This window comes from Sulfitobacter sp. 1A13679, from assembly GCF_043557115.1.
GTDB lineage: Bacteria > Pseudomonadota > Alphaproteobacteria > Rhodobacterales > Rhodobacteraceae > Sulfitobacter > Sulfitobacter faviae.
This window is the reverse complement of sequence record NZ_JBIFFO010000017.1, coordinates 1-55,337: the sequence shown is the minus strand read 5'-3', so window position 1 is coordinate 55,337 and position 55,337 is coordinate 1. Positions and strand designations below refer to the sequence as shown.

The window sequence follows — 55,337 nt, the reverse complement described above, 5'->3', positions numbered from 1 at the left end:
GCCGCGCGGCTGAACGATTTGGCGGGCCGTGTCGAAGGGGTGGTGGCGATCCGCAACGAGGTGCGCGAAAGCACCGATGTGGCCGAGCGGCTCAACCCCGCCGTAGAGCGCTTCCGTGACCGGATGGCGCAGGCCGTGGCCTTCCTGCCGCTGGCCTTGGTGGCGCTTGGTGTCTTTGGCCTGATCGTCGTCGCAGGGCTGGCGCTGGCGCGGCTGCGCAACCCGTGGGATCGGCTCGCCCCCAACGCGTTCATCGCTGACATTTACCGCCAGATCATCCGGCTGGCCTTTGTCATCGCCGCACTGGTGGTGGCGCTGGATATCCTCGGCGCCACGGCGCTGCTCTCGGGCATCCTTGGCGCGGCGGGGATCGTCGGCCTCGCCATCGGTTTCGCGGTGCGCGACACGGTCGAGAATTTCATCGCCTCTATTATGCTGTCGATCCGCCAGCCCTTTCGCCCTAACGACACGGTCGAGATCGACGGCGACACCGGCAAGGTGATCCGCCTGACGAGCCGTGCCACGATCCTGCTGACCTTTGACGGCAACCACCTGCGCATCCCCAATGCCACCGTTTTTAAAAGCCGGATCACCAACTATTCACGCAACGCCGAGCGGCGGTTCACCTTCACCCTCTCGGTCGCCAGCGACGCCGATCTGGCCCGCGCCCGTGATTTGGCGCTGGAAGTGCTGAACGACCTACCCTTTGTCCTATCCAGCCCCGAAGCCGCCGCTTGGGTGGACGAGGTCGCCGATCACTGGATCAACATGCAATTCGCCGGTTGGATCAATCAAGAAAGCACCGATCTGGTCGCCGCCCGCAGCGAAGCGATTCGCCTGACCCTCTCAGCTTTCGATGCGGCGGGCCTCACCGCAGGGCCACCGGCCTATCAATTGCTCTCTCAAAGCGAATCGCCCTCCGACGCGCCCATCGATTCGCCGCAAACGGCAGCCGCACCCACGAATCCCGCCGCTGTTCAGCCCGTCGAGCCCCAAACCGAGCGGGAATTGACCCGCATCGTCGCGCAGGAACGTGCCGAATTGCCCAGCAAAGACCTGCTCTCTGTTGATGCCGCCGAAGAATAGGCTAATTTCTTTAAAACGGGTCTTGCGCCCCGGGCCAGAGAACTTTAGTTAGCGCCCTGTGTTGGGATGTAGCCAAGTGGTAAGGCAACTGTTTTTGGTACAGTGTACCGTAGGTTCGAATCCTACCATCCCAGCCAACACTCTCCCCCAATACCCCCCCCCGCACAGCGCCCGGCCTACGACATCGCGTCGCAGATCAAAGCGCCCTATAGCCTTGTCGCGACAGCCGGGGTATCAGGGCGCATGTCCGCCGTTTCGCGCATATCCTCGCTTCGGGTCAGCCTGACCCTCTTGCTGCTGCTGGCCCTTGCCAGTTTGCCTTTCGCCCATCGGGCAACCGCGCAGGTGCAGCAGGATCCGGCGTTCATCGCCTTTATCCAAGCGGGCGGCACGCTGAGCGATCTCTGCGACGGACCGCTCGAAGGGCAGAACCATGCGGCTTTGGATTGCGAAGCCTGCCGCATCGTCAACGCGCTGATCTTGCCCAGCCCGGCGGATGTCTTGCTGCCGCGCGCGGCGCACCACTTTGCCACACCCCGCCTGACCCGCGCCTTGGGCGCGCCACGCAGTCCCGCCGGGGCGCCACCGCCTGTCCGGGGGCCTCCTTTTGTCTGAGCCACCACCCTTCTTGCACATCTCAGACAATGGAACATGACAATGAAATCTTTCTATACCGCAGCCTTGGCCGCCCTCCTCGCCCTGCCCGCCGCCGCGCATGAGTACACCGCAGGCGCTTTGACCGTCGATCACCCGATGGCCTATGAGACCCCGAAAACCGCCCGCGTGGGCGGCGGCTATCTGACGATCACCAATGGCGGCGACACTGCCGACCGTCTTGTCAGCATCAGCGCTGAGGGCTTTGACGAAGTCTCTCTCCATGAGACGACCACCGATGACATGGGCGTCGCGCGCATGTCGCATGTGGACTTCATCGACCTGCCCGCGGGCGAAACCGTCACCCTCAAGCCCGGGGGGCTGCATGTGATGTTCATGGGTCTCGACGGTGACCCTTTTGAGGAAGGCGAGAAAATCCCCGCCACCCTGACCTTTGAAAAGGCCGGGACCTTGGATGTGACGTTCAATGTCGAAAGCCGCCGCGGGCATGACGCGGGCGGAATGGATCACTCCTCGCACGAGCATAAACACTAAGCCCCAGCCAATCGCAGGATGCGCCGCAAGGCGTTGACCGGCCCGCTTCAACACCTCTGCCTCTGGGCGGTGGTGTTGTTGTTTGGGGCGTTCTCGGCGCTCGCGCCCGGAACCATGCCAGAGCGCCAACAGGGCGCGCTGACCATGGTGCTGTGCACGGGCTACGGGGTGGAGACGGTGACCATCGGGCCGGACGGCGAACCGGTGCAGCCCGAGCACAAGCCCTGCGACTGGAACCAGCACTCCCTCGCGGCCCTACGCAGGGGGCTGGCGGTGCAACCCTTGGCCGTCACCTTTCACCCGGCGCCACCGCTGCCCCCTGCCCCAGCCACACAGCCCAAACCGCGCCGTGCCTCTGTCAAACGCGCAAGGGCGCCGCCACGGGTTCTCTGACCTCCAAACCACATATCAATTCAGTCAGAGGACCAAACACATGGTTTCCATCGATCCTGCAGGCGCGGCAGCCCTGCAAAACGACAACATGCAACGTGCGAACAGCTTTTACCGCGCCGCTTGGCGCTGGCATTTCTATGCCGGGGTCTATGTCATCCCCTTTTTCATCATGCTCGCCCTGACGGGGCTTGTGATGCTCTGGATCGCCTTCATCGGGGGGCGGGACGGAGAGCGGATTGCCGTCACCCCCCAAGACGCGCCCCTCGCCCTCTCCGATCAGGCCGCCGCCGCACAGGCCAGCATCGAAGGCGGCACCCTTGTGCAATATGTCGCCCCCCGCGCCGATGATCTGGCCGCAATCTTTCGGGTGGACGCGCATGACGTGGCGACCTTGGTCGCCGTCGATCCCTATACCGCCGAAGTGCTCGCCAGCTTCCCACGCCGCAGCGGCTGGTACGACATGGCCGACAACATCCACGGCAGCCTGCTGCTGGGTGTCACCGGCGACCGCATGATCGAGATCGCGGCATCGCTCGGCATGGTGCTGATCGCGACGGGGCTCTACCTGTGGTGGCCACGCGGGACGGGCTGGCGCGCGGCACTGCTGCCGCGACTGGGCCGTGGGCGGGCCTTGTGGAAATCCCTGCACGGGGCAATCGGGCTTTGGGTGTCGGTCGTGCTGTTTTTCTTCCTGATCTCGGGCCTCTCTTGGGCCGGCATCTGGGGTGAAAAGATGGTGCAGGCATGGAGCCAGTTCCCGGCGGAGAAATGGGAGGCCCCGCTGTCGGATGACCTCCACGCCAGCATGAACCACGGGCCCAAGGAGGTGCCTTGGGCGCTGGAGCAGACCCCGATGCCCGCCTCAGGCAGCGATGCCGGGGTGGCGGGATTGGCCGAAGGCACGCCCGCCACGCTTGACACCATCGACGCGCTGGCCCGGCAGATCGGCTTTGACGCGCGCTATCAGATGAACCTACCGCGCGGCGAAGACGGGGTTTGGACGCTGAGCCGGGATTCGATGAACACCGATGCCGAAGACCCCACCAGCGACCGAACGGTGCATATCGACCGGCACACGGGCAAGATCCTCGCCGATGTGCGCTATGCGGATTATTCGCTGGCGGGCAAGGCGATGGCCGTGGGCATCGCGCTGCATATGGGCACGTTGGGCTGGCCGAGCGTTCTGGCCAATACGCTGTTTTGTCTCTCGGTGATCTTTCTCTGCGTCTCGGGCGTGGTGATGTGGTGGAAACGCCGCCCGGCAAATCCTGCCGGTTGGCTCTCTGCCCCACCCGCGCCGCGCAATATGACGCTGTGGAAAGGCGCGGTTGTGGTCGGTCTGGTGGTGGCGCTGGCCTTTCCGATGGCGGGGGTCACCCTGCTGGTCGTGGGGCTGCTGGATTGGCTCCTGCTGCGCCGCGTGCCCGCGCTCAAGCGCATGGTCTCCTAAGATGCCGCCCGCCCCTTCGCGGGGGCGGGCACCCATCGGCGTTCAGGCCGTGTGTTGTTTGATCAGCTCTTTGTACAGCGCCTGAATGCGTTTGGTGACAGGGCGCTCGCCCGTGCCGATGGGTTTGCCGTCGATCTCGGCCACCGGGGTCTGCGCGCCAAAGGTACCGGTGAGGAAAGCCTCATCCGCGCCGTAAGCCTCGTAGAGCGAGAAGTTCTTTTCCTTCATCGGGATGCCGTTCGCGTGGCACAGGTCAATCACCTTCTGCCGCGTCACCCCGTTCATGCAGTAGTCGCCGGTCGAGGTCCAAACCTCGCCCCGGCGCACGATAAAGAAGTTGCAGGCATTGGTGGTGTTCACAAAACCATGCGGGTCGAGCATCAGCGCCTCATCCGCGCCTGCCGCCTCGGCCTGCAGGCAGGCGATGATGCAGTTGAGCTTGGAATGGCTGTTGAGCTTCGGGTCTTGGCTGTGCGGCAGGCCGCGCACCTGCGGGACCGAGGCCAGACGGATGCCCTTGGACTGCAGCCGGTCGACGGGTTTGGAATGCTCCATGATGATCACCAGCGTCGGGCCGGTGGTGCTGAGCGACGGGTGCTGGAAGGGTTTGTCCTTGATCCCGCGGGTCAGCATCAGGCGGCAGTGCACGTCCTCGTGCATATCGTTCGCCTCTGCCGTGCGGCGCAGGGCGTCGGCGATGCCGGCCTTGTCCATCCCCACATCGAGCGAGATCGCTTTGCAGGAGTTGAAGAAGCGGTCCATATGCTCATCGAAGAAGGCCCATGTGCCGTTGTAGAGGCGCATGCCCTCCCAAATGCCGTCGCCCAGCATGAAGCCCGCGTCATAGACCGAGACCTTGGCCTCGTCGCGGTGCACGATGTCGCCGTTGACGTAGATCTTGATGTCGCGGTTGCGGGCGTCTTCGTCGGCGGCGTGGGTGGTGGTGTGTTCGGTCATGGTGGGGTCCGTTGGTGAGGGCGGTTGGCGCTATTGATACGCAAATGATGCGCTCTTACCACCCCGGCCTGGAACTGAGCGTTTGGCGCCCGGCCCTCCCCCGGTATTGACTACTACCCCAAGCCCGGAATCAAGCCGCAGGCGCCGGGCCATCGCCTGCCCGCCCGGACGGGTAGGCGCTGGCCCTTGTGTTATACCCGCCAGCTCAACACGCGCCGCTCCACCGCCGCCACAGCCGCAGACACCGCCACCCCCAGTAGCGACAAGATCACCACGCCCGCAAACAGCCGCTCCAAGTCATAAAGACTCCCCGCCTGCAGGATATACGCTCCGATCCCATATTCCGCGCCCAGCATCTCTGCCGCCACCAGCAGGATAATCGCGATCGTCAGCGAAATCCGCAGCCCAGAAAGAATCCCCGGCATCGCACCGGGCACCACAATCTTGGACACGATCGACCACCAGCCGAGGCCGAAACTCTGCCCCATCCGGATCAGCACCCGGTCCACATTGTCGACCGCCGCATAGGTCGCCACCACCGTGGGCGTGAAGGTGCCAAAGGCGATCAGCGCGTATTTGCTGGCCTCATCAATGCCGAACCAGATGACGAAAAGCGGCAACAGCGCGATCTTAGGGATCGGGAAGATCGCCGCCACCAGCGGCACCAGCCCCGCGCGGACCAAAGAGAACAACCCGATCAACACGCCAATGCCGATGCCCAATGAGGCACCGATCAGCGCGCCCACCGCCAGACGGGTCAGCGAGGGGCCGAGGTGTTTGAACAGCATCCCCGACTGGTAAAGCTCTTGAAAGGTCAGCAAGACATCGCTGGGCCGCGGCAGGGTCAGGGGGGAGATGAAACCGCTGCGCGTGCCCCATTCCGCCAGCAGGATCAGCACCACGAAAACCGCAAGCCCCACGCCGCGCCGCGTGCCGGGCTGGAAGCCGCCGCCGCGAAAGGTGACCTCGCGGGCATTTGCATCCGTCATTTCAGCCATTGATCAACTCCGCATCCGCCGCCGCGGCCTCATCACGCATCAAGCCCCAAAGGTGCTGCTGCTGCGCCTCCAAACCCGGGTCGCCGTGGCGCCGCTCGGCCAGTGGCATGTCCAACTCCACCACCTCACGCAGCTCACCCGGACGGCGCGACAGGACGACGATCTTATGCCCCAGCCGCACGGCCTCGGCGAGGTTGTGGGTCACATAGACCGCCGTGAAAGGCTGCCGCGTCCAGAGCGCCACAAGGTCATCCATCAGCAATTCGCGGGTCTGGCTGTCGAGCGCGCTCAGCGGCTCATCCATCAGCATCACGGCAGGGTTCACTGCCAGCGCTCGGGCAATCGCCACCCGCTGTTTCATCCCGCCCGACAACTGTTTGGGCAGCGCATCGGCGAAATCGGTCAGCTTGGTCCGCGCCAAGACATCGGCGATGATCGCCTCGCGCCGCGCCTTGCCCAGCCCATGCCCCTCCAGCACCAGCGCCACATTGCCGCGCACGCTGCGCCAAGGCAGCAGGGCGAAGTCCTGAAAAATATAGGTCAGCGGGTTCAGACAGCCCTCGGGCGCATCGCCCATTTGCAACACCCGGCCGTCGCTGGGGCGCTCCAACCCGCCCAGCATCCGCAGCAGAGTGGATTTGCCACAGCCCGACGGGCCAACGATGCAGACGATCTGGCCAGAAGGGATATCGAGCGTGATGTCACGCAGCACTTGGGTATCGCCATAGTAATGGCTGACGGAGGAAAGCTTGAGGTCCATGCCGCCCTTTTTCAGCAAAAACGCACCGCGTGCAATGTGCGATCCGCAAGAGGGCGCGACCGCCTTGCACCGCGGGGTCGGTTAGGAGGGCGGCTCCCCCTTGCCGCGCAGCCCGTCCACCGCGATCCCGGCGGTGAACCCATGCACCAAGGTCGACAGAAGGATGGCAAAACCCACCATCGCCCAAAGCGGCTCCTCGTCCAGAAACTCAACCTTCCCCGCCGCATAGGCAAGGTAATAGATCGACCCGATCCCCCGTATCCCATAGAGCGCGATAACCCAGCGGGGGCGCGTCTCAAGCGGCGTGCCCATAAGCGACAGCCACCCAGCCAAGGGGCGCACGACAAAGATCAGCGCCAGCACGATCACCGCGCCTGCTAGGGTCAGATCGCTCAGCAAGGCAGGCATCACCGCGCCGATCGCCACCAGCAAAAGCGCCGTCAGCGCATGTTCGACAGCGGTAGTGAAGTCGTGCAAACGGCGGTGGAATGCGTGATCCGCCTCGACCCGCCGGATCACCAGACCGGCCATCGCCACGGCGATAAAGCCATAGCCCTCGGCCAATTCGGTGGTGCCATAGCACAAAAGCACCCCTGCCAAGGCCACCACGCCCGAAGACGTCTCGGCCAGCACGGCGTTGCGTGGCACGGCGAAGAGGACCTGCCCCAAGGCCCAGCCGCCCGCCGCCCCCATGGCGGCCCCCACGGCGATGCGCCAAAAGACGTCGCGCGCCAACCATTCCACGCCCCAAGACGCCGGGGCCAGCCCCTCAGCGGCGACCAGAATGCCAAGGTAGACAAAGGGAAAGGCCAAACCGTCGTTCAACGCGGCCTCGGTCGTCAGCGCGAAACGCACCGGATGCTCGCCGCCCTCATGCGGCGGGCCGACCTGCACATCGGCGGCCAGAACCGGATCGGTGGGCGCCATCACCGCCCCCAAGAGGATCGCGCCCGCCGCAGTCATCCCCGCAAAGGCCCAGCCCATCAGCGCGACCGACAGGATCGTCAACGGCATGGTCAGCGCCAGCAACCGCGCCGTCGGCCCCCAGCGGGACCAATCCGAAAGCCGGTCGATCCTTAGCCCCGTCGCGAAAAGCGCGACGATCACGCAAAGCTCCGAGACGACCTCCCATGGGAAGGGCATCGCGCGGGGGTCGGGGAATGTCGGCATTCCAGGGACTAGGGCGAAAACTCCCATGCCCAACAGGATCAACAACCCCGAGGCCGCAGGCTCACGACGGCTGAAAAAGCGGGGCAGCCAATGGGCAAGGATGACCACCGCCCCCACGGCCCCCAATGCGAAATGATAGCCGTTCAGGGCGAAAAAACTGCCGTCGCTCACTGCCGATTCCCGTTTTCTGCTCAGGGGCTTGGCCCCGTCTCAGCATCATAGGTATCGTGGCGCGGCGGCATTGCCAGTCATGCGTTGCCGAAATCCCCTCGCAGGCCCGAAAGCAAAAGGCGCGCCCGTGGGGAGCGCGCCTTGAGCAGTGTAGCCTTCAAAAGGTCGGGCGTTTAGCTGCCCGCGGTCTCGACATAAGAGGTGTCGATCAGCGTCTCCAAAGTGATGTCGGCATCGACCAACCCCTCGGACTGGAACCACTCCAACTGATCGCGGACCGAGGCGACGTTCAGCTTGGCCCCTTCGTTCAGGCGCATGGTGCCATTGATGATCGAAGGCGCGGCCTTGTCGCGCGGGCGGTCGGTGTAGACATATTTATGGATCAGATCGACCATCTCATCCACGCCCCCCTCGCCGCCTTCCTTGGCGATCATCGCCGCGTTGTAATCGGCGACACCTTTGGAATAACCGGCAAGGAAATTCTTGGTCATCTCCTGCTCATCCGTGGCGTTTTTGGTCGAGGTGAAGACCGTGGTCACCTGATAATCCGGCAGATAGGTCGCCACATCGCCGATGATATGCACGGCACCCGACCCGGCCAGCGGCTTGGCGATATGCGGCACGATCGACCATGCGTCGATCTGGCCCGACTTCAGCGCGCCGATCACCGCGCCGACCTTTTGCAGCGGCTTGAACTTGAGGTCGATCCCCTCAGCCGCGGCCATTTTGGAGCCCATGTAGTGAAAGGACGACCCCGCCTGCGTCATGCCAAAGCTCTTGCCGTCCAACATGCCCGGCGCAGTGATGCCCGCCTGATAGGCCGCGTCAGAGACGAGGAACTTTTGCCCGTCGATGCCCTGCTCTTCTTGCAGGCCGCCGCCGATCACCTTGACCGCGCCCTTTTGCGCCAACGACACCAGCCCGCCGGAAATCGCGGTGATCGCATAGTCCACATCGCCGCTGGCAATCGCCACGGCCATCGGCTGCGCGGCCTCGAAAAAGCGCAGTTCGACATCCAGACCGGCCTCTTTAAAATAGTCCCGTTCAAAGCCGACGAAGCTGCCCGCGTGGCTGGTGAAACGCAGCGCGCCCAGGGTGATCTTGCGGTTCTGCGCCAGTGCCGGTGCCGCCAGCCCCACAGCCGTTGCGGCGCCCAAAGTTGCGATGGCCTGACGGCGGGTGAACAGGGTCATGATCTTACTCCTCCAATTTTGCCGCAGCATGGTCGGCGGCTGCGCAAAAAGTCAAGCGAGAGCGGTGTTTACCGATACAACCAAGGCTAGCATATCATCCCAAAGCATGGCATCGATTTGTCCATGAAGCTCTTTTCGTCCAAGACCCGCCCCATGCACCTCGGCCCCTTCCCGCTGGAACGGCTGCGCCGGTTGCAGGCACCGCATGACCGGCTGCCCAAGACGCCCGAGCCGGAACTGCGGTTCGAGCGGCCCGAGACGCCGCAGAGCATCTGCAACGCCATGGCGCCCTTTCAGGCCATGATGGACGTGCTGCGCGAGGGGCCGGTCAACAGGGCGGGCGCGGTGATCCCCGACAGCCCGCAGGAGCGGAGCAACCATCTGAAATCCTTCGGCTATTACAACGATGCCTCGATGATGGGCATCTGCGCCCTGCCGCGCGAGGCGCGGCTACCCTACCCGCGCCGCAGCCAAGGCACCGCGCAATTGGCCGAAGGTCTGCGCAGCCGCCAGACCAAGACGCTGGCCGCGGGCGTAGATGTCATCATGGCCAACCTACGCGACGCCGTGGATGCGCCAGAAACCCCGATTGACGGCCACAGTCATGCGCTGGTGATCCTCACCGCTTACCCCCGCGACCCGCGCGAAGGCGAGACGGGCAGCGACTGGATCATCGACGCGCAAGCCGAACGCGCCTGCCTGCGCGGCACTGAGAACGCCACCGTGCTCGCCGAATACATCCGCCAGTTGGGCTTCGCGGCCAAGGTGCATTCGGCCACCACCTCCGACGTAAACCTCGGCCAACTGGCCGTGGCGGCGGGGCTGGCGGTGATGGAGGACGGCACCCTGCAAGCGCCATGGATCGGCCCACGCTTCGGCCTTGCGGTGGTGACGACCGACATGGCCCTCGCGCCCGACATGCCGCTTGCCCCACTGGCCGAGCAGCCGTGGTCGGTGCTGAAAGGCCCGCATTGGCAGTTGGGCACCCACGGCGGGGTCAGCGCCCGCGACGTCGATCCTTACGCTCGGCGCGATTATGCCATGGGGCCGCATCCTTTTGAGACGTTGAAGAGGGTCGAGGAGCCCACGACCTATATCGACGCCGCCAATGTCCCGCGCGTGCCGAAACGCGGTGACCTTTTCGCGCGCGGGCAGTTCGGCGACATGGGTCCGAAGGTGCAGAACGCCATGAAGGGCGGGCATCACGTGATCAAATCCGCCCCCTCCGCCGCGCAGCGACGCCTGCTGGGCGCGTTGATCCTGTTGCAGGACGGGCCGGTAAACGAAGACGCCCCCGAGGCCGGGGATGCCGCCCGCAACGCGGCGAACCTCAAGGCGGCGAGTTATTTCCTCGGCGCCGATGCTGCGGGCCTCTCCGCCTGCCCGGACTGGACGTGGTACAGCCACGACGCCACCGGCACCCCGATCACCCCGCCGCATGACCAAGCGCTGAGCCTGATCATCGACCAAGGCTATGACACGATGGAAGGCTCTTCGGGCGACGACTGGATCGCCGTGTCGCAATCCATGCGCGCCTACCTGCGGTTCTCGATGCTCGGCGGCGTGCTGGCGCAGCATCTGCGCAACCTCGGCCATTCTGCCAAGGCCCATACGGTGATGGACGGCGACGTGCTGCAACCGCCGCTGTTGCTGCTGGCGGGCTTGGGCGAGGTCAGCCGCATCGGGGAGGTGATCCTGAACCCCTTCCTCGGCCCGCGGCTGAAATCCGGCGTGGTCACCACCACCCTGCCCGTCGCCCACGACAAGCCCATCGACTTCGGCCTGCAAAAGTTCTGCGAAGCCTGCAACAAATGCGCCCGCGAGTGCCCTTCTGGGGCGATCACCGCCGGGCCGAAGAAGATGTTCAACGGCTACGAGATCTGGAAATCCGACAGCCAGAAATGCGCCACTTACCGGATCACCAACCAAGGCGGCGCCATGTGCGGCCGCTGCATGAAGACCTGCCCGTGGAACCTCGAAGGGCTCTTTGCCGAGGCGCCCTTCCGCTGGGCCGCCTCGAACATTCCCGCCGCGGCACCGCTCTTAGCCAAGCTCGACGACAAGGTCGGCAAAGGACGTCTGAACCCGGTGAAGAAATGGTGGTGGGACATCGAGCGCAAGCCCTCGGGCCAGTTCGATACCCCCGCGCAACCCGTGAACGCGCGCGATCTGCAACCCGATCTCGACCTCAAGTTCGAGGACCAGACCCTCGCCGTCTACCCCGCCCCGCTGGCCCCGCATCCCTGGCCCTATCCCGACCCGATGAACCGCGAAGCCGGGATCAAGGCCCATGCCGCGCTGATCAGCGCCGACGAACATCGCCGCAAGACCGCCGCCGGAGAGACCGATCACCTGCATCTTTACGTGGTCGGCAGCGACACGCCGGTGCTCGACCTGCGCATCACCGCCGTTGAGGAATTGAACGCCACCACCCGGCTCTACGACATCGCCCATCCCGAAGGCCACGATTTACCCGCATGGACCGCAGGCGCGCATCTCGACCTCGTGGTGGCCCCCGAATACCTACGCCCCTATTCGCTCTTGGGCGACCCCAAAGACCGTAGCCGCTACCGTATCGCGGTGCTGCGCGAGGACGAAGGCCGCGGCGGCTCGGCGCTGTTGCACCGAGTCTTTACCCAAGGGCGGCGCATCTTCGTGGGCAAGCCGGTGAACCATTTCGAACTGTTCGAAGGCGCGTCGCACAGCCTGCTAATGGGCGGCGGCATCGGCATCACGCCAATGATCGCCTTCGCCCACCGGCTGCATGCGCTCGGGCGGCCTTTCGACCTGCATTACTCCGCCTCCACCCGCGAGGCCGCAGCCTTTGCCGGGGAGCTCGCTCAGGCCGCTTGGGCCGACCGTGTGCATCTGCACATCAGCGCCGAGGACACCCGCGCCGACCTGCCCGCCATCATGGCCCGCGCCCCCGAAGGCGCCCATATCTACACCTGCGGGGCGGACGCCTATATGCAATCTGTCATGGCCGCTGCCGAGGGCGCAGGCATCCCCGAAGACGCGCGGCATCTGGAGTATTTCTCAACCCCCGAGGTGCCGGACTATGTGAACCACCCCTTCACGCTAAAGCTCTCTTCGGGCCGCCAGATCGAGGTGAGTGCCGAGGAAACCGCCGCCGACGCGCTGATCGCGGCGGGGGTGCCGGTGGACCTTAAATGCAGCGACGGTATCTGCGGCGTCTGCAAATGCGGGCTGCGCGGGGGCGAGGTCGAACACCGCGACTTCGTGCTTTCAGCCAAGCAACGCGAAGGCGCGATCATCCTTTGCCAGTCGCGCGCGGCCCAGCCCGGCGGCGTGTTGGAGATCGACCTATAGCCCTTTCGCAAAAAGCGGTCAGCCGTTATGAGGGGCCAACCCCCGCAACAAAGGCAGGCCGCCCATGACTTTCGACCGTTCGATCAAGATCGCCCCCTCCATCCTCGCTGCCGATTTCGCCAATTTCGGCGCCGAATGCGAAGCCATCGAGACCCAAGGCGCCGACTGGGTGCATGTGGACGTGATGGACGGGCATTTCGTGCCCAACATCACCTTCGGCCCCGCCACCTGCGCGGCGATCCGGCCTCACATCAAGGGCGTGATGGACGTGCATCTGATGATCGCCCCGGTCGATCCCTATATCGAAGCCTTCGCCAAGGCGGGCGCCGATTTCATCACCGCACATGTCGAGGCTGGCCCGCATATCCACCGCACCCTGCAAGCGATCCGCGGCGCGGGTGCCAAGGCGGGCGTGGCGCTGAACCCCGGCACGCCAGCAAGCGCCGTGGCCGAGATCCTCGACATGGTCGATCTGGTCTGCGTGATGACCGTGAACCCCGGTTTCGGTGGGCAGAAGTTCATCGACATGACCGCCAAGATCCGCGAGCTGCGCGCGATGATCGGCGACCGGCCGGTGCATATCGAGATCGACGGCGGCGTCGATCCCAAGACTGCGCCACTGGTGGCTGAGGCCGGGGCCGATGTACTGGTGGCAGGCTCGGCGGTCTTCAAGGGCGGCTCGGTCAACGATCCGGCGCTCTACGGCGAGAACATCCGCGCGATCCGCGCAGCCGCCGAAGGGACTTACGTCTGATAAAGATGCGGGGCGCCTCTGCGCCCCGCCCCGTCACGCCAGTTGATCGGCAAAGGCCGTCAGCAAGCGGTGCTTCAGGATCTTGCCCGTGGGCGCTGCGGGGAGATCAGTGGCCACGATGATCTGCGACGGGCGTTTGTAGCCCGTGAGCCGTTCCTTGACGAAACCGCGCAACTCCTCTGCCGTGACATAGTCGCCCGCTGCCACCTGCACGAAGGCCAACACCTCTTCGTCGCCCTCGCGCCGCCGTCCGACCACCGCCGATTGCACCACGCGCGGGTGATCGTTCAACGCGGCCTCCACCTCAGGCGGATAGACGTTGAAACCGCCATGGATGATCAGCTCTTTCGAACGTCCGAGGATGTGCAATCGCCCGTCCTCATCGAGCTTGCCCAGATCGCCGGTGTGTAGCCAGCCCTCGGCATCGATCGCTTTGTCGGTCTCGGTCGGGTTGCGGTAATAGCCCTTCATCACATGCGGGCCGCGCACCAGCACCTCGCCCTCGCTCGCGCCATTGCCGCCGGGGGCTTGGTCGTCGATCTTGCACTCAGTCCCCGGCGTCACCGGCCCGACGGAGGTATCGGGGGAGCCAAGCGCATTGGTCGTGGCCGATGCGCCCGAGCAGGTCTCGGTCATGCCGAAACCGTTTTGCAGGGGCAGTTCGTAGAAAGCCTCGGCCTTGCGCTTCCACGCAGGGTCGAGCGGCGCACCGCCGGAGGAGACATAGCGCAGGGTCGGGCTTTCCAGTTTCGGCATGCCGCGTTCACGAGAGTATTGCATGACCAGCGCGTGCATCTGCGGCACCGCAGGCAGGATCGTGACATCCTCATGGGTCGCGGCATGCAGCTTGGCCGCGGAAAAGCGGCTTTCCTGCCGCACCTTCGCGCCCGCGCTAACCGCAGCCATCAGCACCGAGACAAGGCCGAAGACATGGGTCATCGGCAAGACGCCATAGACCACATCGCCCGGCACCATCTGGCGCAGATCGGCAGAGGCCCGCGCGCCGAAACGCAGGTTGGAATGGGTCAGCATCACGCCCTTGGGATCGCCCGTGGTGCCAGTGGTATAAAGCAGCACCGCCACATCATGCAGATCGGCGTCCGGGCTGCTGGGCAGAGGTGTGGCAAGGTACAGTCTGCCGAAATCGCCCGAAACCTCGCGCGCGTTCAGCCGTTCCGCATGGGCCGCCGCCTCGGGCGAGACGTCGCAAGTCAGCAGAACCGCCGCCGGGGTGGCGTGGTTGATGATGCGGGTGACCTCGGCCTCGCTCTGGCGGGCGTTGACGGGGATCGCCACGGCGTCCAACTCCCACGCGGCATAGAGCCCGGCCACGGCGGAAACGCAGTTTTCCACCATCAACAGCACGCGGTCGCCCGCCTGCACTCCCGCGGCGCGCAATTCCGCCGCCAAAGCCCGGCGCGCGCGGTCCAGATCGGCAAAGCTCCAAGCCGCGCCGCTGGCGTCGCTCAGCGCTGGTGCCTCGGGGCGGGTCGCCAATTGCTCCGCTAGAAAATCCTGTACCCTGGCATTCATGGGTGTCTCCTCCTGCCTAATAGCGGCCCCCTCCTCCGGCAGCCGCCGCCCGGCTAGAACCGGGGCTTTCGTTTCTCCAAAAAGGCCGCGATGCCCTCGGCGGCCTCGTCGCCGCCCGCGGCGCGGGCCATGGCGTTGCGCTCGGCGTCGAGCTGCGCGGCCTCGTCGGTCTCATAGGCCTGCCCGACCAAGGCCCGGATCGTGCCCTGCGCCGCGCGCGGACCCGCGGCCAGCGTGTCGGCCAGCATCAGCGCCTCGTCGAGCGCGCGACCATTGGGGCAGATGCGGTTCACCGCGCCCAGTTCGGCAAAGCGCATGGCCATGACCGGGCGGCCCAGCAGGCACATCTCCATCGCCAAGGGGCGCGGCAGGAGCCGGGCGAGCGAGGCGGTGAGGCCCGCGTCGGGCACCAGACCGGCCTTGACGTAGGCGGCGGTAAACTGCGCGTCCTCGCAGGCCACGATCATGTCGCAGGCCAGCGCCAGCGACAGGCCCGCGCCCGCGGCACCACCTTCGACGGCGGCGAGGACGGGGACCGGGCAGGCGCGGATCGACCGCACCAGATCATGCAGCGCATCGACCCGCTCGCGGCGGACCTCTTCGGTCAGCTTGCGGCGTTCGATCAGCACGTTGAGGTCGCCCCCGGCGCAGAAGAACCGCCCCTCGGAGGTCAGGATCACCGCGCGGATGCGCGGCTCCTCGGCCAGCCGCATCGCCTCGGCGATGGCGTCGTAGAGCGCGGGCGTCAGCGCGCCGCGTTTCTCGGCGTTGCCGTTCCAGACGATCAAGCGGTCGCCCCGGTCCTCGACGCGTGCAGTCATGTCTTGGCCCTCTTGAACACACCGGTGGCGCGCGACAGCAGGCGGCCCTCGGCATCGTGCAACTGCGCCTCGGCGTAGAGAATCTTGAAGCCCCCGCCGGTGACGCGCCCCGTGGCGACAATCTGCCCCTCGCGGACCGCGCCGATGTAGTCGGTGGTCAGCGAGAGCGTCAGCATCGGCACGAAAGGCCCGCTCATCGCGCAGTGCCGCGCGCAGGCGAAACCGGCGGCAACGTCGAGCATCAGCGTATGCAGACCGCCGTGCAGCACGCCCGAAACATTCAGGTGCTGCGGCCCGAGGTCGAGTGTGACGCGGGTGCTGCCATCGGGGTTCGACAGGTCGGGGGTAAACCCGATCAGCTGCTGAACCCCGCTGGTCGGTGCATCATGCGGCGGATAGTGCAATGAACCGCTCCAGATGATGGTCGACATCGCCAAAGCGGTGGTCCGCCATGGTGATGCGTTTAGCGATATGCGCCAGTTCGTACTCCTGCGTCATGGCGATGCCGCCATGCATCTGGATCGTATCCTCCGCAACCAGACGGCCAACGCGGCCCATCAGGTTCTTGGCGGCCGAGACGTGACGCTCACGGCTAGCACGATCGTCCTCCAGATGGCCTGCGGCGTTGATCACCGCCGAGCGCGCCTGTTCGAGGTCGATGAGCAGGTCCGCCATGCGATGCGCCAGCGCTTGGAAGCTGCCGATCGGGCGGCCGAACTGCTTGCGGGTGCCAAGGTACTCGCGCGTGAGGTCGCAAGCGGTCTCCATCGCGCCCAGCGTTTCGGCGCAGAGCGCGGCGGTGGCCATGGCGGTGCGTGTCTCGATGGCGTCAAACGCCTTGCCCGCCGCGCCCAGACGGGCGCTTTCCGGCAGGGTCACGTCATCGAGCGTTACCTCGGCGGCGCGGCCACCTGCGAGCAGCGCGTAGCCGGTGACGGTCAGCCCCTTGGCATCGGCGGGCACGAGAAAGAGCGAGATACCATCGCGGTCCCCCGCCTCGCCGCTTTCGCGGGCGGAGACGACGAGCATGTCGGCGGCCTCGGCATTCGCCACCACGGCCTTGCGACCGCTAAGCACGATCTGGTCGCCGCTCGCGCTGGCAGAGGTGGTGACCCGCTCAAGGTCATAGCGGCTGCCCGGCTCGCCATGGGCGAAGGCCAGTTGCAGCGCGCCGCCGATCAGTTGCTCGATATGCTCCTGCTGTTCTTCGGTCCCGAGGTCGGCGATCAGCCCCCCGGCCAGCACGGCGCTGTCCAGAAGCGGTTCGACCACCCCGGCGCGGCCCAACTCCTCGAAGACCACGGCGAGGTCGAAACCGGCACCGCCGAAACCGCCCTGCTCTTCTGTGAAGAGCGCGCCGATCACGCCCAGTTCGGCCAAGCCTTCCCAGATCTCGGTCGAATAGCCGGTCTCGCTCTCAAGGATGCGGTTGCGGGTATCGGTATCGTATTTGTCACGCAGAAACCGCCGCAGGCTGTCCTGCAGCATCTGGCGTTCTTCGGTCAGGTCGAAATTCATTTGCCACCTCCCAACATGGTCTTGGCGATGATCTGGCGCTGGATCTCGTTGGAGCCGCCGAAGATCGACAGTTTACGGTTGTTGAAATACTGCGCGGCCACGGGGCCCGCGTCATTGGGATCGGGCAGCGCATCGTTGCTGCCGGCCACCGCTTCCGAGGCGAAGGGCATCGCGTAAACGCCAGCCGCTCGGCGTGCGAGGTCGTTGATCTCTTGCCGGATGATCGTGCCTTTGACTTTCAGCATGGAGCTTTCCACGCCCGGCGCCTGCCCGGCGGCGGCCTTGGAAATGATCCGCAAATTGGTCGTCGCCATCGCCATCAGGTCGATCTCGGCCTGCGCCACGCGGGCGGCGAAATGCGGGTTCTCGATCAGCGGGCGGCCCCCGGCCATCTCGGATTTGGCGATGCGTTTCACGGCCTGAAGACCGGCTTGGGAGAAGCCCACGCCCGCGATGTTGGTGCGCTCATGGGTCAGCAGGTACTTGGCGTAGGTCCAGCCCTTGTTCTCCTCGCCCACGAGGTTCTCGGCAGGCACCTTGACGTTGTCGAAGAAGACCTCGTTCACCTCGGCGCCGCCATCCAGCAGGATGATCGGGCGCACGGTGATGCCGGGGGTTTCCATGTCGATCAGCAGGAAGGAGATGCCCTCTTGCTGCTTCACCTCCTTGTTCGTCCGCACAAGGCAGAAGATCATGTTGGCGTGTTGACCAAGGGTCGTCCAAGTCTTCTGACCGTTGACGATGTAATGGTCGCCGTCCTTGACCGCTGTGGTTTTCAGTGAGGCAAGGTCCGACCCGGCGCCCGGCTCGGAATAGCCCTGACACCACCAGTCTTCACCCGACAGGATGCGCGGCAGCCAGTAGTCCTGCTGCTCTTTCGAGCCGAACTTCTGCAGCACCGGCGCCAGCATCGACAGGCCAAAGGGCACGATGCGCGGCGCGTGGTGGGCGGCGGCTTCTTCCTCGAAGATGTGACGCTGCACGGCGTTCCACGCCGCCCCGCCGAACTCCTTGGGCCAGTTGGTCGCAAGCCAGCCTTGTTCGTTCAGGATCGCGTGCCAGCGCTCGTGGTCGTCCTTGGTCAACTCCTGCCCACGGCGCACCTTTTCGGAGAGTTCCTTGGGCAGTTTCTCGGCGAGAAATTGACGCACCTCCTCGCGGAAGGCGCGTTCTTCGTCTGTATAGCTCAGGTCCATGTCGGCCCCCTTTAGTAGATTTCGAAGAGGCCAGCCGCCCCCATGCCGCCGCCGATGCACATCGTCACGACGCCCAGTTTCGCGCCGCGGCGGTGGCCTTCGCGCAGGATATGGCCGGTCATCCGGGCCCCGGTCATGCCGAAGGGATGGCCGATGGCGATGGAGCCGCCGTTCACGTTGCATTTGTCCGGGTCGATGCCCAGACGGTCGCGGCAGTAGAGCGCTTGGCTCGCGAAAGCCTCGTTCAGCTCCCAGATGTCGATGTCGTCGACAGTCAGCCCATGGCGTTCCAAGAGGCGCGGCACGGCGAAGACCGGGCCGATGCCCATCTCGTCGGGTTCGCAGCCCGCCACGGCGAAGCCGCGGAAGGCGCCCATGGCCTGAAGCCCCTGCTGCTCGGCCTCTTTGCTGTCCATCAGCACCAGTGCTGCGGCACCGTCCGACAACTGGCTGGCGTTACCGGCGGTGATGAAGGCCCCCTCGCCGCGCACCGGCGTGAGGCCCGCAAGCCCCTCCATCGTGGTGCCGGGGCGGTTGCATTCGTCGCGGTCCACGGTGACCTCGCGGGTGGAGATCTCCTTGGTTTCCTTGTCCTGCACGCCCATGGTGGTCTGCATCGGCACGATCTCGTCGTCGAAGAGACCGGCCTCCTGCGCCTTGGCGATCAGCTGCTGGCTGCGCAGACCGTAGGCGTCCTGATCCTCGCGGCTGATGTTGTAGCGTTTGGCCACGATGTCGGCGGTGTCGATCATCGCCATGTAGACCTCGGGCTTGTGCTCTTCCAGCCAAGGCTCCTTGACCGATTTCACATGCGGCTGGATCAGCGAAATGCTCTCGACCCCGCCCGCGACCATCGGGCCTGCGCCCTCCATGCAGATGGCATTGGCGGCCATGGCGACGGTCTGCAAGCCGGACGAGCAGAAGCGGTTCACGGTCACGCCCGAGGCGGTGACCGGCAGGCCCGCGCGCAGGGCGATCTGACGCGCGATGTTCGAGCCGGTGGCCCCTTCGGGGTAGCCGCAGCCGATCATCACGTCCTCGATGGCCGAAGGCTCCACGCCCGAACGTTTCACGGCCTCGGCGACCACATGGCCGCCCATGGTGGCACCGTGGGTCATGTTGAATGACCCGCGGAAGGATTTGGCCAGCCCGGTGCGGACGGCAGAGACGATTACGGCCTGTTTCATTTGGCAGCTTCCTTGTTCAGATCATCAAAGTTGCGGTTGGTCTTGACCAGTTCGGCCAGCAGTGGTGCGGGCTTCCAGAACCACGGGTCCTGCTCGGCGAAGCCTTCGATTGCCGAGAGCACGTTGGGCAGGCCCTGAATGTCGGCCCATTTCATCGGGCCGCCCCAGTAGCGCGGGAAGCCGTAGCCGAAGAGCAGGGTCATATCGATGTCGAGCGGGCGTTTCGCGATGCCTTCTTCCAGCACTTTCGCGGCCTCGTTGACCATGGCGCACATGTAGCGGCGCACGATCTCGGCGTCGGTGAACTCGCGCGGGGTGATGCCGCGTTCCTTCTGCTCTTCCTCGATCAGGCGGGTGACTTCCGGGTTCGGCGTGCCGCCGCGCTTGCCCTTCTCGTAGATGTAGTAACCCTCGCCGGTCTTCTGGCCGAAATGGCCCTGTTCGCAAAGCCGGTCGATGTAGGTCGGCACCCGCTCCTCGGGGTGGCGCGTGGCGGCCTTGCGCTTGCGCGTGGCCCAGCCGATGTCGAGACCGGCGAGGTCGGCCACGGCGAAGGGGCCCATGGCGAAGCCGAATTTCTCCAGCGCCGCGTCGATCTTGTAGGGGCTGGCGCCGTCCAACACCATGTGGTCCGCCGCGGTGCGGTAGGTGGCGAGGATGCGGTTGCCGATGAAGCCGTCGCAGACACCTGCGCGGACAGAGACCTTGCCCAGTGCCTTGCCAAGCGCGAAGCCAGTGGCGACCACGTCTTTCGCGGTCTTGTTGGCGACGACGACCTCGAGCAGTTTCATCACATGCGCGGGCGAGAAGAAGTGCAGCCCGATCACGTCCTCGGGGCGCTTAGTGCTGGCGGCGATCTCGTTCACGTCCAGATAGGAGGTGTTGGAGGCCAGCACGCAGCCTGGTTTGCAGACCGCGTCGAGCTTGCCGAAGACTTTCTTTTTCACGTCCATGTCCTCGAAGACCGCCTCAACCACCAGATCGACATCCCGCAGGCTGTCGTATTCGGTAGAGACGGTGAGCGCTTGGCCGGTCAGATGATCGAACTTCGCCTGATCGATCTTGCCGCGCTTCAACGCGCCGGCGAGGTTGCCGGAGATACGGTCATGCGCGGCCTTAGCGGCCTCGTCCTTCATCTCGATCAGCACGACCGAGAAACCCGAGAGCAGCGCCGCCGTGGCGATGCCAGCGCCCATGGTGCCGCCGCCGATCACGCCGATGGCTTTCAGCTCGCGCGGCTCGACGCCCTTGAGTTCCGGCAGGTTGCTGACGGCGCGTTCCGAGAAGAACGCGTGGATCATGCCCTGACGCTGGTCGGTGTTCATCAGTTCCGAGAAGATGCGGCGCTCGGCTTTCATGCCCTCCTCGAAGGGTTTCTCGACGCCCGCCTGCACGGCCCGCACGGCCTCGGCGGGGGAAATCTGGCCGCGGCCCTTCTTCAGCGTCGCCTCATAGGCGGCGTCCCAGTCGATGGGCGCGGGCGCGGGCATCTCGCAGATCGGACGGCGCTCGGCACCGCTGTCGAGCAACTCGCGGACGTAGGCAAGGCCAACCTCCTGCGGATCGCCCTCCTCCACGCGGTCGACGATGCCCATCTCCAGCGCCTGCGGTGCCTTGATGTGGCGGCCCGTGGTGATGGCGTCGAGCGCAGGTTCCACGCCGATCAGACGCGGCAGACGCTGGGTGCCGCCAGCGCCGGGAATGAGGCCGAGGTGCACTTCCGGCAGGCCCACGCGGGCCGAGGGCTGGGCGATGCGGTAATGCGCCGAGAGCGCGACCTCGAGACCGCCGCCGAGGCTCACGCCATGCATGGAGGCCACGACCAGAAGCGGCGAGGCTTCGATCCGGTTGCAGAGATCGGGCAGGAAGGGCTCCATCGGCGGTTTGCCGAACTCGGTAATGTCTGCCCCCGCGATAAAGGCACGTCCCTCGCCCACGATCATCACAGCGCGCACGCCGTCTTCGGCCTCGGCGCGGTCCATGCCGTCCGCCAGCCCCTGCCGCACGGCTTGGCTCAGCGCGTTGACGGGCGGGTTTTCGATGCGCAGCACGACGATGTCGTCATGGCGGGAATAGGCGATCTTGTCGGTCATGTGATGTCTCCTTGTCTTTATCCGCGCCGCGACAGGGCGGGCGCCCGTCCGGTGCGTTGTTCGATGCCGCTGACCACGTCGCGCAGGGCTGGCCCCACTTGTGATAGAATGCGGTCGTCGGGCAAGTCCGCCGGCAGCGCGCCGCAGCTAAAGGACACCGGCTCTCCGAACTCACCGGCGTAATAGGGCACGCTGACCGCGTTTACATTCCGGGCATAGCGGGTGTCAGGCGGGGCCAGCACAAAGCCCTGCGCCAGCAGTTGCTCATAGCCCTCACGGCGGAAATCGCGCAGCCGGTCATTGGGTTCCAACGCTTCGAAACGGTCTTCGTCAAGGCTGGCCAGCGTGGCCAGACCCGAGGAGGAGCCATAGACCGGAATGCGGTGCCCCGGCTCCAGCCAGATCGTCGAGGCCGTGCGCGGTCGCCACGTGCGTACCAGCATCATCCGATCACCATCGCGCACGGCGATCAACGCCAGCGTGCGGGTCTCATCCGCCAGTTCCTGCATCGCATCCGACGCCATATCCACGAAGCTCACCGCGACAGAGGCGACGGAGCCGAGCGCAATGGCCGCGGGCCCAAGCCGAAACTTGTCGTTGCGCCCGCCATGGGCCAGATACCCCAGCTCGCACAGCGTATAGGTCAGCCGCGAGACGGTGGGTTTCGGCAGCCCCGTCCGCTCAGCGATCTGAGCATGGCTTAGCCCGCTATCGCTGGCGCGAAAGGCCCGCAGAATGCCAAGCCCCCGCGCCAGCGTATTGGCGAACTTGCGGTCCGTGCCGGTATCGGATGCCGCCTGATTCATCGCGCCGCCATCGGGATCAGGAGCGAGATCGTCGGGAAGGACATGATCAGGATCAGCACGATCACGTCGACGCTGAGAAAGCGCGTGATCCCGGCAAAGATCTTGTCGATCGGCGCTTCACGGCCCACCACGTTGGCGATGACGAAGACGTTGAGGCCGACGGGCGGGGTGATCAGGCCGATCTCCAGCAGCTTGATGACCACGACGCCGAACCAGATGAGGTTTAGGTCATAGCTTTCGACCAGCGGGATCATCAGCGGCAGAGTCAGCACCATGATGCCAATGGGATCAAGGAACATGCCCAAGAGCAGGTAGATCAGCGCAATGCAAAGCATCAGCACCACCAGCGACATCTGCGCGTCTGAGACGAACCCAACGATGGTGCCCGCGACGCCCGTCAGCGCGACGAAGGCCACAAAGATCTTGGCACTGGCAGCGATGAGGAAGATGGCGGAGGTCTGCACGCAGGTCTCTTTCACCGCAGCCCAGAGGCCCGCCCAGTCGAGCTTCTTCTGCGCAAAACCGATCAGCGTGGCAGAGACGACGCAGACAGCTGCGGCCTCGGTCGCGGTGAAGATGCCGCCGTAGATGCCGCCGATGATGAGCACGAAGAGCAGCAGCGCGGGCCAGCTTTCGAGCGCTGCGGTCCAACGCTCCCCCGCGCTGTAGCGCTGGGCGGTCGAGGGGGCGACCGATGGATCGCGCCAGACCCAAACGGCGATGACCAGCACGAAGCCCATCAGCGTCAGCAGCCCCGGCAGAACACCGGCGAGGAAGAGCGAGGAGATCGAGGTCTCGGTGAAGATGCCGTAGATGATGAAGAGCACCGAAGGCGGAATGAGCGAACCCAGCGTACCCCCCGCCGCGACCGAGGCGGTGGCGAGGCGCGGGTCATAGCCCATGCGCAGCATCTCGGGCGTGCAGATCTTGCCCATGGTCGAGGCGCAGGCGATGGACGAGCCGGTGATCGCGGAAAACCCGCCGCAGCCCATGACCGAAGCCATAGCCACCCCGCCCGGCAGCTTGGTCAGCCAGACCTTGGCGGCGTGGTAGATTTTCGTCGTGATATCAGCGCGATAGGCGATATGTCCAAGCGCCACGAAGAGCGGGATCATCGACAGATCGTAGGAATGGATGAGGTCGAAGGAGTTCGAGAACACCATCGAAGTGGTCGCTTTGATCGCGCGCTCGGGCATGAAAGTCCCGGTGCGGAAGGCGAAGATAAAGAAGGTGGCGACGGTCGCGACCGAGGCCAGTGTAAAGGCGATTGGCACCCGCAGGGCCAGCATGATCAGTACCGCGGCAAAGGCGATCATTCCGATGGTCGAAGCATCCATTAGCGCAAGTCCTCTTCAACCATAAGGTCAGCCGCGTGATGTTGCTCATCCGAGACGACGCCGCCCGCAAGCACGGTGCGCCCGTCGCGCCATGTCAGCTCGGCCAGCCGCAAGAAAGTGGCGATCATCCCGATCAGGAACAACAACCGCCCCGGCCACTTGGGCAGGTTCAGTTCGCCATAGAAAAAGCTCCCCTTCTCCACCACGGAGAGGAATTCACGCCCGCCGGAATAGATCAGCGGCGCCAGCGCCAGCATCCCGATGGCAGAGCCTGCAACGATCAGCACCGAGCGTGCGCGTTCCGGGAAACGGTCGGTCACGAAGGCGACCGAGACATGCGCACGGGCCGCGGTGGCGGCGGCGAGGGGCAGCAGGATGGCGGCGACCATGAGCTCTCGCACCATGGTCACGCTATCGGGCACCTGACTGGCAAAGAGCGCGCGGGCGATCACGTTGGAGGTGATCAACACCCCCAAGGCGATCACCGCCAAGGCCCCCAGCCCCAACAGGATTTTCTCCAGATTTACCAACATATGCTGCCCCTCCCCAGTGTCAGCGATCAGTTACCAGCGGCGTCCCATGGGTAGCCGTTGGCGTCACGCTCTTCGGTGTATTTGGCGATGAGCGCCTTATACTCTTCCAGCAGTTCCTCACCCGGCAGACCGGCGGAGCTTGCCGTTTGCACCCATTCGTCAAGGAACTTCTCACCGGCTTTGACCAGTTTCGCGCGGTCCTCTTCGGGCAGGGTGATGACCTCGACGCCCTGCTCTTTCATGGAGGCGATGGCCTTTTCGTTTGCGGTGGTGATCAGACGACCGAATTCATCGGCCATATCCGCGCCAACCTCGGCCAGCGTCTCCTGCTGCTCTTCGGTCAGGCTGTCGTGCATGTCCTTGTTCATGAAGATGCCAAGGCCGCCGACCTGACCCCAGTCGAGGATCGTGTAGCTGTCCATCACCTCGGCCTGTTTCAGCGCCGCCACGGCATAGCTGTAGCCCTGCGAGCAGTCGATCAGCCCGGTGTCGAGCCCTTGGTAGGCGTCGTAGATCGACATGTTGACCATATTCGCGCCCTCCTCGCCAAAGACCTTGCCGTAAGCGCCCACGCCGCGGACCTTCTTGCCCGAGATATCGTCGACGGATTTGATCGCGCCGCCCTTGCAGCCGATGTTCACCTGAGAGGTGGTCCAAGTGCCGATGTAGACGAGGTTCTTCTCGGCGAGGTCTTCTTGAATGGCTTCGTTGCTGCGCATCAGCTCATCGGTGGCGCGCATGCCGACCCAAGCGTCGGGGTTGTTCACCGGCAGGTCGGCGATGCCGTAGCCCGCCATCTCTTGCGGGTAGTAGACCGCGATGACCGAGCCGGTGTCGGCCACGCCATCGGCCAGCGATTGCACGGCGGCATTGGCTTTGAACAGCGCCCCGCCCCACTGGATGTCGAGGCGCATATCGCCATCGGACCGTTCGGCAACCTGATCGGCGAACCACTGCAACGCCTGCGCGCGCGCACCGCGGTTCGGCCCGGCTTCCCCATGAATCAAAACGGTTTCAGCGCTTACCGCGCCACCAGCCAGCGCCAGAGCTGCGGCGCAGCTCAGGTGTTTGAAAATTGTCATGTCGGCTCCTCCCAGAGACTTGTTTCGCAATGCGAACCGTTGTTTCGCATTTGTCGCAGGTCACGCTAGTCCGCGGACCGAAGGCGATCAAGCGAAACTTCGGCTAAAGGCAGGGAGAGCGGTTAGGCTATTGAATTTGTTAAGGGAAAATTTCCCGAAGGATGGTGCAGGCGCGGAACAGCCCCACTCCATCCCGGAATCGGCTGCTCCGATCGAGCGGCCTGTAGCAAAGGCGGCCACGCCCGCACAGGACGTGGCCGTTGAACTTTAATACCAGTCGCCGAATTTGACCTCGACATCAGTGCCGACGCGTTTGGCGAACTCTTGCGGGTCTTGGGTGCCGCCGTCTTTACCCCGGAAGTGATAGGGGTAGACGTAAGCGGGCTTGAACTCGGCCACCGCCGAGGCGGCGGCGTTGGAATCCATGGTGAAGGGCAGGTTCATGCAAACGAAAGCCAGCGAGATATCGGTCAGCCCGCGCATCTCGGGCGTGTCTTCGGTATCGCCCGAGATATAGACGCGGAAGCCGTCGAAGCCGAGGATATAGCCGTTGTCGCGCCCCTCGGGGTGGAACTTCTTGCGCTCTTCGGTGGTGTTATAGGCCGGGATCGCGTTGATCGGCAGGCCGTTGAACTCGGTATTCTCGCCATTGGCAATTTTGCTGGCCTTGGCGGCAAGCGCTTCGGGCAGCATGTCGAAAACGGCGGGGTTGGTGATGATCTGCACGTCATCGCCTGCCAGTGCGGCCAGCGTATCGGCATTGTAGTGATCGCCATGCTCATGGGTGATGAGGATCAGATCCGCCGCCGGGAAATCGCTGTATTGCGCGGGCTCGCCCACCGGATCGACATAGATCACGCCCTTTGGCGTCTCCAACACGATGGAGGCGTGATCGACCGGATGCACGGTGATCGGGCCTGCGTCGGCGTCGAAGGTATCGCCGCTCTGCGTAGCGGCGCGGGCGGCGAAGGGCAGCAGGGTCACGACGCCAGCGGCGGCGGCGGAGGTGGCAAGGAAATGGCGGCGGGTCTGGGTCATTTCAGGCTCCTGTTGGTTGCTGGAACGGGACATAGCTGCCCCGCCCCGCATTTCAACGCGGCACCCGCCATGCGGCAAGCCTAGGCCGGGCGCAGGCCGAGAATTTCACGCGCTTGTGTAGCCGTGGCGACCGGACGCTCGTATTTCGCGCAGAGATCCGCCGCCCGCTGGATCAGCGCGGCATTCGACGGCGCCAGCGTATCGCGGTCCAGCCGCACGTTATCCTCAAGCCCCGCGCGGGTGTGGCCGCCCGCCGCGATGGCCCATTCGTTCAGCACGATCTGGTTCGGCCCGATCCCGGCGGCACACCACTGCGCATCGGGCGCGAGGCGGTTCAGCGTCTTGATGTAGAAATCAAAGGTCTCACGGTCCACCGGCATGGCGTTTTTCACGCCCATGACGAATTGCACATAGAGCTGGCCGGGAATGCGCCCGTCACGGTTCATCTCGGCGGCCTTGTGGATGTGGCTGAGATCGAAGGCTTCGATCTCGGGCTTGATCTCATGGGTTTTCATCTCCGAGGCCAGCCAATCGACCAATTCCGGCGGGTTCTCGTAAACCCGCGTCGGGAAGTTGTTGGACCCGACCGAGAGCGAAGCCATGTCGGGCCTGAGCGAAAGCATCCCGCCCCGCTCCCGTCCCGCGCCCGAGCGCCCGCCGGTGGAGAATTGGATGATCATGCCGGGGCAATGTTTTTGCACGCCTTCCATCAGTCGCGCGAATTTTTCGGGATCGGAGGACGGAGTTTCATCGTCGTTGCGCACATGGGCGTGGCAGATCGAGGCCCCGGCCTCGAAGGCCGCATGAGTCGACTCGACCTGCTCGGCGATCGAGATCGGCACGGCGGGGTTGGCGGCTTTGGTGGGGACGGAGCCGGTGATGGCGACGCAGAGGATGCAGGGGGTGGTCATGGGTGGGGGTCCTGTAGTGTTTGGCGCTCAGGGTCGCATATGGCGGGGGCGGTGTACACTGGTTGGGAAGGTTCAGGCGCAGCCAAACCCCGAGGGGTTTGGCACGAGGTTTACCATTCCTTTACCACCTCGCAGCAACCTCCACGGATGTCCTCCTATCGCCGTCCCCGCATCGCCGGTGCGACCATCTTCTTCACCGTCAACTTAGCCGACCGCCGGTCGGACATTCTGGTCCGGCATGTAGATTTTCTGCGCACTGCGATACGCCAAACCAAGGCAGAACGGCCGTTCCGGATCGACGCCTTCGTGGTGCTGCCGGATCATCTACATTGCGTTTGGACCCTGCCTCCCGGCGACTGCGATTACTCGCTGCGCTGGCGATTGATCAAGGCGCGGTTTTCAAGGGTCTTGCCGAAAGGCGCAACGCGGTCGAGCCATGACAGGCGCGGCGAACGCGGCCTTTGGCAACGCCGCTTCTGGGAGCACCACATTCGGGATCGACGCGACTTCGGCGCGCATGTCGGGTATTGTTGGAACAATCCCGTCAAGCACGGCTACGTCGAAAACCCGGAAGATTGGCCTCTGTCGTCCATCCACCGAAATGCGGCCCCGTAGGGTGCGTGGTCCCCACGCACCTTTGCATGCGAGGCGGCGCGTGCTTTGACGGTGTTCTTTGCGGGCGGTGACATGGTTTGAAAGGTGCGTGCGGAGCACGCACCCTACGGGTGGTTTTGGGGACCGCGCACCGAAAAATGGCCAGCTTTAGCTGTCCATTTTTAGTGCGGAAATAAACGCCTCCTGCGGGATATCGACCTTCCCGAATTGGCGCATCTTCTTCTTACCGGCCTTCTGCTTCTCCAGCAGCTTCTTCTTCCGCGTGGCGTCGCCACCGTAACACTTCGCCGTCACGTCCTTGCGCATCGCCGAGAGCGTCTCGCGCGCGATGACTTTGCCGCCGATGGCCGCCTGAATCGGGATCTTGAACATGTGGCGCGGGATCAGGTCTTTGAGCTTCTCCACCATCGCACGGCCGCGCATCTCGGCGCGGTCACGGTGCACCATGGTCGAGAGCGCATCGACAGGCTCGTCGTTCACGAGGATCTGCATCTTGACCAGATTGTCCTGCCGGTAGCCGATCATCTGGTAGTCGAAGCTGGCGTAGCCCTTGGTGACCGACTTCAGCCGGTCGTAGAAATCGAACACCACCTCATTGAGCGGCAGGTCGTAGACCACCATGGCGCGCGAGCCGGCATAGGTCAGGTCTTCCTGAATGCCGCGGCGGTCTTGGCAAAGCTTCAGCACGTCGCCGAGGTAGTCGTCGGGCACGAGGATCGTGGCCTTGATCCGCGGCTCCTCCATGTGATCGACCAGCGTCATGTCGGGCATGTCGGCAGGGTTGTGCAGCTCCTGCATCTCCCCGTCCTTCATGTGGACGTGGTAGATCACCGAGGGCGCGGTGGTGATGAGGTCGATGTCATACTCGCGCTCAAGCCGGTCGCGGATCACCTCGAGGTGCAAAAGGCCAAGGAAGCCGCAGCGGAAGCCGAAGCCAAGCGCGGCGGAAGTCTCCATCTCGTAAGTGAAGGAGGCGTCGTTCAGGGCGAGTTTCTCGATCGCCTCGCGCATATCCTCGAAATCATTAGCGTCGACCGGGAAGAGGCCGCAGAAAACCACGGGCACCGAAGGCTTAAAGCCCGGCAGCGCGGTTTCGCATTTGCGCTTCTCATGGGTGATCGTGTCGCCGACGCGGGTATCACGGACCTGCTTGATCGAGGCGTTGAGATAGCCGATCTCGCCGGGGCCGAGACTGTCGACGCCGGTCATCTTGGGCCGGTAGACGCCCACATCGTCCACGTCATAGGTGCCGCCGGTCTTAATCATGCGAATGCGGTCGCCCTTTTTCAGGGTGCCGTCGATAATACGGACGATACAGATGACGCCGAGGTACTGGTCATATTTACTGTCCACCAGCATCGCTTTGAGCGGCGCGTCGGGGTCGCCGCCCTTGGGCGCGGGCAGTTTGTTGACGATCGCTTCCAGCACGTCGGGAATGCCGACGCCGGTCTTGGCAGAGATCAGGCAGGCATCGGAGGCATCGATGCCGATCACATCCTCGATCTGTTCGCGTACGCGGTCGGGGTCAGAGGCGGGCAGGTCGACCTTGTTCAGCACCGGCACGATCTCATGATCCGCATCGATGGCGGTATAGACGTTGGCCAACGTCTGCGCCTCAACGCCTTGTGTGGCGTCGACGACCAGAAGCGAGCCTTCAACCGCATGCATGGAGCGCGCGACCTCATAGGCGAAGTCGACGTGTCCGGGCGTGTCGATCAGGTTCAGCACATAGGTCTTGCCGTCCTTGGCCGGGTATTCGATGCGGACGGTGTTGGCCTTGATGGTGATGCCCCGCTCCCGCTCGATATCCATGTTGTCCAGAAGCTGGCTTTGCATGTCGCGTTCGGCGACCGTGCCGGTGAGTTGGATCAACCGGTCGGCCAGCGTGGATTTGCCGTGGTCGATATGCGCCACGATGGAGAAGTTGCGGATGTTTTCAAGCGGTGTCATGCAAGGGGATATGGCGCAGAGCCGCGCCTGCGTCAATTGGCCATGAACGCGCCCATGCCCCCTGCCCGCACGTCACGGCGCTTTATCGCGGGCCAAGGGGCGCAGCCCCCCAAAGGAGAATTGCGCGAAGCCCCGTTTTGCGGCATAGTGACGGGCAGAGCAGATCGGGCCGACAAGGGGAAAACCCCATGGTCCAAAACAATAGGGCAAATCAATGCGGACAGTTGCAAGTTTGATGGCGCTCGCCATCTTGGCGGGTTGTGGCGGATCACGTTATTCCAGCGATGCCGCCGTCGGACGTTTCTCCCCCACACCGGTGCTTTTCGCCACGGGACCGATTCAAAAGGCCTGTCTGGCCGATGGGCGCCGCGGCTCCAGCCATGCGCGCTGCGGCTGTGTGCAGGCGGTGGCGGATCAGACGCTGTCGCGCTCGGACCAGCGCCAAGGTGCCAAGATTTTCCGCGACCCGCACCGTTTGCAGGAAATGCGCCAATCCGACAACAAAAGCGAGAACGCTTTCTGGAGCACATGGAAAGCCTTCGGCCAAAGCGCCGCGGCGGCCTGTTCCAACACCTGATTGCTCAGTCTTCGCTAAGTGGCTGGCCAAAGCGGTCAATCAGCCGTCCGACGATCTGATCGCGGGCGGCGCGAAACTGCGTGAGCTTGGCCTCGCGCCCCTCGCCCAGCCCGGTGGGGTCAAGGATCGGCCAATATTCCACGTCGAGATGATAGAACCGCGTCAATTCCAGCGCCCGGCGCTGGCTGGCAGGGCTGAGCGCGATCACAAGGTCAAATGACCCCAGATCGTCGCCCCACTCCTCCATCTCATCGAAACTGCGGCTGCGGTGGCGGTCCAACTCTACATCCAACTCGCTGCATACGGCGATGGAAAAGCCGTCGATCTCCATGTCGTTCTTGACGCCGACGGATTGGACATAGGTGCCGGTGCCGTAAAACTTCTTCATCAACCCCTCGGCCATGGGGGAGCGGACGGCGTTATGATCGCAGCAGAAGAGAACGGATTGAGGCAGCACCTGCGTCATTTATCCGCCGAAATGCAGAACGCAGATCAGGGTAAATAGCCGCCGGGCGGTATCGGTGTCGATCTCAGCCTTGCCCGAGAGCCGCTCTTGCAGCACGCGGGAGCCTTCGTTGTGGATGCCGCGCCGGGCCATGTCGATCGTCTCGATCTGGCTGGGGGGCAGTTTCTTGACCGCTTCAAAATAGCTTTCGCAGATTTGGAAGTAATCCTTCACCACCTGCCGGAAGGGGCCGAGGGAGAGGTGGAATTCCGCTGCCTTTTCAGCCGCTTCGGTCTGCACGTCAAAGACCAGACGCTTGTCGCGGATGGAGAGCGACAGATGGTAAGGCCCCTCGGGCACCGGCCCCTTTTCGCGTTCGGGCAGTATGAAGCTGTTCCCTTCCAGCAGGTCGAACATGGCCACCTTACGCTCCTGATCGATCTCGGGCGTGGGGGGCGGCATGTTCGCGTCATCAAGCGCGATATGGGTGATGCGGGTCATCGGCGCATCCTTTTTGCTGGCGATACCCTTTCGTGGATAGCGCAGCGGTGGGGAGGGGGCAATGCGCGAGAACACGCGCGCCCGCGATTGCGCCCCGTCAGCGCATTTGACGATACGTCAGAAGCATCGGCAAGACCGAGAGCGCGCAGGCGGGGGCAGCGCTGCCCCCTGCCCTAGTCGTTAAGTTTGCGCAGACGCGCGGTGACCGACAGGCCATGCGCCTCAAGGCTTTCGGACTGGGCCAGCCGCTCTGCCGCGGGGCCGATGGCCTTGAGCGCCTCGGGCGACATCTGCGCCAGCGTCGTCCGCTTCATGAAATCCAGCACCGACAGGCCAGAGGAGAAACGCGCCGAGCGCGCCGTGGGCAGAACGTGGTTCGGCCCGCCGACGTAATCGCCGATCGCCTCGGGCGTCCATTGGCCAAGGAAGATCGCCCCGGCATGGGTGATCTTGTCCGACAGCGCCTTCGGGTCCGCCACGCAAAGCTCAAGGTGCTCCGGCGCGATGCGGTTGCTGAGGGCGGCGGCGGCGTCGAGGTCCGGCACGGTGATGATCGCCCCATTGTCGCGCCAGCTTGCGCCCGCGATGGCGCGGCGTTCGAGGGTGAGCAGACGTTTCTCAACCGCCTTTTCCACTGCGTGGGCAAAGGCAGGGTCAGTGGTGATCAGGATGCTCTGCGCACTCTCGTCATGTTCGGCTTGGCTGAGCAGATCGAGGGCGATGAAATCGGGATCATTCTCTCCATCAGCGATGACAAGGATCTCGGATGGCCCCGCGATCATGTCGATGCCGACCTTGCCAAAAACGCGGCGTTTGGCGGCGGCGACGAAAGCGTTGCCGGGGCCGGTGATCTTGTCCACCGGGGGGATCGTTTCAGTGCCATAGGCCAGCGCCGCCACGGCCTGCGCGCCGCCGATGCGGTAAATCTCATCCACCCCGGCGATGCGGGCGGCCAGCAGTACAAGCGGGTTCAGCACGCCATCGGGCGTCGGTACGACCATGGCCAGACGGGCCACTCCCGCCACTTTGGCCGGGACCGCGTTCATCAGCACCGAGGATGGGTAGCTTGCCAACCCGCCCGGCACATAGAGCCCCGCGGCGGAAACCGGTGTCCAGCGCCAGCCCAAAGTCGCGCCGTCGGGATCGGTCCACTCCGCATCCTCGGGCAATTGCCGGGCGTGATAGGCGCGGATGCGGTCGGCGGCGAGTTCCAGCGCCTTGCGGTCTTCGGGAGAGACTTCGGCCACGGCGGCGTCGACCTCTTCCGCGCTGATGCGCAGGGTCTCGGCGGTCAGGGTCACGCGGTCGAATTTCTGCGACAGGTCGATCACGGCGGCATCGCCACGGGCGCGCACATCGGCAATGATCTCGGCCACCACGGCATCGACATCGGGGCTGTCCTCGCGCTTGGCGTTTAGCAGTTTGTCAAAAGCCGCTTCGAAATCGGCAGCGGAGGCATCGAGCGTGACGGGCATGGGTTCAAGCTTTCGTAGAGGGGCCGCCGCGCAGGGCTGGCCTGAAAATGTTAAGACGCCTGCGGGCGGCGCAGGCTCGGCTCGGCCCGCAGGCCCGCGGTTTTAGAGGTGGCAGCGGGGGCGGAGCGCTGCGCCAGTCGCATGGCGCGGGTGTCTTGGGCATTGTCGAAGATCGCACGCGCCACCTGCGCCACCAAAATGGCGGAGAGACCACCCGAGACCAACGCGAGCGGCACCACCAAAGTCGCGAGCGAGAGCGACGCGATGAGTTGCACCGCGCCCAAGGCGCAGCCCAAGAGGATCAGCGCCCAACCGGACATCTCGGTCAACAGCGCGGTGATCCGGCCCCGGGTAAATCTATTCTGTTTCAGTTCAGGCATCTTGCGATCCTTGCCCGCCATACGGCGGCGTCACTCAGGGTGAACGGGCCGTTTCTTGGACGGGGCGACATAGGGGCGGGTCACATCCTTGAGCGTCACCTCAAGCGCTTCGACCTCCAACCGGATCGCGCCATCGCCAGCCAATGTCAGCGTCACATGGCCGGACGGCGCGTCGCCCTCTTCAAAAGCGATGTCGAGCAGCGACAGAATCGTATCGGCATCGCCCTGCGGCACACCTTGGCTGGCAACACGCTGCACGTTGTTGAACATCAGCACCGATTGCACCCGCTCGGGCGCGTGACGCGCCGCCCCCGTATCCTCATGCCGCAAGCGGTTCAGCAGCAGCGCGAAACGCGCGCCCGCGCGGTGCCAGCGCATTTCCGAGGCGGGGAAAACCGCATCCTGCGTCAGCGAGGCGATTACCGTCAGATCCTCGGCATCCAAAGCGCCCAGGTTCAACGGCGCTTCGCGGCCATCTTCGAAACGTGCATCTTCGGTCATTTGTCACTGATCCTTTCGATATCCGCCCCAACGCCGCGCAGTTTGGAGACCACATGCTCATAGCCGCGATCAAGGTGGTAGACCCGGCTGACCGTGGTCTCTCCAGTGGCGGCCAACCCGGCAAGAATGAGGGAAATCGACGCCCGCAGATCGGTCGCCATAACCGGCGCCCCTTTGAGCTTTTCGACCCCGGTGACCTTGGCCGTACCCCCCTGCACATCAATCCGCGCGCCCATGCGGATCAGCTCCGGCGCGTGCATGAAGCGATTCTCGAAAATCTTTTCTTCCAGAACCGAGGTGCCTTCGGCGGTGCAGAGCAGCGCCATCATCTGCGCTTGAAGATCGGTCGGAAAGCCTGGGAAAGGCTCGGTGGTGACATCCACTGCCGAAATCCGCCCGTTGCGCCGCGCGACCTTGAGACCCGCATCAGTCTCGGTCACGTCGATGCCCGCCGCGTCGAGCTTTTCGCAGAACGCTTCCAGCAAATCGATTCGCCCGCCCAGTAGCTCAACCTCACCGCCGCAGAAGGCCGGGGCCAGCATATAGGTGCCAAGCTCGATCCGGTCGGTCACGACCTTATGGGTGGCGCCATGTAGGCTGTCGACGCCCTGAATGGTGATGCTGGAGGTCCCATCGCCTTCGATCTGCGCGCCCATGGCCCGCAGACAATCCGCAAGATCGACGATCTCAGGCTCGCGCGCGGCGTTATTGATGACGGTGGTTCCTTTGGCGAGGGTGGCGGCCATGAGGATATTCTCGGTCGCCCCGACAGAGGCAAAGGGGAAGTCGATCACCGCCCCCTTCAGTTTGCCGCCCGCAGCCTTGGCATGAAGATAGCCGTCCCGCAGGTCGATCTCCGCCCCCATTTTGGCCAGACCATCGGTGTGAATGTCCATTGGGCGCGCACCAATCGCGCAGCCGCCGGGGAGCGAGACTTCGGCATGACCTTCCCGCGCCAAAAGCGGCCCCAAGACCAGATTCGACGCGCGCATCTTGCGCACGATGTCATATTCGGCCCGTGTATTGATCTCCCCATGGCTTGCCATGGTGATGACCTTGCCGTCCTGCATCGCGGCCACTTCGGCGCCGAGAGACTGCAAAAGCTGCGTCATCGTGCGAATGTCGCTCAGACGCGGCGCATTGGTCAGCGTCAGCGGCTCTTCGCTCAGCAATGTGGCGGGCATCAGCGCCAGACAGGCGTTTTTAGCACCCGCGATGGGAATTTGCCCGTTGAGCGCACCGCCGCCCCTGACCAGAATGGAATCCATCGTTCAGCTGTCCTTTTCCGGCCCCTCGGGGCCATTGCCTGTATCCTGCGCCACATCCTCGGCCCGCGCGCGCGCCTGCGCCTTGCGCCGCGCCATATTCGCCTTGAGCGCAGCCTTCAGCCGCGCCTCCCGCGCAGAGGGTGTTTTCGCGTTCTTTTCCGGGGCGTTTTGCTTTGCCATGCCGCCTATCTAGCGCAGGGGGCAAGAAGGGTCCAGATCAGGGGTTGCGCCCCCTTTCGATTGCGGCTAATCACCCGCCCACGGCGCTGCTGTAGCTCAGAGGTAGAGCACTCCCTTGGTAAGGGAGAGGTCGAGAGTTCAATTCTCTCCAGCAGCACCATCTCACTTTTTGACTCCGAAATTCCCGCTAAATACTTGAAAGGGAACGATAATTCGGGAGTTCCATACACCCCGTTTTGACCGTATTTCAGTGGCTCTGAAAAGACCAATCTCAGCACTGTCTGGCGCATAGCGAAGTCACCATTTTTGTAAATATTCCAAGGGCTTGCCAAGAAATTGAGGGCGAGTTCAATACAGTCCTCCAGCCGTCCCTTCGGCGGCACGGTTGTTTCAACCCTTTCGGCAAGCACGATCTTTTGACGCTCCAGCTTATCGATACGCGCTTCATAGGCACTGACGACCGATGCACTCGTAGCGTCAACGATCCGATCCAGGAGGCTCCCGATCTGCCGATCCACCTCCTTGAGCTGCTTCTGTAGCTCGTCCTTCTCACCGTGCGAAATCGCGAGCCGCATATCCCATGCATCGCGCAGCATGGCCTTTGCCAGATCGAACAGCCCGCGAGCAGGTTGCAGGCCTTCCATGATCTCCTCAAAAGCGCTTTCCATTTTCGCCCGAGGAACGGACTTGCTCTTGGCTTCGCAGCCGCGCGTCTCACAGCGATAGTAGGCATAGTGTTTGCGGCAGCCCTTAGACCAGGCAGCAGTCATTGCGTTGCCGCAGCATCCGCATTGCACGAAGCCACGAAGCGGGAAGTCTTCGTTGAAGTCTTTCCGAGCGGCAGGGAGCCGCTTACGGCCTTCTAGATTGTCTTGAATGCGTTCAAAAGTCTCGAAACTGATCAGACCTTCGTGCTGACCTTTGCGCAAGCTCACGCCCCACTTAGGGGCTTCAACATATCCTGCGTATACCACCTTCTTTAGAAGGCGCGTCACGGTCATCGGGCGGAGTGTCCCGTCCTTACGATCTTTCGGGAAGTGTGGATTGCGCTCCAAGAAACGCTGTACTTCCGCCTGTGAGGCGAAATGCCCCGTGGCGAACCCTTCAAGCGCTTCGCGCACAACAGGGGCAAGAACATCGTCAGGAACAAGTATTTTTCCGCCACCTGAAGGCGCGTTGACATAGCGATAGCCGACAGGGGCTCGAAAGACCCAGAAACCGCCCTCTACACGAGCTTGCATCTTCTGCACTACTTGGCGGCGATTTTGTTCGCGCTCAAGCTCGCCTTGCGCAGCAATAACGGTTTCAATGAACTTACCTTCGGGGGTGTCTTCGAAGCGAAAATTCAGACATTCGATTTTTGCGCCGCGCCTTGAGAACTCACGGCGGAGCTTCAAATGGAATTCAGTGTCTCGGGCAAATCGCTTCAGATCGTCAAAGATAACCACATAGGGCTTGCCTTTCTGCGCATCGAGATACGAGAGCAGAGCGACCATGCCAGGGCGGCGCATGAAATCGCCGCCCCCGCTTACGTCATCGGGGAACACAGCTTCAACGTCATAGCCTTTGTCTTCGGCATAGGCGCGACAACGCTGCTCCTGGCTCTCTAGCCCGCTGCCCTCAATCCGTTGCTTCGTGGAAGACACACGGCAGTAGATCAGCGCTTGGGTGGCCTGTCCTATGTTGTTGTTATCTTTATTCATGTGACCTCCACGCCTAGCTAAGGACTGAATTTGTTGGTGTTATCTTCTTTGTCTGGATCATCAGAGGATACCGCACCGAAGGCTTTTTTGGCACCCTCACCACCGTTGAGAGCAGTTTTTCCACAGACTTCTTGGAGCGGGTGAACCTCGAAGCCGAGGGCAACGAAGGTGAACATGATCGACCACAGTGCTTGCAGAAACTCTTCCTTCTGCGCCTGAGTCATATCGACACCATCGAGGTACGACTGGTACCTCTCCGCGTCTACGGTCAGGATGCTCTTCGGGGACGAGCGATCCTTGCCGCAAAGGTCGTGTTGACCTTCCGTATTAAATTCATCGCGCATATACTACATCTCCCACTTTGGGGATGGGTATCTCTAAATACCCATCTTAATTTTATCAGAATTTATCTAAAAACCGCAAATTTCTGCGGTTTTTAAAAGGGTAGTTCGTCATCGTAGTAACCTTTCGAATTCTGGAATTCGTCGATGTATTGATCCCAATCCCGACGCGCTTCTTCTTCAAGATCGCTGATCATCCGCTCATGCTTCGAATAGAGATCGGCATTCATCCACATTTCGGCTTTCAGGATTGCGTAGACGAATAGATGTAGGGCGTATTCATCCTTGTTCGTGTGGCCGAAATATTCGGCAACCCGTTCGAACTTGTTCCAGTAATAGTCATCCATATTGCGGGCGAATGTGTAGTTGCTCATCTCAGAACTCCTTCGATCAGTTTGTTGAAATCCAGCGCCAGGAACGTCACCAGCTTGCAGCGCTCGCCGTATACGGGTCGTTCTTCGCGGCGGCCTTGGATGCCGTAATAGGCGCACCAAGAAACCGAATTGCAGGAGCCGAAGCCGCGCATCGGATGCCTACACTGGTAGTCCCAGCCGACATGAGGCGTGCCGACGAAGGCGAAAAATCCAGCGATGCCTGTCAGAACGATCATGCGCGGGCGCAGCAGAACGGCTTTGATCGTCCCGCCGATACGGCGGCGCAGCCGCTTGATTGTCCCTTCAGGGCGTTTGGTCGGCGTGCCGCCTACGACTTTGACTTCAAACTTGCTCATTGCTTCCCCTCACTTTTGTCTTCGAACTGGTAGCTCAGCCGCACCAGCGGCTTCACATTCGGGTAGTCACCCTCGACAGGGTTCACCGCCGCCCATTCCCGCCACGGCGAGAAGAACCAGAACGGCATCCGTTCCCCGAGGATCGGCTTTACGTTCTTGATCAGCAGCAATTGCTGATCAGGACGGAGCTGCATGATGTCTTCAGTCCGCATCAACGGCTGGCCTGTCTCGGACAGGCTTTCGCCTATGTCGTCAGTTACGGAGCGCCCGAGATTGAAGTTCTGCGTTTTGACTGTTGTCTGACCGAGTTCGCGCGACAAAGACTGCGCAAGCTCCAAGCTGTTCACCGCGAAATACTGGCGCACTTCGGCCTGCGACTGGATCGTCTTGGCCGTATGCGGCCCGTAAAGGCGCACAAGCTCGGCCATTTCCTGCACGATCATCCAGACCCGCACGCCCAGCCCAGGCAGGGCGGTCAGGCTTTCAGCAAGCCCTGCGAGCTTGCCGATATTGGCAAACTCATCGAGCATGAACAGAACTTCGCCCTTGTCCTTCGAGCGCGCGACCGCCGTGATCGCCTGATTGATGATCAGACCGAGCGCCGCGCCGTGCGAGGCGATGCGATCAGGTGGAAACGCCAGATACAGCGTGACATTGCCCGTCTTCAGATCGGCCAGCGATATGTCGGAGGCGCTGACGGCATCGGCGAGATAGCCGCCAGGCTCGTAGATGGAGAGGTGCTGAAGCGCACCCGCGCGGAAGTCACCGAACAGATCGGGGTTGTCTTCCATCTGATGGGCGAGATCATCGCCGAGATCGGCAAGAATACCGCCCAGAACATCTTCACGGCGCATCGCATCAACCGTGCGCTGAAGGCGCAGCGGGTTCGCGATGATCCGCCACATCTCGGGCAGCGTGCAGCGCTTGGGCGCACAGGCGGCGAGATACAGCAGGACAGCACGCATGATGCCGCGCGAGCCTTCGCGGAAATACTGGTTCCGCGTATCTTCGGGCTCAGGATAGAGCTGCATGACGATGACCTTCACTTCATCGGTCAGGCCGCGCTGCAAGGCGGGATCGCCCGCAATGGCGATCAGATTCTCAAGCGGATTGATGCGGTCTTGTTGCAGCCCGTGGAGACCCCACGGGTTGAAGACCGCCACATCCTGGCCGAGCCGTTCGCGGCGATGCGCCGCCGTCATCCCCGCAAGTTCCCCCTTGGGATCGGTGACGACCATCGAACCAGGATAATGTTCTGCGTTCGGCGTCACGATGCCGACGCCCTTGCCCTGACGGGCAGGCGCGACCAGAAGCAGGTGCGCCTTGCCGCGATAGAAAAGAGGCTGACCATTCAGGAGGCCGAGATACAGCCCCTTGGGATCGAGCAGGCCTTTGTCCTCGCACTCTTCGAGCGTGGCAAAGACCGCATCGCCAAAAGTACCGGAAGTCACTTGGCTGGCTTTGCGCTTCTCGCGCTGTTGCCAGCCCTTGTAGTACCCGCCGAGGCCGCCAAGCATGGCAATCCCGCCGATAACCTTGAATATCCCTGTATAGAGATCGTCGGCAGCGTCACCCGCAGCCATGTACTGTCCCCAAAGTTGAGCAAGGCCGTAGAACGACGCGCCGAGCAGCAGGGCTGCGGTCGGTGATCCGCCGTTGGGATTTATGCCGTTATTCATCTTGGCTCTCGCAGGTTCAGGAATTCGGGGAGGGGACGAGGCGGCCATCGCCGCCCCGTCCAAGAGCATCACTTGCCTTGCTTGCCGTTGTTTACGGCAGCGGCGATGCGCTCGGCTTGTTGGTGGGGCATACCGTTCGTGTTGACGGTTCCGCCGTTCGCGCCGACTTTGTTGGCGTGCTGTTCTTGAGGTGTCATAAGCTCAGCTCCTTTCGGTTCAGGTTGGCAGCGCGCCTGCTGGCCGCTGTCCCGACTGATGTGGACGCTGCGAAAGATCGAAAAACCTCGGAAAAGTAACTTCTTGCACCGCATATTCTGTGCAAAGGTCAGCACAGATGCGGGGATTTGCAGGAAGCGTTTACGATGCCGTGGCAGGAGACAGACGAGCACAACCAAAAGCTCTTCGACGCCCTGTCTACGCTTGCCCGCGAGAAAGGAGCGCTGGAACGGCTTGCGGGCGCGATCAATGCTGATGACCGCGCACAAGCTTCAGATCGCGCGCGGCAGGGAAGCAAACACAAGCCGCGCAAGACGCTGATCGCGGAATCGACCCTAGCGCGCTGGCAGGAAGAAGGCCTTGGCCGCGTGAGCAATGCGCAATCTCACAAGAAGCGCATTGTCTTCGAATTCCTTGAGCGCTCCGCTGATTTTCGGACGGAGCTGTTCAGACCCTTGAGCGGCTTGCCCGCAGGGCTGGCTGAATTCACAGCCGAGCATCGTGAGCATATCGCAGGTGCATTTTCTCCTGATCTGGCAGAGCTGGATGGGACATATCGGATGTTTCGGCCTGCACGGCTTGTCTCAGGACTGCGCCATGCCCGCGTGAAGATATCGCGGCTGCAAATACAGACCTCGGGTGGCGTGACGCGCTACACGGAGTTGCAGCGCTTCAAAGACCCCGATTCACCTAATTTTCCCGTTGATCGGACAGATGACGGTCTCGTTCTCTCGATGACAGGAAATATCCTGTTTATCGCCATAAGCCGTGACGGCTTTCATTCTGGAATCCACTTGGCTTCATTTGCCCATCCGCGCCTTGGCGCAGGCGCTCCAATCAGGCGTCTCGTGGGTGTAACGCTCGACAATGAGGACGGAGCGGGTCATAGAGTTGATAGGTTTCTTGCCAGCCGTGCGTCCGAGACTTGGGACGAGATCGAGATGGGGGTGTTCAAGCCGCCACACGACCGCTTAGCGCATGACATTCTAGAGGCGCTGGACTTCGCCGAACTCGAAGCCTGCGCCGCAGCGGCATTCAATTCGAGGTGGACATGAAGGTTCTGTTTGTTTGCACCGCCAATAAGCTCCGCAGCCCGACCGCCGAAGACGTGTTCAGGGACTACCCTGGCATCGAGGCCGTGTCGGCAGGCACGGACGCCGAAGCTCCGCGCCCGCTTACGAAGGAGCTTGTCGCCAGCGCTGACCTGATCTTCGCGATGGAGAACCACCACCGCGAGCGGATCAGGAAAAAGTACAAGCAGCGCCCAACTGACAGCAGGATCATCACCCTGCATATCCCTGATGAGTATGAGCGGGACGATCCCGAGCTTGTTGCGCTTCTCAAGGAGAAGGTCGAACCGCGCCTTGCCAGCATCCTCAGCGATAGTTGAGGGTGCTGTAGTACAAAGTTGGCACTCTTTGATGCGCCGCAATAATCATTGTAGTACAAAGCCCTAAGGCCGCCGTTAGGCGAAACCGCAAGATGTGTTTTGTAGTACAAAACCATCTTGGCAAGGGGGCTCGCTGCGCGCCCCCGTTGCATCCCCCAGGCCGTGGCTCTGTCAGGGGATTGACCCCATCCAGAGCCAGCAGAACGTATCGCCGTTCAATCACTCGCGGGAGACTTCGCTCTCCCTGCACCCATCGATCCTTTCAGGAAGATCAGGGGCTATCGCGCCCCTTGAAACCCACTCGCAACGTCTGACCGTTGCATCACCAATCGGGGGAGCGTTCCTGCTCCCCCGATACCCCCATGAGGACTTCATCCAGACCACTTCATGGAGACGATTTCATCGAGACCAGGGAGGGAGCCTTCGCGCTGCCCTTCCTTGGAACCTTCCCATCGACCAAAGAGCGTGTCACACCCCTTGGAACCCTGACCAACCCTACGCGGATTGGATGCCGCCATCTTGCCGAAGATGGATCACTCTTGGGGGGCTATCACCACCCCCAAACCCAGATCGTCAGACTTGGAGAATGCCCTCTCCACCGACACCGAACCATGGCCTACCGACCGCCCGTTTGACCCGCACCACGCCGTGGAGGCCACTTCATGGAGACGACTTCATCGAGACCAGCCCCGCGCAGACTGGATGGCGTCAGCGCCGCGGCGCTGAACCCGTCAACTCGCTTTGCTAGTCTTTCCACAACTGCGTTCAGTGTAAGCTCCAACGCCCACCATCTTGTTCACAGGCGATTGGTAAGCCCAATATGCAGTAGTCGGGGCGAAAGCTTGTGTTGCAAAAAATGCGCGGGGGATGTAGCCTGAACGAAAACCGCGAGGCAGTGTAACCGAATGAAATTTATTGATCTTTTTGCGGGTCTAGGGGGATTCCACCAAGCGCTTAGTCAGCGCGGGGCGGAGTGTGTATTCGCATCAGAGTTGAATGTCGGACTCTCCGATCTGTATGAGAAGAACTTCGGTCTTCGCCCGCATGGCGACATTCGCAGCGTTGATTTAGCGTCAATTCCTGACCATGATATTCTGTGTGCAGGTTTCCCCTGCCAACCATTCTCCAAGGCAGGAGATCAAAAGGGGCTGGAATGCCCGCAATGGGGCAACTTGTTTGACTATGTAGTGGCAATCCTCAAACAGAAGGAGCCGCGATACTTTATCATCGAGAATGTTCCGAACTTGATAAAGCATAATGGTGGAGACACTTGGAATACCATTTGCTCGCAGCTTCGCGAAGAATACGATATCTCCTTTGAGCGCCTATCGCCGCATATGTTCGGAATTCCACAGAAGCGTGAGCGCGCCTTTATTGTCGGGGACAGAAAAGGGTTGGGTGGCTTCAACTGGCGAAAGCCAACGGCAATGCCTGAAATATCTATTCACTCAATTCTCGACAATGATCCGCCCGATGCGCATGGTCTGAACGAAAACCATGTGAAGTACATCGAAACCTGGCAGGAATTTCTCGCGGCATTTCCTCGCGAGGAAGAACTCCCATCTTTCCCAATTTGGGCTATGGAGTTCGGAGCCGACTATCCCCTCGATGGCAGTACGCCACACAAGCGCTCGTATAAAGGACTCGGAAACTACAAAGGGGCATTCGGGAAACCTTTGAAGGGTTTGTCTCCGAAAGAGGTGGAAGAGTCGCTGCCAAGCTACGCACGAACTGAACTGGACGCATTTCCAGACTGGAAAATTGATTTCATTCAGAAGAACAGGAATTTTTATGTTCAGCACCAGAAGTTGATCGATAGTTGGATAGACAAGATCAAAGGCTTTCCGCCGAGCTTCCAAAAGCTGGAATGGAACTGTAAGGGCGCGGAGCGCGATATCTGGCATCACCTTCTTCAATTTCGTGCCAGCGGTATTCGCGTGAAAAAAGCAGATTCAGCCCCGTCACTAATAGCAATGACCACAAGCCAAGTGCCAATCGTGGCTTGGCGCAGGCGATACATGACACCCCGGGAGTGTAGCCGTTTGCAAAGTATGGGTGCGCTTGAACACCTGCCAGATTCAAAGAATGGCGCGTATAAGGCTTTCGGGAATGCAGTGAACGTTGATGTGGTAGGCCACATCTATGATTGCCTGATGAACCGCGAGCCCTTCGCAGATAAAGATACCATGGCGGTAGCGGCAGAGTAATGGCACAGGTAAGTTCAGTAAATATTCGCCCTGGCGTCAACGTTCTCTCTGTACTCCCACATCTAAATTACAAATCTTGGTTTGCCTTAGCCGAGTTCGTAGACAATTCCATACAAAGCAGTATCGACAATGCTAAGAAGCTAAAGTCCGTGGATGGTGGAAATTACCAGCTTCGCGTTGACATAGATTTTAACGTCCTGGGAAACATAATATCAATAAAAGACAATGCTGCTGGAATTGCGTCGTCGGACTATCAAAGGGCTTTTCGCCCTGCGGAAATACCGCCGAATGCCACAGGATTATCTGAGTTCGGCATGGGTATGAAGAGCGCGGCTTGTTGGTTTGCTCCAAACTGGAGCGTCCGCTCAAGTGCCTTGGGCGAGAATGTTGAACGAACCGTTATCTTCAATATCGATGAGATCGTTCACGACAGCGTAGAAGAACTTAGCGTGCTTTCCATGCAAGTCGCTGAAGACAAGCACTACACAGAAGTAAGACTTGAAAACATTCGCCGCTTCCCTCGCGGCAAGACAATTCACAAGATCAAAGAGCACCTGTCAAGCATCTATCGTGTCTACATTCGAGACGGTTCTTTGGCTCTCTACGTTGATGGTGAACAGTTGACGTATGAAGATCCAGTTATCTTGAGCGCACCCAGTTATCGCGACCCAGACGGCGAGGCCGTCTTGTGGAAGAAAGATATCGATTTTGACCTTGGTGATGGAAAATCGGCAACGGGCTTTGTGGCGATACGAGAAACGGCGAGTACCCGCTTGGCGGGGCTGGCGCTCTTTCGGCGAAAGCGTCTTATAATGGGGAGCGCAGACGAAGCGTATCGCCCAGAGGACATTTTTGGCCGCTCGAATACGTATCCATATCAAAGGATATTCGGTGAAATTCATTTGAAAGGTTTCTTTGTTTCTCACACTAAGGACGGCATCAAGTGGGAGGAAAGTGAAGACGAATTTCTGCGGAAATTACGCAAGGTTTTATCGGAAGAAGAATTTCCGCTTCTTCAGCAAGCCCGAGAGCATCGCACAAAAGCTAGCGTAAAGAGCATCCGCAAGGACGCTACGGCAGCTTTAAATGCAACTGTAGCGAACCTTAGCGATGCGACACTGTCGGCGAACGGTGAGACAAAAGGCGAGGCGGACGATTTGTTCACCATTAGTGCCGATGTTAACCAGGCTGCCCCAGATCAGGACACACCCCAAGACCAGACGCTGCCCGATATTGCGAGTGCGGACAAGGAGCAAGCCGAATTTCAGCTTAGCTTCAGAGGTGAGCCATGGATCGTTGCCATGGAGCTTTCCTATGCGGATGACGGTGCCGACTGGCTCACAATTCAAGATCATCCTTCGATCCTTGACCCCGAGCCGCGCCGCGTAACGGTGCGGGTGGCCATGCTTCACCCATTCATGGCGCAGTTTCCGACAATGGATGCCGACAGCTTTACTGCGATACTAAATATCGCGGCAGCTATGGGATTGGCCGAAGTCGTTGCAGCAGAGCTTGCAGACAAAAAGCCGACTGTGATTCGCAGGTACACCAATGAAATTCTGAAAAACCAAATGTCCAAGAGAACGATGCATGACTAGTAAGACGAGCGTTATTAAGGTTGCGCCTACTGCACCATTGGGGCGCGGGGGCTGGAACCCCGTGCAGGGAAGTGCCTTCAATGATATGTTGGAAGCGAACAGTGCGTTGTCCCAAGAAGAGAAGGATCGACTCTCCGAAGAGACGACCAAGATTCTTAGCGATTGCATTGATCCGAGGGCGGCGGGAAAGACCAATACGGGTCTCGTCATCGGCTACGTGCAAAGTGGTAAGACACTTTCTTTCACAGGGCTGGCCGCGCTAGCCCGAGACAACAAGTACCGCCTGGTTATCCTGTTGGCTGGGACTACCAATAATCTCGTAGAGCAGTCGCACGCGCGCCTGAAGGAAGACCTTGATATTGATGCTACGCGGGATTGGAAGCTGTTTTCCACCCAGCAAAAAGGTTTTCAGCAAAGTGAACTTGATCGTGTGAATATGGAACTCGCCAAATGGCGGCGTGGTAGTCCGCGTGCACGAACCATCCTCATCGTCTCGATGAAGCAGCACCAGCACCTAGACAACCTTTCAAAGTTACTTTCAAAATCTGATCTGACTGATGTGCCAACGCTCATTATCGATGACGAAGGAGATCAGGCGGGGATCAATACCAGGGCAAAGCAGGATGAAGAGAGTACTACATACTCGCGTATCATGGATTTGCGGAAACTATTTCCTCATCACAGCTACTTGCTCTACACCGCCACCCCGCAAGCTCCACTATTGATCAGTCGGATCGATACCCTTTCGCCAGATTTCGGATGTGTTTTGACACCTGGCAGCAAGTATGTGGGCGGACAGGAGTTTTTTGTTGACGGTGCAAGTAAATACATCGAGCCAATTCCAATTGGCGATGTGCCTGACAAAAACGATCCACCGATTGAGCCGCCCAGTAGTTTGCTTGCAGCACTCCGCCACTATTTTGTCGGTGTAGCTATAGGCCTGCTGGAAGAGGATTATCAGAACGGACGCAATCGTTCGATGATGATTCATCCTGCGGTGCCGAAGGACGAGCACCTGATGTTTGTACGGTGGGTGAAACAGACCAAGAAGAATTGGTCGATCATTCTCCAAGATGAAAACCACGAGGACTATGCGGACTTGGTTGCCGCTTTCAAAGTATCGGCGAAAGAGCTGTTCAAGACGTATGATACATCATTCACTTTTTCGGAAGTGTTGTCTGTTCTCTTCGAGGCCATCGAGGAGACGGCTGTGGAAGAACTCAATACAAGAGAAAAGAACCGCATCCCAAGCATAGACTGGAAGGGAGATTACAGTTGGATTCTCGTAGGCGGTATCGGACTCGATAGGGGGTTCACAGTCGAAGGTCTGACAGTAAGCTATATGCCCCGATCAACGGGCGTTGGGAACGCTGACAACATTCAGCAGCGTGCTCGCTTCTTTGGCTACAAAAGAGGATACCTAGGCCTTTGTCGAATTTATCTGACGTCAGAAAACATCGATGCCTTCACCGACTACGTGAAGCATGAAGAATCCATCCGCGGCTCAATTCGACACCATCTGGCGCAAGATAGGACGCTGAAGGACTGGAGGCGCAGTTACTTTCTCGACCAAAGCCTGAAGCCAACCCGCAGTTCCGTCATCCTTTTGGAAATGTATCAGTCGAAAGGCCGTGGCGGTTGGGTCATCCCAGACCACCCATTCGATGACTCAGAGATAGTGTCAGAGAACCGCGATGTCGTTGATAGCATTATCGCCGACTTCGATTTTGAGAGCTATGCAGAACCTGGATGGAACGACAAGCAGGTGGTTCCAGCATTTAGTGACAGTGTCGAGCTCGCCGACTTGCTTCCCAGGATTGGACAACTCCGCTACAAGTGGCCAGACGACAACCTGCAACATTCTGCGCTTCTGTTAGGCCTTGAGCGTCTGGTAAACGAAGACCCAGAGTTGACCTGTAGCTTCTATGCTTTGTCAGGGCCTTGGTCAGACGTTGATGCCGTTCGTACTCTTGGAGACACCATCCCTCCGAAGATCAAGAACCTCTTCCAAGGTGCGAATGCGAACACAAACTATCCTGGTGCCAGAGCTCTTGTATCTGCGGAGAAGATAACCTTCCAACTTCACCGCTATGATATCCAGACTTCCGACAAGAAGCGGATGATCAGGGATGTGCCGACATTGGCCGTTCATGTTCCCGATCATCTCATGGAGCGCGTCTGGATCGAAAGGTAGCGGAAGTGCTCTTCGAGACCTACGTAAATCTTGTCAACGATTTTCCCGAAGGGTGCACTCAACTCTTTGGTAAACCGCTGAACGCCGACTCTTCCTTGTGGCTTTCTGTGGACGGCGATGCGTACCCATCGTTGCTCTTCCCCGCGCGTTTGGATGATCACAGAAGCGATATTGAGTTACGCTCAATTTCTGCACATTTTTCCAGAAATTGCACCATAGACGCGGCAGACAGTGCTGGCGCTTCGGGTGTCTACACTATTGTCAGTCTACGTGAGAACGACCCGGACATTGTTCGGCTGCTGTTATTGCTCCTCGAGGAGACTTTTGAAAATGGCCGCGCACCGTTTTCCAATCGAGATATTGCTTCTAGCATTCAAGACCTTGCAAACCTGTTTAAGCAGATAGCAGGTGCGGATAGGGACATTATCGGCCTTTGGGGTGAACTGCATATACTATCGTATGCGGGCGATGTTCACTCGGCGGTTCGTTGTTGGTGCAGCCACAAGATGGCCAAGTACGATTTCGTGACCAGTAGGGCTGTTCTTGAAGTCAAAACGACCACAAGCTCAAGGCGAAAGCATCGATTTTCTCTCGATCAGCTTCGCCCAAATGGCGATTATCAGACCTATGTTGCGTCACTCAATGTGATTGAGCTTGGCTCTGGAAGAACCGCAGCGGAGCTGATGGAGGAAATTTATGCGCAGATCACAGAGCCGGAACTGCGCACATCGTTTTTGCGTCAGTGTATGGCCAAGGGTGGGCAGGATATTTACCGCAATTCTATGAAGCTGAGTGTATTCCCCGATGGATCGTCACTTGCCGTCTTCGATGCATCCAGCCTTCCAGTGCCGGAGATTGCTCTGAATGCTCCCATCGAGAATGTAAGGTTCGATCTCGATTTGACTGATTGTCCATCCATCCCCAATAGCACTTTGTCCTCTATGATGGTTTCGAACGAGGATTAGATGAGGATCATCTCTTCGATAAATGTGGTCACTTGCGGAATCTCACCGTGACTGACGTTCCCGACTGGTTGGTCTATCAACGTGTAGTTGCCTGTTTTCAAGCAGAGAACGCAGGCATGGACGCGACAGTTATCCCGAATGCTTCTCTAAGAGGGACGATCAGTGGCGTTCAAAGGCAGATTGATATTCTGGTTGATGCACGATGGCAGAGCGGTGTGGCTCGGCGAATTATCTATGATGCTAAAAGGCGAAATCGAAAGATCAATGTAAAGGATATCGAAAGTTTCGAAGGAATGATGCGCGATGTTAGGGCTAATCGCGGCGTAATTGTCTGTTCTAGTGGGTGGACGGAGGCCGCAGAAGCGAGGGCAGATCAGAACATAGAAATCGTCCTTATGGCGGACGATGACGCCGAGAATCTTGACCACGCCGCTGTTGAACCTTGTCCATATTGTGTCGATCAGAATCGTAAAACAAAGGGGCTTGTTTTTTGGGACGGCCAGCTTTCTTTGCCGCTCGGCGGATGGAGTGTGATTTTTACTGGAAAATGTGACGGCTGTCGCTCTTTCGCGTTTTGGTGCTGGGAGTGTGGGGAAAAGACTGTGTTACCTGATAACATTATTCATAAATGCTTTTGCGATCGCACCTGGTACACGGAACGCTATGAAGACGAAGTTGTGTTCTGGCTAAAGGCTGAAGGTGGTGACGTTCCGCTTGACCGCCGCCCAACCCGTTAATTCAAGAATGATCAAGCTAGCGGCAGGGCATCCACTCGTATTTGCATCCACGCTTTGAGATCATTCGCAAGCGCTTCGGGCAGTACGATGGGGTTTGCTCGCTTAGCGCTCAACAGCCGTAGGCGATCAAAAACGATGGCCTGCCCCTCCAGTGAAGCGCGCTTCAACTCCGCGCTTTCGATCACAAAAGGTGCAATAATCCCCGTGCTTGGCATTACAGCCGCATTCAGGTATTTCTGCCAGGTTTTTCCGTTGGGCGTATGTATCTTCTCTCGCCAATTTTTCCCGCTAGCGCATTGAAGAAAGAATACAGGCATTCCCTCGCGTGCGTCTCCGTAAGGTCGGTAGCAGACGAGATCAAGACCTCCATCGTTGCCTTGCGGTGCTATCCAATCGTTCAGATCAGCTGCGCCTGCTGTGAAAAGCAACTCGCACAGTGCCTCGACAATTCCTGGGATATTCTTCGCGTCATCGGGCGTCCATCCCGCGCGGTAAGTTTTCCAGCCTGGTAGAAGTGAAGGGCAGATTACCTCGGTACACCGTTCGAAAAGGTCGCCTTGACCTACAAAGTCGCGGTGTCCAGCCGCCCACTCGGGGTATATTCTGAACAAAGACAGAAGAACCATAAACGAAGAAAAAAGGTCGTCCTCCCATGTCGTTTGGCGCGTCAGTCTGTCTCTGGTGAATTCGGCCTCAAGTGACAAGCCTCCCCAATTCCGGCGGCGACCAAGTTCTTCCCATCCTTGGGTTGCAATCTGATAGGCTAAATCTTGTCCATCATCATTACATACCTGTTCTTCTATCAGCAGATCAACCACATCATTCTTTGAAACGCGTTCGCTTGAAAACAGTAGGCAGGCCTCCAGCCAATCACCTAAGGAGGTCACCCCCACATTGGACACACCTACAGATTTCTTGAAGTCTTTCTCTGGAATTTGGAGCATATTCACTCGATTCCAAGTGTTTCTTTGATTTGAAGCGCGGTGCTAAACATCTTCTTGGATATGCTCTTCAACCTTTCATCTTCCTTGTAGAAGTGAATTGTTGTTAGCGCTTCTTGAAGATTAACTGTCGCCGTTGATATTAGGTCATAGACTTCTTCCTGATCACCACCAGCGATCACATAGGCTTTGTCTAGGCTAGGCTTTCTAACCCTTCGTAAATACTCCAGGCCGTCTTCCGAAGCCAGCACGCTCGCAAACTTATCTATCTGACGGGAGTCGCTCACAACTGGACTATTTTCTTGGTCGCCAAAGAGCCACTTAGAAAACTCCACCAAATTCGGGATGCTGTCTTTCGGAATGGGTGGGTACACTTCGCCTGGCTCTACCTCAAACTTCGGGTCGAGATTGAGGAATTTTCGAACACCAGAGGTTCGAATCGATAAGAAAAGGACGCTGAAGCGATCTTCGACTTCTTTAACGACAATATCCTCTATGTCGTCCATCTGTCGAAGAATACAAAAGGCTATGTAGTTTCTCTGAACCGTCGGCGTCTTGCTGCCAATTTTGCGCATGACGTCTCGATATGACAGGCCACCATCGTCAATCATTTTAGCAATGAATTGTGCCTTTTCAGGCGGCGCCCATTCTTTGATGCCAGTAACGTGCCTGAATCCTAAGAACGACACTATTTCTTCCCGAGACCCCACGACTATGATAGGCACGTTGGCAAACATTTTGTCTGGGCGCGTCTGGCCAGCTATTATTTCCAACCAGCGCTTTGACGTGTCTTCACCATCAAAAGTCTTAGCTAGCCTTTTTAGGGCAGCTATTCGGCGGTTGCCCTCGACCACTACTAATGCTTGCTCTCCATCGAGTTCTTCTCTGACGCATAGAACCGCCTCGTGTACCCAAAAGCCGCTCTCCAAGAATGAAGTTGCTAGCTCTTCTAGAGACCAGTCTTTCATTCGGTCATAGATTTCGTCTTGCGAGAGGTTTTTGCCATTAATGGATCGACCGAGCCTCGGGTTGAGAGGGTCGAGTTTAATGTCTGTCAATTCTGCGTAGTCGATGGTGCCCGTCATTGTTCGTCCATTTTAATCTATGGAAATCAACATTGTAAAGCTCGATGTTCGTTTCCCTAGCGCCCTCGATGAGTCTGTTGCACAACCTCTTTAGGGCACTTGGTTCACAAAGAACATGATCAACTATCAGGGATGCGGGTTCATTTCTGCTGACGGGCGCACCCTTCGGGTCGGGCTGTCGTGAACCGAGCCCGCCTGTGGCGGTCTCGGCCATTCGGCTTCGATCCCTTGCGCTGATCTGATGCCAGCCCTGGCGGGCTGACTTTCTCTTTCTTGTTTTGGGGTCTGCGACCCCCTTCGCCGTCAAGACCAAGCCCTCCGCATGGGCTTCGGGCGCAGTCAGCGGTCTCCCCAACCTTCCGCGCTTTGCTTGTGCAGGATGGGCGATCCCCCACCGCTGCCTGCGGTCTGTGACGGTCTCCCCCCTCTCTTCGCCAGAGGGGCAGTTCGGTTGCATGCGCAACCAAACATAGGAGAAAAGGAAGTGAAACAAGACGTTTACCAGAAAGTCACAGACAAGATCATCGCCGATTTGGAGCAGAGCGAACTCACATGGCTGAAGCCGTGGAGCGCTGGCAACATGGACGGGCGTGTGACCAAACCCCTGCGCCATAACGGCCTAGCCTATAGCGGCATCAACGTTCTGATGCTGTGGGGCGCGGCGATGGAAGCAGGTTTTTGCTCTCCGTACTGGATGACCTACCGCCAAGCGCAAGAGCTGGGCGCACACGTCAGAAAGGGCGAGCGCGGCAACTCTGTTGTCTATGCTAACACCATCACAAAGCTAGAGGAACAGGACAACGGAACGGAGGAAGAGCGCACCATACCGTTTATGAAGGCTTACACCGTCTTCAACGTTGAGCAGATCGAAGGCTTGCCCGAGCACTACTACGTAAAGCCCGAGCCCGTCATTGACCCCGCGCAGCGCATCACCCATGCGGAAGACTTCTTCGCGGCGACAGGTGCGGACGTTCGGCACGGCGGCAATCAGGCCTTTTATAGCGGCGGCAGCGATCATGTTCAGATGCCTGTCTTCGAGTGTTTCCGCAGCCCCGAGGCCTACTATGCAACCTTGGCGCATGAGCTGACGCACTGGACGAAGCACCCCAAGCGCCTTGACCGAGAATTCGGGCGCAAGAAATGGGGCGATGAAGGCTATGCCCGCGAAGAGCTTGTTGCCGAACTCGGCGCGGCGTTCCTTTGTGCCGATCTTGGCCTGACCCCCGAGGCTGGCACAGATCATGCGGCTTATATCCAGAGCTGGCTGAAGGTGCTGAAGGACGACAAGCGGGCGATCTTCTCGGCAGCCGCTCACGCCCAGAAGGCAGCAGACTTCCTGCATGCGTTCCAAGCCCAGAACGAAACAGCAGAAGGAGTCGCCGCGTAAGCGGCGGCTCCGCCACGGCGGAGGGCAAGACAATGGAACAACATACAATCGTATGGCGCGGCGTTCAGATCGAGATAACCTTCACGCCCGAGGCGTTCGGCATGGTCGATCACATCGAACTGCGCACCGAAGGCAAAGCGCCGTTGCCCGTCACTGAGACAGGCTACCGCTCGCACTTCACGCACAAGGGAACGGTTGCCGAATACGGCGGCGCTGTCGCCTTCGTCACCGCATGGCTCGACCACGAGGCCGAGCGCACAGGCTGGCGCGGAGCGCAGCTTTCCTTGTTCTGATAGGGCAGGAAATTTTCGGCTGGCCTCAAGGCCAGCCGTCCTTATGCTTCGCATTGTTTGCCGCTACGCTATTTGCGCATGAGTTATGCTGTGGTACGTTCTATTGTAACCAACTGAAAACAAGATGAATTCAAAGACCAACAAACGCCCGATAGTCCTAATCTCCTGCGTGAAGAGCAAACGATCCGTGCCGAGCAAGGCGCGGGAACTCTATACAAGCCCGCTCTTCAAGAAGATGATGAGCTATGCACTCTTGCTCGAACCGAAAGAGATTTTCATTCTTTCCGCGCTTCACGGAATCCTTGATCTGGACACAGTAATTTCGCCTTACGAAAAGACACTCAACAATATGAAGGTGAAAGATCGCAAGGACTGGTCGGAGGGAGTAATCGCCTCGCTCGAAGAACGTTGTGACCTACAGAATGATGAATTCGTTCTATTGGCTGGCAGAAAATATTCGGAATTCCTCGCGCCCAGGCTCGCGCACGTTACCCAGCCTATGGATGGCCTATCCCAAGGCAGAAGATTGAAGTGGCTAAACGAGCAGTGCCATGTCTGAAGCGTGTGAACTGTTGCACCATTGGGCGAACACGCTTCCCCGTCTGAATGCTTCATATTCTGCAGGTGAGATACCCAAGAACGGCATCTACTTGGTATTCGAAAAGGGCGAGTCTGCCCACGGCGGAGATCGCATCGTTCGTGTCGGAACGCACACGGGCAACGATAGGCTCGCCAAGAGACTGCACGAGCACCTGTTCAAGCCGAACAAGGACAGAAGCATCTTTCGGAAACACATCGGACGCTGCCTGCTGGCCGATGACCCTTTTCTTGAACAGTGGAACTTCGACCTAACATCGCGAGCCAACAAACTGAAATACGCTGGCCGCGTGGATATCGAGCACCAGAAGGAAGTCGAAGCCCGCGTCACCGAGTACATAAGCGACAATCTGGAATTCGTGGTTTTCCCTGTGAAGGAGAAGCCCGAAAGGCTCGATCTCGAAAAATCCCTTCTAGCAACGATCAACTGTTGCGCCGATTGTCACCCATCGCCGACCTGGCTGGGCTTGCGGCATCAGGCGGACATTATTCGGCAAGGTCTCTGGAACGTGCAGGGGTTCGGCGGTGAGCCCCTGTCTGTTTCGGACGTTCAGACCCTCGCTGGTCACACGGCAGCGAGAGAGCACTGAACGCAAGCGGTCAGAAAAATTCGCGGCTGACCTCACGGCCAGCCGCATCAGTATTTAGAGACCTGGCGCACGGGTCGCCAGCTCATCTTCGATAGTTCGCATCGTCACAAGTGCTTCGCGCTGTTCCTGCGAGCCGCGCGGGGCGGCAGTAAAAGCGATGAACGCTTCTTTGCGCAGACCGTACAATTCAGGTGTTCTTAGCGTTGCTGCTTCAAATCGAGTGACAAGTTTCATGTCATCCTCCTTTGGCTTCAAGGAGGCTCCGAACCATTCAGAGCCTTTCGGCTCGGACACACATCATCATCGGCCAGTGAAGGCGCTGATGGTTCGGCACTGACGCTAGAACGTCATAGGCGGATGCGCAGGGAGCGCGTCTGCGGTTTGCGGCTGCTATCGCCCAAAGCACCACAGGATTGATCTCGGTTGATCGGAAAGAAGCGGGCATCGGGTTTGCTCGCCGTCACAGTGCGCTCGCCAAGGGCAGCGCCAGCGGTTCCAGATGCGGATTTTCGCCAGTAGATGCGCGAGACACGAAGCAGGGCATGACGGATGTGGCTGGCTGAAGGACAGTTGCCGTTTTTCTGACCGCGTATCTCTCACCCCTTTGATCGGGGCGGGCTTGCATCAGGACACCCAATAATCGCACTGCGATTTCCTTGGCCGAACGCGGCACGGCCTTCAATGGTCTGCCCGCACCACCTGGCTGCGCCAGCCGTGTTGACCATGAATCCCGAGCCTTTGCCTTCGGCCTGACGGGAGGGCGTTAGCAAGCCACCCCAAACAAAGGAGATGAGATCATGGCACGCGAGAAAACGAAAACTACCCCAGCACTTAACGCACCCGACTTTCTGGCTTGGCACGTCACACAGAGAGGCGAGAAATCCTTCTGGAACAAAGTCGGCGCGGCTTGGGCGCACAAGGACGGACAGGGCTACACGCTTCAGCTTGAGACTTGCCCGATCAACGGGCGGATCGTCCTGCGGGCTCCGCTCGATGATACCCCACCGCAAAACGAAGGGCGCTCCTAGAGCGCCCCTCTGGGAAAACCCACGATCCGCAATTAAATATTGAGTGCAGACCTACCGAACCTGAATATGGCGAGGTCAAACCCGTCACTTCCCCACAACACTGTGCATATAGCTAGCGCAAACAGTGATACTATTTCGAAAGTGGGTTAATATCATTAAATTACTAGATGAACCAATGAATGAATAAAGTGGAAAAATCAGAGTCAGGTTTGAGTTTATTAGTAAGCGGCGGCTACGTAGCACTTAGGATCAGCTTGACGGCTGGAAATTCCACGGAAGTAGGTCGTCGATGCGATTG

General features: G+C 60.6%; 55 protein-coding genes, 2 tRNA genes and 1 pseudogene (1 of these 58 running past the window's edge). 23 read left to right on the top strand and 35 right to left on the bottom strand.

Annotated features, from left to right (window positions below):
- The 6 genes from ACGYLA_RS13885 to ACGYLA_RS13860 all read left to right on the top strand — a co-directional run.
- Positions 1 to 1,086: the 3' portion of a mechanosensitive ion channel domain-containing protein gene (locus tag ACGYLA_RS13885; protein WP_394433247.1), read on the top strand. The gene continues 258 nt to the left of window position 1, outside the view; only the last 1,086 of its 1,344 coding nucleotides appear in the window; its start codon lies beyond the left edge, outside the window; the stop codon is at positions 1,084 to 1,086.
- Between the two features lie 62 nt (positions 1,087 to 1,148).
- Positions 1,149 to 1,223, top strand: a tRNA-Gln gene (locus ACGYLA_RS13880).
- A 106-nt stretch (positions 1,224 to 1,329) separates the two neighbouring features.
- A complete protein-coding gene (locus tag ACGYLA_RS13875) occupies positions 1,330 to 1,701 on the top strand; it encodes a polyketide synthase (protein ID WP_394433245.1) in 372 nt (123 codons plus the stop codon).
- A gap of 42 nt (positions 1,702 to 1,743) precedes the next feature.
- Positions 1,744 to 2,235: a copper chaperone PCu(A)C gene (locus ACGYLA_RS13870; protein ID WP_271692204.1), complete on the top strand. Its 492-nt coding sequence runs from the start codon at positions 1,744 to 1,746 to the stop codon at positions 2,233 to 2,235.
- Between the two features lie 33 nt (positions 2,236 to 2,268).
- Positions 2,269 to 2,628: a hypothetical protein gene (locus tag ACGYLA_RS13865; protein WP_168612334.1), complete on the top strand. Its 360-nt coding sequence runs from the start codon at positions 2,269 to 2,271 to the stop codon at positions 2,626 to 2,628.
- Positions 2,629 to 2,668: 40 nt separating this feature from the next.
- Positions 2,669 to 4,078, top strand: coding sequence for a PepSY-associated TM helix domain-containing protein (locus tag ACGYLA_RS13860; RefSeq protein ID WP_394433242.1), 1,410 nt, complete (start codon positions 2,669 to 2,671; stop codon positions 4,076 to 4,078).
- Between the two features lie 42 nt (positions 4,079 to 4,120).
- Here ACGYLA_RS13860 and ACGYLA_RS13855 read toward each other — a convergent pair whose 3' ends face one another.
- The 5 genes from ACGYLA_RS13855 to ACGYLA_RS13835 form a co-directional block, all read right to left on the bottom strand.
- Entirely contained in the window at positions 4,121 to 5,035 is a 915-nt protein-coding gene (locus tag ACGYLA_RS13855) for a D-amino acid aminotransferase (RefSeq protein WP_394433240.1), read from the bottom strand.
- A 191-nt stretch (positions 5,036 to 5,226) separates the two neighbouring features.
- Complete coding sequence (locus ACGYLA_RS13850; protein ID WP_394433238.1) at positions 5,227 to 6,033, bottom strand: ABC transporter permease; 807 nt, start codon at positions 6,031 to 6,033, stop codon at positions 5,227 to 5,229.
- Positions 6,026 to 6,793 carry an ABC transporter ATP-binding protein gene (locus ACGYLA_RS13845; protein WP_394433236.1) on the bottom strand — a complete coding sequence of 256 codons (768 nt, stop codon included), beginning with the start codon at positions 6,791 to 6,793 and terminating at the stop codon, positions 6,026 to 6,028. The genes ACGYLA_RS13850 and ACGYLA_RS13845 overlap by 8 nt, the downstream gene beginning before the upstream one ends.
- An 81-nt stretch (positions 6,794 to 6,874) precedes the next feature.
- The gene (locus ACGYLA_RS13840) at positions 6,875 to 8,134 is read right to left on the bottom strand and encodes a cation:proton antiporter (protein ID WP_394433234.1); all 1,260 of its coding nucleotides are present in this window, start codon (positions 8,132 to 8,134) and stop codon (positions 6,875 to 6,877) included.
- Positions 8,135 to 8,307: 173 nt separating this feature from the next.
- On the bottom strand, positions 8,308 to 9,327 hold the full coding sequence (locus ACGYLA_RS13835; RefSeq protein WP_394433232.1) for an ABC transporter substrate-binding protein: 1,020 nt from the start codon (positions 9,325 to 9,327) through the stop codon (positions 8,308 to 8,310).
- A gap of 123 nt (positions 9,328 to 9,450) precedes the next feature.
- On the opposite strand from ACGYLA_RS13835, the gene ACGYLA_RS13830 reads away from it, so the two are divergent.
- Both ACGYLA_RS13830 and rpe read left to right on the top strand, forming a co-directional pair.
- Entirely contained in the window at positions 9,451 to 12,657 is a 3,207-nt protein-coding gene (locus tag ACGYLA_RS13830; RefSeq protein WP_394433230.1) for a 4Fe-4S double cluster binding domain-containing protein, read from the top strand.
- 64 nt (positions 12,658 to 12,721) lie between these two features.
- Entirely contained in the window at positions 12,722 to 13,411 is a 690-nt protein-coding gene (rpe, locus tag ACGYLA_RS13825) for a ribulose-phosphate 3-epimerase (RefSeq protein ID WP_394433228.1), read from the top strand.
- A 33-nt stretch (positions 13,412 to 13,444) separates the two neighbouring features.
- Here rpe and ACGYLA_RS13820 read toward each other — a convergent pair whose 3' ends face one another.
- The 13 genes from ACGYLA_RS13820 to ACGYLA_RS13760 form a co-directional block, all read right to left on the bottom strand.
- The gene (locus ACGYLA_RS13820) at positions 13,445 to 14,944 is read right to left on the bottom strand and encodes a class I adenylate-forming enzyme family protein (protein WP_394433226.1); all 1,500 of its coding nucleotides are present in this window, start codon (positions 14,942 to 14,944) and stop codon (positions 13,445 to 13,447) included.
- 53 nt (positions 14,945 to 14,997) lie between these two features.
- Complete coding sequence (locus ACGYLA_RS13815) at positions 14,998 to 15,765, bottom strand: oxepin-CoA hydrolase, alternative type (protein WP_271689051.1); 768 nt, start codon at positions 15,763 to 15,765, stop codon at positions 14,998 to 15,000.
- Complete coding sequence (locus ACGYLA_RS13810; RefSeq protein ID WP_271689050.1) at positions 15,762 to 16,169, bottom strand: PaaI family thioesterase; 408 nt, start codon at positions 16,167 to 16,169, stop codon at positions 15,762 to 15,764. Before ACGYLA_RS13810 ends, ACGYLA_RS13815 begins: the two co-directional genes overlap by 4 nt.
- Positions 16,150 to 17,283, bottom strand: coding sequence for an acyl-CoA dehydrogenase family protein (locus tag ACGYLA_RS13805; protein ID WP_394433224.1), 1,134 nt, complete (start codon positions 17,281 to 17,283; stop codon positions 16,150 to 16,152). Before ACGYLA_RS13805 ends, ACGYLA_RS13810 begins: the two co-directional genes overlap by 20 nt.
- A complete protein-coding gene (locus ACGYLA_RS13800; RefSeq protein ID WP_394433222.1) occupies positions 17,280 to 18,479 on the bottom strand; it encodes an acyl-CoA dehydrogenase family protein in 1,200 nt (399 codons plus the stop codon). The genes ACGYLA_RS13805 and ACGYLA_RS13800 overlap by 4 nt, the downstream gene beginning before the upstream one ends.
- Positions 18,480 to 18,490: 11 nt before the next feature.
- Positions 18,491 to 19,666, bottom strand: a complete 1,176-nt coding sequence (locus ACGYLA_RS13795; protein WP_394433220.1) for an acetyl-CoA C-acyltransferase — start codon at positions 19,664 to 19,666, stop codon at positions 18,491 to 18,493.
- Entirely contained in the window at positions 19,663 to 21,759 is a 2,097-nt protein-coding gene (locus tag ACGYLA_RS13790) for a 3-hydroxyacyl-CoA dehydrogenase NAD-binding domain-containing protein (protein WP_394433218.1), read from the bottom strand. The genes ACGYLA_RS13795 and ACGYLA_RS13790 overlap by 4 nt, the downstream gene beginning before the upstream one ends.
- 17 nt (positions 21,760 to 21,776) lie before the next feature.
- Entirely contained in the window at positions 21,777 to 22,565 is a 789-nt protein-coding gene (locus ACGYLA_RS13785) for an IclR family transcriptional regulator (protein WP_394433216.1), read from the bottom strand.
- On the bottom strand, positions 22,562 to 23,902 hold the full coding sequence (locus ACGYLA_RS13780) for a TRAP transporter large permease (RefSeq protein WP_394433214.1): 1,341 nt from the start codon (positions 23,900 to 23,902) through the stop codon (positions 22,562 to 22,564). Before ACGYLA_RS13780 ends, ACGYLA_RS13785 begins: the two co-directional genes overlap by 4 nt.
- Positions 23,902 to 24,435, bottom strand: a complete 534-nt coding sequence (locus ACGYLA_RS13775; RefSeq protein WP_394433212.1) for a TRAP transporter small permease — start codon at positions 24,433 to 24,435, stop codon at positions 23,902 to 23,904. The genes ACGYLA_RS13780 and ACGYLA_RS13775 overlap by 1 nt, the downstream gene beginning before the upstream one ends.
- A 26-nt stretch (positions 24,436 to 24,461) precedes the next feature.
- Positions 24,462 to 25,517, bottom strand: coding sequence for a C4-dicarboxylate TRAP transporter substrate-binding protein (locus tag ACGYLA_RS13770; protein ID WP_322329047.1), 1,056 nt, complete (start codon positions 25,515 to 25,517; stop codon positions 24,462 to 24,464).
- A gap of 267 nt (positions 25,518 to 25,784) precedes the next feature.
- Positions 25,785 to 26,555: an MBL fold metallo-hydrolase gene (locus tag ACGYLA_RS13765; protein ID WP_394433210.1), complete on the bottom strand. Its 771-nt coding sequence runs from the start codon at positions 26,553 to 26,555 to the stop codon at positions 25,785 to 25,787.
- 80 nt (positions 26,556 to 26,635) lie between these two features.
- Positions 26,636 to 27,466 (bottom strand): 3-keto-5-aminohexanoate cleavage protein, encoded by an 831-nt coding sequence (locus tag ACGYLA_RS13760; RefSeq protein ID WP_394433208.1) that lies wholly within the window; start codon positions 27,464 to 27,466, stop codon positions 26,636 to 26,638.
- A gap of 147 nt (positions 27,467 to 27,613) precedes the next feature.
- On the opposite strand from ACGYLA_RS13760, the gene ACGYLA_RS13755 reads away from it, so the two are divergent.
- The gene (locus ACGYLA_RS13755) at positions 27,614 to 28,081 is read left to right on the top strand and encodes an REP-associated tyrosine transposase (protein WP_394433205.1); all 468 of its coding nucleotides are present in this window, start codon (positions 27,614 to 27,616) and stop codon (positions 28,079 to 28,081) included.
- A 147-nt stretch (positions 28,082 to 28,228) separates the two neighbouring features.
- On the opposite strand, the gene lepA is transcribed toward ACGYLA_RS13755, so the two are convergent.
- Positions 28,229 to 30,031 (bottom strand): translation elongation factor 4, encoded by a 1,803-nt coding sequence (lepA, locus tag ACGYLA_RS13750; RefSeq protein ID WP_394414734.1) that lies wholly within the window; start codon positions 30,029 to 30,031, stop codon positions 28,229 to 28,231.
- Positions 30,032 to 30,245: 214 nt separating this feature from the next.
- On the opposite strand from lepA, the gene ACGYLA_RS13745 reads away from it, so the two are divergent.
- Complete coding sequence (locus ACGYLA_RS13745; protein WP_394433203.1) at positions 30,246 to 30,608, top strand: hypothetical protein; 363 nt, start codon at positions 30,246 to 30,248, stop codon at positions 30,606 to 30,608.
- A gap of 4 nt (positions 30,609 to 30,612) precedes the next feature.
- On the opposite strand, the gene ACGYLA_RS13740 is transcribed toward ACGYLA_RS13745, so the two are convergent.
- The 7 genes from ACGYLA_RS13740 to ACGYLA_RS13710 form a co-directional block, all read right to left on the bottom strand.
- Entirely contained in the window at positions 30,613 to 31,074 is a 462-nt protein-coding gene (locus ACGYLA_RS13740) for a low molecular weight phosphatase family protein (RefSeq protein WP_394433201.1), read from the bottom strand.
- Entirely contained in the window at positions 31,075 to 31,578 is a 504-nt protein-coding gene (locus ACGYLA_RS13735; RefSeq protein WP_394433309.1) for a UPF0262 family protein, read from the bottom strand.
- A gap of 149 nt (positions 31,579 to 31,727) precedes the next feature.
- Entirely contained in the window at positions 31,728 to 33,029 is a 1,302-nt protein-coding gene (gene hisD, locus ACGYLA_RS13730) for a histidinol dehydrogenase (RefSeq protein WP_394433199.1), read from the bottom strand.
- A gap of 50 nt (positions 33,030 to 33,079) precedes the next feature.
- Positions 33,080 to 33,409 (bottom strand): hypothetical protein, encoded by a 330-nt coding sequence (locus ACGYLA_RS13725; RefSeq protein ID WP_394433197.1) that lies wholly within the window; start codon positions 33,407 to 33,409, stop codon positions 33,080 to 33,082.
- 30 nt (positions 33,410 to 33,439) lie between these two features.
- The gene (locus tag ACGYLA_RS13720; RefSeq protein ID WP_067266611.1) at positions 33,440 to 33,910 is read right to left on the bottom strand and encodes a DUF2948 family protein; all 471 of its coding nucleotides are present in this window, start codon (positions 33,908 to 33,910) and stop codon (positions 33,440 to 33,442) included.
- Positions 33,907 to 35,178 carry a UDP-N-acetylglucosamine 1-carboxyvinyltransferase gene (gene murA, locus ACGYLA_RS13715; RefSeq protein ID WP_168612796.1) on the bottom strand — a complete coding sequence of 424 codons (1,272 nt, stop codon included), beginning with the start codon at positions 35,176 to 35,178 and terminating at the stop codon, positions 33,907 to 33,909. The genes ACGYLA_RS13720 and murA overlap by 4 nt, the downstream gene beginning before the upstream one ends.
- Positions 35,179 to 35,181: 3 nt before the next feature.
- A complete protein-coding gene (locus tag ACGYLA_RS13710; RefSeq protein WP_168612795.1) occupies positions 35,182 to 35,358 on the bottom strand; it encodes a hypothetical protein in 177 nt (58 codons plus the stop codon).
- An 85-nt stretch (positions 35,359 to 35,443) separates the two neighbouring features.
- On the opposite strand from ACGYLA_RS13710, the gene ACGYLA_RS13705 reads away from it, so the two are divergent.
- Positions 35,444 to 35,518: transfer RNA gene (locus ACGYLA_RS13705), tRNA-Thr, on the top strand.
- Positions 35,519 to 36,017: 499 nt separating this feature from the next.
- On the opposite strand, the pseudogene ACGYLA_RS13700 reads toward ACGYLA_RS13705, so the two are convergent.
- The 6 genes and pseudogenes from ACGYLA_RS13700 to ACGYLA_RS13675 all read right to left on the bottom strand — a co-directional run.
- A pseudogene (locus tag ACGYLA_RS13700) lies at positions 36,018 to 37,061 on the bottom strand (recombinase family protein); the annotation flags it as partial.
- Between the two features lie 17 nt (positions 37,062 to 37,078).
- On the bottom strand, positions 37,079 to 37,405 hold the full coding sequence (locus ACGYLA_RS13695; protein WP_394433195.1) for a hypothetical protein: 327 nt from the start codon (positions 37,403 to 37,405) through the stop codon (positions 37,079 to 37,081).
- Positions 37,406 to 37,497: 92 nt separating this feature from the next.
- The gene (locus ACGYLA_RS13690) at positions 37,498 to 37,776 is read right to left on the bottom strand and encodes a hypothetical protein (RefSeq protein ID WP_394433193.1); all 279 of its coding nucleotides are present in this window, start codon (positions 37,774 to 37,776) and stop codon (positions 37,498 to 37,500) included.
- Positions 37,773 to 38,132, bottom strand: a complete 360-nt coding sequence (locus tag ACGYLA_RS13685; RefSeq protein ID WP_394433191.1) for a hypothetical protein — start codon at positions 38,130 to 38,132, stop codon at positions 37,773 to 37,775. Before ACGYLA_RS13685 ends, ACGYLA_RS13690 begins: the two co-directional genes overlap by 4 nt.
- A complete protein-coding gene (locus ACGYLA_RS13680) occupies positions 38,129 to 39,811 on the bottom strand; it encodes a type IV secretory system conjugative DNA transfer family protein (protein WP_394433189.1) in 1,683 nt (560 codons plus the stop codon). Before ACGYLA_RS13680 ends, ACGYLA_RS13685 begins: the two co-directional genes overlap by 4 nt.
- A 68-nt stretch (positions 39,812 to 39,879) precedes the next feature.
- On the bottom strand, positions 39,880 to 40,008 hold the full coding sequence (locus tag ACGYLA_RS13675) for a hypothetical protein (protein ID WP_394433187.1): 129 nt from the start codon (positions 40,006 to 40,008) through the stop codon (positions 39,880 to 39,882).
- A 165-nt stretch (positions 40,009 to 40,173) separates the two neighbouring features.
- On the opposite strand from ACGYLA_RS13675, the gene ACGYLA_RS13670 reads away from it, so the two are divergent.
- The 7 genes from ACGYLA_RS13670 (at position 40,174) to ACGYLA_RS13640 (ending at position 49,118) form a co-directional block, all read left to right on the top strand.
- Positions 40,174 to 41,082 (top strand): hypothetical protein, encoded by a 909-nt coding sequence (locus ACGYLA_RS13670; RefSeq protein WP_394433185.1) that lies wholly within the window; start codon positions 40,174 to 40,176, stop codon positions 41,080 to 41,082.
- Positions 41,079 to 41,417 carry a low molecular weight protein tyrosine phosphatase family protein gene (locus tag ACGYLA_RS13665; RefSeq protein WP_394433183.1) on the top strand — a complete coding sequence of 113 codons (339 nt, stop codon included), beginning with the start codon at positions 41,079 to 41,081 and terminating at the stop codon, positions 41,415 to 41,417. The genes ACGYLA_RS13670 and ACGYLA_RS13665 overlap by 4 nt, the downstream gene beginning before the upstream one ends.
- Positions 41,418 to 42,322: 905 nt before the next feature.
- On the top strand, positions 42,323 to 43,624 hold the full coding sequence (locus ACGYLA_RS13660; protein WP_394433181.1) for a DNA cytosine methyltransferase: 1,302 nt from the start codon (positions 42,323 to 42,325) through the stop codon (positions 43,622 to 43,624).
- Positions 43,624 to 45,222, top strand: coding sequence for an ATP-binding protein (locus tag ACGYLA_RS13655; RefSeq protein ID WP_394433179.1), 1,599 nt, complete (start codon positions 43,624 to 43,626; stop codon positions 45,220 to 45,222). The genes ACGYLA_RS13660 and ACGYLA_RS13655 overlap by 1 nt, the downstream gene beginning before the upstream one ends.
- Positions 45,215 to 47,416 (top strand): Z1 domain-containing protein, encoded by a 2,202-nt coding sequence (locus ACGYLA_RS13650; RefSeq protein WP_394433177.1) that lies wholly within the window; start codon positions 45,215 to 45,217, stop codon positions 47,414 to 47,416. Before ACGYLA_RS13655 ends, ACGYLA_RS13650 begins: the two co-directional genes overlap by 8 nt.
- A gap of 5 nt (positions 47,417 to 47,421) precedes the next feature.
- Complete coding sequence (locus ACGYLA_RS13645) at positions 47,422 to 48,381, top strand: PD-(D/E)XK motif protein (RefSeq protein ID WP_394433175.1); 960 nt, start codon at positions 47,422 to 47,424, stop codon at positions 48,379 to 48,381.
- 47 nt (positions 48,382 to 48,428) lie between these two features.
- Positions 48,429 to 49,118: a restriction endonuclease gene (locus ACGYLA_RS13640; protein WP_394433173.1), complete on the top strand. Its 690-nt coding sequence runs from the start codon at positions 48,429 to 48,431 to the stop codon at positions 49,116 to 49,118.
- 11 nt (positions 49,119 to 49,129) lie between these two features.
- Here ACGYLA_RS13640 and ACGYLA_RS13635 read toward each other — a convergent pair whose 3' ends face one another.
- Together ACGYLA_RS13635 and ACGYLA_RS13630 are read right to left on the bottom strand one after the other, a co-directional pair.
- Positions 49,130 to 50,062: a hypothetical protein gene (locus ACGYLA_RS13635; protein WP_394433171.1), complete on the bottom strand. Its 933-nt coding sequence runs from the start codon at positions 50,060 to 50,062 to the stop codon at positions 49,130 to 49,132.
- A gap of 2 nt (positions 50,063 to 50,064) precedes the next feature.
- The gene (locus tag ACGYLA_RS13630; RefSeq protein ID WP_394433169.1) at positions 50,065 to 51,144 is read right to left on the bottom strand and encodes a hypothetical protein; all 1,080 of its coding nucleotides are present in this window, start codon (positions 51,142 to 51,144) and stop codon (positions 50,065 to 50,067) included.
- Positions 51,145 to 51,628: 484 nt separating this feature from the next.
- Between ACGYLA_RS13630 and ACGYLA_RS13625 the strand changes: the two genes are divergently transcribed.
- The 4 genes from ACGYLA_RS13625 to ACGYLA_RS13610 all read left to right on the top strand — a co-directional run bounded on the left by ACGYLA_RS13625 (position 51,629) and on the right by ACGYLA_RS13610 (position 54,011).
- On the top strand, positions 51,629 to 52,531 hold the full coding sequence (locus ACGYLA_RS13625) for an ArdC family protein (protein ID WP_394433167.1): 903 nt from the start codon (positions 51,629 to 51,631) through the stop codon (positions 52,529 to 52,531).
- Positions 52,532 to 52,563: 32 nt separating this feature from the next.
- Positions 52,564 to 52,824 (top strand): hypothetical protein, encoded by a 261-nt coding sequence (locus ACGYLA_RS13620; RefSeq protein WP_394433165.1) that lies wholly within the window; start codon positions 52,564 to 52,566, stop codon positions 52,822 to 52,824.
- Between the two features lie 124 nt (positions 52,825 to 52,948).
- Entirely contained in the window at positions 52,949 to 53,383 is a 435-nt protein-coding gene (locus ACGYLA_RS13615) for a DUF6884 domain-containing protein (protein ID WP_394433163.1), read from the top strand.
- On the top strand, positions 53,376 to 54,011 hold the full coding sequence (locus ACGYLA_RS13610) for a hypothetical protein (RefSeq protein WP_394433161.1): 636 nt from the start codon (positions 53,376 to 53,378) through the stop codon (positions 54,009 to 54,011). The genes ACGYLA_RS13615 and ACGYLA_RS13610 overlap by 8 nt, the downstream gene beginning before the upstream one ends.
- 54 nt (positions 54,012 to 54,065) lie before the next feature.
- Here the strand turns inward: ACGYLA_RS13610 and ACGYLA_RS13605 are convergent, their stop codons facing one another.
- Entirely contained in the window at positions 54,066 to 54,245 is a 180-nt protein-coding gene (locus ACGYLA_RS13605) for a hypothetical protein (protein ID WP_394433159.1), read from the bottom strand.
- Positions 54,246 to 54,808: 563 nt separating this feature from the next.
- Here ACGYLA_RS13605 and ACGYLA_RS13600 point away from each other — a divergent pair.
- Positions 54,809 to 55,039: a hypothetical protein gene (locus ACGYLA_RS13600; protein WP_394433157.1), complete on the top strand. Its 231-nt coding sequence runs from the start codon at positions 54,809 to 54,811 to the stop codon at positions 55,037 to 55,039.
- Positions 55,040 to 55,337 lie beyond the last annotated feature (298 nt).

What these genes read in the sequence shown, in the direction of transcription:
- ACGYLA_RS13770 (WP_322329047.1), bottom strand. Translation starts at nt 25,517, where the DNA reads ATGACAATTTTCAAACACCTGAGCTGCGCCGCAGCTCTGGCGCTGGCT.
- ACGYLA_RS13660 (WP_394433181.1), top strand. Translation starts at nt 42,323, where the DNA reads ATGAAATTTATTGATCTTTTTGCGGGTCTAGGGGGATTCCACCAAGCG.
- ACGYLA_RS13760 (WP_394433208.1), bottom strand. Translation starts at nt 27,466, where the DNA reads ATGACCACCCCCTGCATCCTCTGCGTCGCCATCACCGGCTCCGTCCCC.
- ACGYLA_RS13830 (WP_394433230.1), top strand. Translation starts at nt 9,451, where the DNA reads ATGAAGCTCTTTTCGTCCAAGACCCGCCCCATGCACCTCGGCCCCTTC.
- ACGYLA_RS13860 (WP_394433242.1), top strand. Translation starts at nt 2,669, where the DNA reads ATGGTTTCCATCGATCCTGCAGGCGCGGCAGCCCTGCAAAACGACAAC.
- ACGYLA_RS13740 (WP_394433201.1), bottom strand. Translation starts at nt 31,074, where the DNA reads ATGACGCAGGTGCTGCCTCAATCCGTTCTCTTCTGCTGCGATCATAAC.
- ACGYLA_RS13775 (WP_394433212.1), bottom strand. Translation starts at nt 24,435, where the DNA reads ATGTTGGTAAATCTGGAGAAAATCCTGTTGGGGCTGGGGGCCTTGGCG.
- ACGYLA_RS13780 (WP_394433214.1), bottom strand. Translation starts at nt 23,902, where the DNA reads ATGGATGCTTCGACCATCGGAATGATCGCCTTTGCCGCGGTACTGATC.
- ACGYLA_RS13855 (WP_394433240.1), bottom strand. Translation starts at nt 5,035, where the DNA reads ATGACCGAACACACCACCACCCACGCCGCCGACGAAGACGCCCGCAAC.
- ACGYLA_RS13670 (WP_394433185.1), top strand. Translation starts at nt 40,174, where the DNA reads ATGCCGTGGCAGGAGACAGACGAGCACAACCAAAAGCTCTTCGACGCC.
- ACGYLA_RS13695 (WP_394433195.1), bottom strand. Translation starts at nt 37,405, where the DNA reads ATGCGCGATGAATTTAATACGGAAGGTCAACACGACCTTTGCGGCAAG.
- ACGYLA_RS13675 (WP_394433187.1), bottom strand. Translation starts at nt 40,008, where the DNA reads ATGACACCTCAAGAACAGCACGCCAACAAAGTCGGCGCGAACGGCGGA.
- ACGYLA_RS13820 (WP_394433226.1), bottom strand. Translation starts at nt 14,944, where the DNA reads ATGAATGCCAGGGTACAGGATTTTCTAGCGGAGCAATTGGCGACCCGC.
- ACGYLA_RS13835 (WP_394433232.1), bottom strand. Translation starts at nt 9,327, where the DNA reads ATGACCCTGTTCACCCGCCGTCAGGCCATCGCAACTTTGGGCGCCGCA.
- lepA (WP_394414734.1), bottom strand. Translation starts at nt 30,031, where the DNA reads ATGACACCGCTTGAAAACATCCGCAACTTCTCCATCGTGGCGCATATC.
- ACGYLA_RS13755 (WP_394433205.1), top strand. Translation starts at nt 27,614, where the DNA reads ATGTCCTCCTATCGCCGTCCCCGCATCGCCGGTGCGACCATCTTCTTC.
- ACGYLA_RS13605 (WP_394433159.1), bottom strand. Translation starts at nt 54,245, where the DNA reads ATGAAACTTGTCACTCGATTTGAAGCAGCAACGCTAAGAACACCTGAA.
- ACGYLA_RS13620 (WP_394433165.1), top strand. Translation starts at nt 52,564, where the DNA reads ATGGAACAACATACAATCGTATGGCGCGGCGTTCAGATCGAGATAACC.
- rpe (WP_394433228.1), top strand. Translation starts at nt 12,722, where the DNA reads ATGACTTTCGACCGTTCGATCAAGATCGCCCCCTCCATCCTCGCTGCC.
- ACGYLA_RS13655 (WP_394433179.1), top strand. Translation starts at nt 43,624, where the DNA reads ATGGCACAGGTAAGTTCAGTAAATATTCGCCCTGGCGTCAACGTTCTC.
- ACGYLA_RS13785 (WP_394433216.1), bottom strand. Translation starts at nt 22,565, where the DNA reads ATGAATCAGGCGGCATCCGATACCGGCACGGACCGCAAGTTCGCCAAT.
- ACGYLA_RS13610 (WP_394433161.1), top strand. Translation starts at nt 53,376, where the DNA reads ATGTCTGAAGCGTGTGAACTGTTGCACCATTGGGCGAACACGCTTCCC.
- ACGYLA_RS13690 (WP_394433193.1), bottom strand. Translation starts at nt 37,776, where the DNA reads ATGAGCAACTACACATTCGCCCGCAATATGGATGACTATTACTGGAAC.
- ACGYLA_RS13665 (WP_394433183.1), top strand. Translation starts at nt 41,079, where the DNA reads ATGAAGGTTCTGTTTGTTTGCACCGCCAATAAGCTCCGCAGCCCGACC.
- ACGYLA_RS13635 (WP_394433171.1), bottom strand. Translation starts at nt 50,062, where the DNA reads ATGCTCCAAATTCCAGAGAAAGACTTCAAGAAATCTGTAGGTGTGTCC.
- ACGYLA_RS13845 (WP_394433236.1), bottom strand. Translation starts at nt 6,793, where the DNA reads ATGGACCTCAAGCTTTCCTCCGTCAGCCATTACTATGGCGATACCCAA.
- ACGYLA_RS13795 (WP_394433220.1), bottom strand. Translation starts at nt 19,666, where the DNA reads ATGAAACAGGCCGTAATCGTCTCTGCCGTCCGCACCGGGCTGGCCAAA.
- ACGYLA_RS13815 (WP_271689051.1), bottom strand. Translation starts at nt 15,765, where the DNA reads ATGACTGCACGCGTCGAGGACCGGGGCGACCGCTTGATCGTCTGGAAC.
- hisD (WP_394433199.1), bottom strand. Translation starts at nt 33,029, where the DNA reads ATGCCCGTCACGCTCGATGCCTCCGCTGCCGATTTCGAAGCGGCTTTT.
- ACGYLA_RS13765 (WP_394433210.1), bottom strand. Translation starts at nt 26,555, where the DNA reads ATGACCCAGACCCGCCGCCATTTCCTTGCCACCTCCGCCGCCGCCGCT.
- ACGYLA_RS13650 (WP_394433177.1), top strand. Translation starts at nt 45,215, where the DNA reads ATGACTAGTAAGACGAGCGTTATTAAGGTTGCGCCTACTGCACCATTG.
- ACGYLA_RS13720 (WP_067266611.1), bottom strand. Translation starts at nt 33,910, where the DNA reads ATGACCGAAGATGCACGTTTCGAAGATGGCCGCGAAGCGCCGTTGAAC.
- ACGYLA_RS13710 (WP_168612795.1), bottom strand. Translation starts at nt 35,358, where the DNA reads ATGGCAAAGCAAAACGCCCCGGAAAAGAACGCGAAAACACCCTCTGCG.
- ACGYLA_RS13800 (WP_394433222.1), bottom strand. Translation starts at nt 18,479, where the DNA reads ATGGACCTGAGCTATACAGACGAAGAACGCGCCTTCCGCGAGGAGGTG.
- ACGYLA_RS13745 (WP_394433203.1), top strand. Translation starts at nt 30,246, where the DNA reads ATGCGGACAGTTGCAAGTTTGATGGCGCTCGCCATCTTGGCGGGTTGT.
- ACGYLA_RS13630 (WP_394433169.1), bottom strand. Translation starts at nt 51,144, where the DNA reads ATGACGGGCACCATCGACTACGCAGAATTGACAGACATTAAACTCGAC.
- ACGYLA_RS13790 (WP_394433218.1), bottom strand. Translation starts at nt 21,759, where the DNA reads ATGACCGACAAGATCGCCTATTCCCGCCATGACGACATCGTCGTGCTG.
- ACGYLA_RS13615 (WP_394433163.1), top strand. Translation starts at nt 52,949, where the DNA reads ATGAATTCAAAGACCAACAAACGCCCGATAGTCCTAATCTCCTGCGTG.
- ACGYLA_RS13805 (WP_394433224.1), bottom strand. Translation starts at nt 17,283, where the DNA reads ATGAATTTCGACCTGACCGAAGAACGCCAGATGCTGCAGGACAGCCTG.
- ACGYLA_RS13875 (WP_394433245.1), top strand. Translation starts at nt 1,330, where the DNA reads ATGTCCGCCGTTTCGCGCATATCCTCGCTTCGGGTCAGCCTGACCCTC.
- ACGYLA_RS13725 (WP_394433197.1), bottom strand. Translation starts at nt 33,409, where the DNA reads ATGCCTGAACTGAAACAGAATAGATTTACCCGGGGCCGGATCACCGCG.
- ACGYLA_RS13680 (WP_394433189.1), bottom strand. Translation starts at nt 39,811, where the DNA reads ATGAATAACGGCATAAATCCCAACGGCGGATCACCGACCGCAGCCCTG.
- murA (WP_168612796.1), bottom strand. Translation starts at nt 35,178, where the DNA reads ATGGATTCCATTCTGGTCAGGGGCGGCGGTGCGCTCAACGGGCAAATT.
- ACGYLA_RS13600 (WP_394433157.1), top strand. Translation starts at nt 54,809, where the DNA reads ATGGCACGCGAGAAAACGAAAACTACCCCAGCACTTAACGCACCCGAC.
- ACGYLA_RS13870 (WP_271692204.1), top strand. Translation starts at nt 1,744, where the DNA reads ATGAAATCTTTCTATACCGCAGCCTTGGCCGCCCTCCTCGCCCTGCCC.
- ACGYLA_RS13685 (WP_394433191.1), bottom strand. Translation starts at nt 38,132, where the DNA reads ATGAGCAAGTTTGAAGTCAAAGTCGTAGGCGGCACGCCGACCAAACGC.
- ACGYLA_RS13850 (WP_394433238.1), bottom strand. Translation starts at nt 6,033, where the DNA reads ATGGCTGAAATGACGGATGCAAATGCCCGCGAGGTCACCTTTCGCGGC.